This window comes from Variovorax boronicumulans (assembly GCF_030812215.1).
Lineage (GTDB): Bacteria > Pseudomonadota > Gammaproteobacteria > Burkholderiales > Burkholderiaceae_C > Variovorax > Variovorax boronicumulans_C.
Genome location: NZ_JAUSSG010000015.1, coordinates 55,806 through 110,389 on the forward strand (window position 1 = coordinate 55,806; position 54,584 = coordinate 110,389).

The window sequence follows — 54,584 nt, forward strand, 5'->3', positions numbered from 1 at the left end:
CGCGTCTTGAGGCGTCATGCGGTTTTCCTGGCGGGCTGAAGTGCTGCCTGCCAATGGTCGCCGTGCGCGAGCAAGGCATCCATGAGCCGCTGCACATGCGGGTTCGGCGGCCTGTCGGCGGCATGGAACACGTGGTACTCGAGGGGCGGATAGCCGCTCAAGGGAATGCCCACCAGCCCTTTGGGAATGCGACAACAGGCATTCACCACCGTCGCCCCGAATCCCAGTTGCGCGAAACGCAGCATCAGTTCCCAACCGTTGGCTTCGAGCGACGGCTGCCAGGGGATCGACTCGGCTTGAAGCAACCGCCCCAGCAGCTCGCGATGCGGCTTGCCGGCCGGCGGAACGATCAACTGCATGTCCTTCAGGTCCCGAAGGCGTACTGACCTGCGTGCCGCCAGGGCGTGTGTGCGCGGCACGACCAGGGCCTGGCCCACGACCGTCAGGCGCACAGCCCGCAGGTCCGTGGGCACGGCGCTGAGCGGTGCGATGCCCAGTTGCGCCTGGCCGGCCCGTACTGCCTGGATGGATTCGTCACGGTTGCGCGTGAGCAACTCCAGGTGCGGCGAAGCACCCGGCCCGGAGAACTGCGACAACGCCTTCCCCAACAGGTAGAGGTAAGCCCCTTCGCCGGCCGCGAGCGTGACAGCCGGCTTGTCGCGCCCTGTTTCCAGCCCCTTGACGAAACGGCGGTTCAGCGAGAGCAGTTCCCTCGCATGGCGCGCCACCTGCTCGCCGACGCTCGTGAGTTCGAGCGCGCTGCCGACGCGCAGGTAGAGCCTGGCGTCGAGTTGTTCGGAAAGCTTGCGCACCTTGGCATGCAGCGCCGGCTGGCTGATATGCAGCAGGCGCGCCGACTCGCTGAAGTTCAGCGTGTCGGCGAACACGGCGAACGACTGCAGCGCGTCGAGGTTGGTGCGGGGAATCTCCATCTATCCATTTTATGGATAGCAGATCCAATATCAGTAGTTCACGGTGATGGGCTTCATTTCTACGATCCGGCTGCTTCAAACACACAAGGAACAAGAAATGAAGAACACCCACACTCTTCCCAAGCTAGGCATCGATATCGGTCGCGTGCTGATCGCACCCGAAGGCGCCAATGGCGCGGATACCTCGTTCATCGGCGGCTCGATGGACGATGCGCTGAAGACGCCGCCCTACGAAGGTATGTTCGATGCCGTCGCGCCGCTGGTCGCCCGGTTCGAAGGCCGGGTCTGGCTGGTCTCGAAGTGCGGGCCGAGCGTGCAGGCCAAGAGCCGGGCGTGGTTGCGGCATCACCGCTTCTTTGAACGCACGGGCATTGCGCCCAGCAACCTGCGCTTCTGCCTCCAACGGCCTCAGAAGGCCGATCACTGCCGCGAGCTAGGCATCACGCACTTCATCGACGACCGCAGCGACGTGTTACGGCACCTCGAAGGCATCGTGCCGCACCGCTATCTGTTCGGCCCACAGGGAAAGCCGGTCACGGTCGCGGGGCTGGTGTTGCTGCCGGCGTGGAAGGATGCGGCCGCAGTCGTCGGCTAGCCGTCCAGCTCCGCATACCGCCTGAAGATCCCATCCTCGTTGAACGCGATGCGGCGCGGGCTCTGCAGGTAGTCGTGCACGCGCTGGCGGCGCTTGACGTTGGCGTGCAGCTTCTCTACGGCCGGCGTGCGGGCCAGCGCCCTCGCAGTGGCTTTCGGGAACGCATAGTGCAAGCCATCGACCAGCTGGAACAGCGAGAGATCGGCGTAGGTCAGCATGTCGCCGACCAGATGCAGATCGCCCGCGGGATTGCGCCGGAGCACCTGCTCGAGCCAGTTCAGGAACTTGGGAATGCGTTCTTCGCGGAAGGCCCGGGCACGCTGCATGGCGGCATCGCGCTGGTCTTCGTAGTACGCGCCGGTCGAGATCGGATGGTGCGTGTCGTGCGCCTCGGCCACCACGTCGGCAATGGTGAGCTGCAGTTGATGCGTCCACAGCCCGTCGGACTCGCCGACGCCCGAGAGCCCCAGGCGAGGCCCCAGGTACAACAGGATCGCGGCGGTCTGGCCCACCACGATGTCGCCGTCGACGAGGAAGGGCGGCGCAAAGGCGGCGCGGGCGTTGTTGGGATCGCCGAGCCGCGCGCCCAGTGCCGATTCGCCTCCGCCTTTGGATTCGGGCAACCGCGCCACGTCGACATAGTCGGCACCCGCCGCCTCGAGCGCGAGCCGCACGAATTCACCGCGGCCCTGGATCGTGGGCCAGTAATGGAGTTGGTAAGGCATGCGGCCATGGTGTCAGGGTCTCTACAGCCCTGCAACCGCCGCGGTCCTTCACGCGTCGCGACGCTGAAGAAGAAGGGTCACCAGAACTTCCACCATGGCCGCGGCGCGAGGCGCAGCGCCTGCGGGCGGGTGTCCAGGTCGATGTTCTGGGTGACCGTGTCGCCGGAGCGGCGGCGCATCTCGGCTTCGAGGGCATGCGCAATGCCGCGCGCCTGCTTTTCGCCGCGCAGTGCGCGCCGGCGCCATTCCGCGGCGTGTTCCGCCAGGCTGGCCTCGTCCAGATCAGTCAACTCCGTCATCGATGGAAATCTTGCATGTGCGCGGTGGCGAGGAGACGCCAGCGCGTGGTGGATGGTCGCGGGGAGAACGTCGGGGGCAAAGAAAAAAACCGGAAGCCCTTGGGAGGCTTCCGGTCTTGCATTTGGTCCCGCCGCCAGGAATCGAACCTGGATCTCAGCCTTCGGAGGGCCGAATTCTATCCGTTGAAATACAGCGAGAGGATAGGTCCGGAAAACGTCCGGAGCCCGAGATTATCGCCTATCAGGCAACCGCAGTTTCGGCTTCGTGCGCAACCACCGTGCCGATCGCCGGCCGCTCGAACCCGAGTCCCGCCAGATAGACGCGGAAGGTGCGCCGCCCGGTCGGTACGAGGTCGAAGGCGGTCGGGTCGAGCAGCCAGTTCTGGATGAGGCCGCTGATCAGCGCATGCATGCCCTGCGCCGCCACGTGGCCGGGCACCGGCAGCTTGATGTGAGCGCGGCGCGCGGCCAGACGCAGGGCTTTTTCGAAGTCGACCACGCAGGCGTTGCGCGCGTCGAGGTGGCGCTGCTGTACCGAGGCCATGTCGTGCGTGTACTCGACCTTGTGGGTGGCCACATCGAACACGCGGCGCACCTGCGGGTCGGTGGTCATGAGGGTCAGCGCGTGGGCCATGCCCTCCTCGATCTCGACCAGGGGATCGTCGCTGCCGGCGGCGGCCTCGCTCTTGGGCGCGGCCTCCAGCGGCAGGATGACGCGCTCCATCATGGCGTTGAAGAGATCGGCCTTGTCCTTGAAGTGCCAATAGATGGCGCCGCGCGTCGCGCCGGCCTGCTGCGCGATCTGCTGCAGCGAGGTCTGCGAGACGCCTTGCGCCTGAAACAGCAGCTCCGCGGCATCGAGCAACCGATTCCGCGTGGCCAATGCTTCTTCCTTCGTACGACGTGCCACCAAGTCTCCTGATTTGTAAAGGCAACGCCCCTTCTCCGCCGTGGGGCCATTGCAAGCAGTCACTATACATCCATGAATGTATGTAAACTACCGGACTTCCCCGATGGCCCGACTGTTTATGCTGTCTTCCTGTTCGCCTTGCGAACACGCCATCTCCCGTCTTCGCTTCAAAGGAATCGCATGCCTCTCCTGCATGTCTCGCGCCCATCGTCCTTTTCGCCACGTCTCGCGACCGTGGCCGCCGTCGTCCTGTTGGTCCTCGCGGGCTGCGGCAAGGGCGATGCGCCCGCCGGTCCGGGTGGCGCAGGTGGTGGCGGTGGCCACCCGCCGGCGCCCGAAGTGGGCGTGGTCGTTGCCACACCGACCGATGTCGGCCTCGTGACCGAACTGCCGGGCCGCCTGGAGGCCTCGCGCATCGCCCAGGTTCGCGCCCGCGCATCGGGCATCCTGCTCAAGCGCGAATTCCGCGAAGGCAGCGACGTGAAGGCCGGCCAGCTCCTGTTCCGCATCGACCCGGCACCGCTGGTGGCCGCTTCGCAGAACGCGCAGGCCACGCTGGCCCGCGCCGAGGCCAACGCCGTGCAGGCCAAGGCCTTGGCCGATCGCTACAAGCCGTTGGTCGAAGCCAATGCGGTCAGCAAGCAGGAATACGCGAACGCCGTCGCCTCGCAAAAGACCGCCGAAGCCGACGTGGCCGCCGGCCGCGCCGCGGTGCAGACCGCCAAGATCAACCTCGGCTATGCCGACGTGACCTCGCCCATCGCCGGCCGCATCGGCCGCGCCCTCGTGACCGAAGGTGCGCTGGTGGGCCAGGGGGACGCCACCGAGCTCGCCGTGGTGCAGCAGATCAACCCGGTGTACGTGAACTTCACGCAGTCGGCCTCCGACGTGCTGAAGCTGCGCCGCGCACTGGCCGCCGGCCAATACAAGCGCGCGGGCGGCGAGGAAGCCGCCAGCGTGAGCATCGTGCTGGAAGACGGCTCCGACTACGCCCTGCCCGGCAAGCTGCTGTTCTCCGACCTCACGGTCGACTCGACCACCGGCCAGGTCACGCTGCGCGCCGAAGTGCCCAACCCCAAGGGCGAGCTGCTGCCCGGTCTCTATGTGCGCGTGAAGCTCGAGCAGGCCCAGGCCACGAACGCCATCGCGCTGCCGCAGCAGGCCGTCACCCGCACCCAGCAGGGCGACACCGTCTCGGTGGTCGACAAGGACGGCAAGATCAGCAAGCGCACCGTGAAGATCAGCGCCGCCAAGGACAACCAGTGGGTGGTGCTCGACGGCCTGAAGGCCGGCGAACAAGTGATGGTCGACGGCTTCCAGAAGCTGCAGATGATGCCGCCCGGAACGCCCGTGAAGGCCGTGCCCTGGAAGAAGCCCGACCCGAACGCGGCCCCCGCTCCGGCAGCACCCGCGCCTGGCGCCGCCCCTGCAGCCGCACCGGCTGCAGCTGCATCGGCCGCAGCGCCTGCGGCTGCCCCCGCCGCGAACGGCCAGGCTTCCGCCCCGGCCGAGAAGAAGTAATTAGGAGCGCGCCCGCATGGCCAAATTCTTTATCGACCGCCCGATCTTCGCGTGGGTGATCGCGCTGTTCATCCTCGTGATAGGCGGCGTGTCAATCAGCCAGTTGCCGATCTCGCAGTACCCGCCGGTGGCACCGCCCGCCATCCAGATCACCGTCGCCTACCCCGGCGCCTCGGCCCAGACGCTCGAGGACAGCGTGCTGGCCATCATCGAGCGCGAAATGAACGGCTCGCCGGGCATGATCTACATGGAATCGGTGGCCCAGGCCGACGGCACCGGCACCATCACGATCAGCTTCGAGCCCGGCACCAATGAAGACCTCGCGCAGGTGGACGTCCAGAACCGGCTCTCGCGCGCCACACCCCGGCTGCCGTCCTCGGTGACGCAGCAGGGCGTGCGCGTCGACAAGTCGCGCTCCAACTTCCTGCTGTTCGCAATGCTGTCGTCGAGCAACGCCAGCACCGACACCTCGGCGCTGGGCGACTATGCCGCGCGCAACATCGTGCCGGAACTGCAACGGATCGACGGCGTGGGCCAGGTCCAGCTGTTCGGCTCCGAGAACGCGATGCGCATCTGGATCGACCCGGCCAAGCTGCAGGGCTTCAACCTGTCGCCGGCCGACGTCAACAACGCGATCCGCGCGCAGAACGCACAGGTGGCGTCAGGCACCATCGGCGACCTGCCGAACGTGCCGGGCCAGGCGATCGCGGCCACGGTAACGGTCAACGGCCAGCTCGCCAACGTCGACCAGTTCAAGGAGATCGTGCTGCGCGCCAACACCGACGGCTCGACCGTGCGGCTCAAGGACGTCGCGCGCATCGAGATCGGTGGCCAGGCCTATGCCACTTCGGCGCGCCTGAACGGCGTGCCCGCGGTCGGCATCGCCGTGCTGCCCACGCCCAGCGGCAACGCGCTGAAGTCGTCCAAGGCCGTGCGCGAGCGGCTGACCGAGCTGCAGCGCTACTTCCCCGAAGGCGTGAAATGGAGCATGCCGTACGACACGACGCCCGTGGTGCGGATCTCGATCACCGAAGTGGTCAAGACCCTGCTCGAAGCCGTGGCGCTGGTGTTCCTCGTGATGTTCCTGTTCCTGCAGAACTGGCGCTACACGATCATCCCGACCATCGTGGTGCCGATCGCGCTCCTGGGCACCTTCGCCGTGCTGTTCGCACTGGGCTTCTCAATCAACGTGCTGACGATGTTCGGCATGGTGCTGGTGATCGGCATCGTGGTGGACGATGCGATCGTGGTGGTGGAGAACGTCGAGCGCATCATGAGCGAGGAAGGGCTGCCACCGCTGGAGGCCACGCGCAAGGCGATGCAGCAGATCTCGGGCGCCATCATCGGCGTGACCGTGGTGCTGATCTCGGTGTTCGTGCCGCTGGCCTTCTTCTCGGGCTCGACCGGCAACATCTACCGCCAGTTCTCGGCGACGATGGTGACCTCGATCGCGTTCTCGGCCTTCCTGGCGCTGTCGCTCACGCCGGCGCTGTGCGCCACGCTGCTCAAGCCGGTGGAGGCAGGCCATCATCACGAGAAGTCCGGCTTCTTCGGCTGGTTCAACCGCGGTTTCACGCGCACGGCCAAGGGCTATGAAGGCATGGTCGCGCGCATCCTGCGCCGCGCTGCGCGCTACCTCGTGATCTACGCCGCAATCATCGGCGCGGTGGTGTTCGTCTACCGGCAATTGCCGACCTCCTTCCTGCCGGAGGAGGACCTGGGCTACATCATCGTGAACGTGCAGCTGCCGCCGGGTGCGACCCAGGAGCGCGCACTGGACGTGATGAAGCAGGTCGAAGGCTTCATGCTCAAGCAGCCCGAGGTCGAGAGCATGGTGAGCGTGATGGGCTTCAGCTTCTCGGGCCAGGGCCAGAACGCGGGCCTGGCGTTCGTGACGCTCAAGAGCTGGGAGGAACGCAAGGACCCGGCCCACTCGGCCAAGGCGCTCGCGGGCCGTTCCTTCGGCGCGCTCTCGGGCATCCGGGATGCCTTCATCTACCCGCTGAGCCCGCCGCCGATTCTCGAACTTGGCAATTCCAGCGGCTTCAGCTTCCGGCTGCAGGACCGCTCGGGCGCGGGCCACGACGCCCTCGTCAACGCGCGCAACCAGATCCTGGGCATGGCCTCGCAGAGCAAGATCATCACAGGGGTACGGCCCGACGGCCTGGAAGACGCGCCGCAGCTGCAGATCGACATCGACCGCGACAAGGCGAACGCGCTGGGCGTGAGCTTCGACGCGATCAACACCACCCTGTCGACGACGCTCGGTTCGAGCTACATCAACGATTTCCCGAACCGCGGCCGCTTCCAGCGTGTGGTGGTGCAGGCCGATGCGCCGGCGCGGATGCAGCCCGAGGACATGCTCAAGCTCAACGCTCCCAACGCCCAGGGTCAACCGGTGCCGTTCGCGACCTTCGCGACCACGCGGTGGGTCACCGGTGCGACGCAGACCGTGCGCTACAACGGCTATCCCGCAATGCGCATCAGCGGCGAGGCGGCGCCGGGGCAGAGTACGGGTGCCGCCATGGCCGAGATGGAAAAGCTCGCCGCGCAGCTGCCGCAAGGCTTCGGCTTCGAATGGACAGGCCAGTCGCGTGAGGAAAAGCTCGCAGGCTCGCAGGCCATCATCCTCTACGGCTTCGCGATCCTGGCGGTGTTCCTGTGCCTCGCGGCGCTGTACGAGAGCTGGTCGATTCCGCTGGCGGTGATCCTGGTGGTGCCGCTGGGCGTGCTGGGCGTGCTGCTCGCGACCATGTTCCGCGCGTATGCGAACGACGTGTACTTCCAGGTGGGGCTGATCACGATCATCGGGCTCTCGGCGAAGAACGCGATCCTGATCATCGAGTTCGCGAAGGACCTGCAGGCCCAGGGCAAGGGCGTGGTCGAAGCCGCGCTGGAAGCCGCGCACCTGCGGTTCCGGCCGATCATCATGACTTCGCTGGCCTTCGGCCTCGGCGTGGTGCCGCTGTTCATCGCCTCGGGCGCGGGTTCGGCGAGCCAGCGTGCGATCGGCACCGGCGTGCTCGGCGGCATGGTGACCGGCACGGTGCTCGCGGTGATCTTCGTGCCCGTGTTCTTCGTGGTGGTGCGCACGCTGTTCAAAGGCAGCGCCCGCCAGCAGGAAGTGAATCGCAAGCATGCGCAAGCCGCGGGCATTGCGGAGGAAAAACATGACTAAGAAACTGATTCCCACAGCCCTGGCCGCGGCAATGCTGCTGGCGGGCTGCTCGCTGATCCCGACCTACGAGCGCCCCGCCGCGCCGGTGCCGACCACCTTCCCGGGTGACCCGTCGCAACCGGCCGGCCAGGCCGCCGCCGCCCTGCCATGGCAGGACTTCTTCACCGACCCGCGCCTGGCGGGCCTGATCCAGACCGCCCTGGCGAACAACCGGGACCTGCGCGTGTCGGTGCTCAACATCGAGCAGGCGCGCGCGCAGTTCCAGATCGAGCGCTCGGCCCTCTTCCCGGCGCTCGGCCTCACGGGCAGCGGCTCGCGCTCGAGCCCGAACTCCTTGCAGGCCTTCGACAGCAGCGCCGGCAGTGTGGCCTCGCAGTACAGCGTGAACTTCGGCTTCACCGCCTGGGAGCTCGACTTCTTCGGCCGCATCCGTGCGCTGAAGGACCAGGCGCTGGCGCAGTACCTCGCCACCGAGGAAACGCGCAAGGCGGCGCAGATCAGCCTGATCGCCTCGGTCGCCACCGGCTGGATCACGCTGATGGCCGACGATGAGCTGCTCGAGATCACGCGCCAGACGATGGTCACGCGCGAGGAATCGGTGCGCCTTGCCAAGCTGCGCTTCGACAACGGCGTGTCGTCCGAGATCGACTTCCAGGCCGCGAACACGGCCGCGGAAAGCGCCCGCGCCACTTACGCGCAGCAGCAGCGCGCGCGCATGCAGGACGAGAACGCACTCGCCCTGCTGCTGGGCGCCCCGGTGCCGGCGAGTGCGCTCTCGGGCGGCACCAAGGGGCTGGACGGCATCCGGCCGATGCCCGACGTGCCCGCGGGCCTGCCCTCGGACATGCTGATCGAGCGGCCCGACATCCGCGCGGCCGAGCAGCAATTGATTGCCGCCAACGCCAACATCGGGGCGGCGCGCGCGAACTTCTTCCCGCGCGTGTCGCTCACCAGCTCGATCGGCACCGCGAGCAGCGAGTTCTCGGGCCTGTTCGACCGCGGCTCCAAGGCCTGGTCGTTCGCACCCACGGTCACGCTGCCGATCTTCGATGCGGGCCGCAACTGGGCCACGCTGCAATCGTCGAAGGCCGGGCGCGAAATCGCGGTGGCGCAGTATGAGAAGTCGATCCAGACCGCGTTCCGCGAAGTGGCGGACGCGCTGGCCGGCCGCGCCACGCTGGGCGAAGAGGTGCGTGCGCAGCGTGCGCAGGCCACTGCGGAAGCGGTGCGGTTCAAGCTCTCCGACCTGCGCTACCGCAACGGCATCGCCAGCGCGCTCGACCTGCTCGACGCGCAACGCTCGCTGTTCACGGCGCAGCAACTGGCGGTCAACGCGCGGCTCCTGCAACTGCAGAACCAGGTCACGCTGTACAAGACGCTGGGTGGCGGCTGGGCAACGCGCGACAAGGGTTGAGGCGCCTGGGCGCCCGATATCGGGAGGCCAATCGCCCGCTGGGGCGAGGGGCCTCTCTATAATCGTCGGTTGATCTAGAAAAAGCCCCCCGACGAGCCCCCGTTATTGAGGACGCCATGAGCGCAGACCCGCACTACCAGGCCACAGAAGAAGCCCATACCGGCCCCATCAAGAACCCGAAGCAACTGCTGCTCGCGGTATTTTTCTCCTTCATTGCACCGATCCTGATCATCGTGGGACTTGTCTCCTATGTGGTCTCGGGCACCAAGCCCGCCGGCACCGCGGAGGGCGACAACATGGCGCTCTACGGCGTGTCGAAGGAATCGCGCGACAAGGAAGTGGCCGAGCGCCTCAAGAAAGTCGGCGCCATCGAGATCCGCGACGCCAACCGCCCCCTCACCGCCGGCGATGCCGTGTTCAAGGCCCAATGCGTGGCCTGCCACGGCGCACCGGGCATCCCCGGCGCCCCTCACCTGAACGACGCTGCAGCCTGGGCCCCCCGCATCGGCCAAGGCTACGCAACCCTGTTGGAACATGCGCTCAAGGGCAAGGGCGCGATGCCTCCCCAGGGCGGTGGCGACTTCGAAGACCTCGAAATCGGCCGTGCGGTGGTCTACATGGCCAACGCCGGCGGCGCCAAGTTCCCTGTGCCCGAGCGGCCAGCCGCTGCGGCGCCCGCAGAAGGCGCTTCGGGTGCGGCACCTGCCGCCTCGGCACCTGCTGCCGCAGCTTCGACAGCTGCAGCCGCCGCCCCGGCCAAGTAATCCGCTCCGCCCCAAACAAAAAGCCGGCTCGATGCCGGCTTTTTTGTGGGCAATCGGCGCACTGAACTATTGTTTTGATAGCACTGCAGCGCCACCAGCATAGCGTTCCACCGGGCTCATGACGTGGCCGAAGCGCTGCGGCAGTTCGCTGGCCTGCACCGCCTCGGGCGTCCACAGCCCCTGTTCGATGGCTTCCGCCGCGATGCCCACGTCCTGCGTGTGCACCAACCCGAGCCCAATCGGCGCGACCAGATAGAGCCGCCCGGCCTCGTCGAGCAGGCAGCCTGAAACATCGACCGCCTGGCCGGTATGGGCCGTGACGGTGAACCGGCCGCCGCCCTCGTCCGCCACGCGCCAGACCAGCGGCGCAGCCTCCAACTCGACATACACGCGCTGCGGTCCGTTCTGGAAGAACCACTGCCCTTCGTCATCGTGCTCATAGTTGCGATGGATGAAGTCGATCAGTTTGTCGTGCCGCAGCATCGAGCCCTTGGCCTGCACGAACGGCCCCTCGGCCTGGGTGCGGTCGTCGCGCATATACCAGTTGCCGCGCGCATCGAGGCCCAGCCAGCCGTAGCAGTGCGGCACGTTGGGCCATTTGGCGAGCGCCTGTTTGACGATGTCGTCCATGAATTCATTCTCCTGCCGGTTGTGCGAGGGAGGCGTCAGCCAAGACGCCGCCATGCACCTGCAGCCAGTTGCCGACGCGCGCCGGCATCCCGCGCACATGCCCCGGCGGCAGGCCCAGCGGAAAGCCCACATGCCCGCCGTGCGCCGGCTGCCACAGCGTGACATGCCGCCCGACCTCGCCCGGCCCCGGCAGGCTGCGCGCCGGAATGAACGGATCGTTGAGCGCATTCACCACCAGCGTGGGCACGCGGATCTGGCCCAGGTGCGGCTTGGACGAACCCCGCGCCCAGTAGTCGTCGGCGTTGCGAAACCCGTGCAGCGGCGCGGTGAACACGTCGTCGAAGGTATAGAGGTCGCGCGCGGCCAGCAGCCGGTCGCGGTCGAAGAGGCCCGGGAACTGCGCCAGCTTGGCCATTGCCTTGGGCTTCATGGTCGCGAGAAACATGCGCGTGTAGACCAGCTTGTTGAAGCCCCGGCCGATCGCCTCGCCGCCTGCAGCCAGGTCGAGCGGCGCGCAGACCGAAGCCACGGCGCTGACCGATTCGCGCGCTGTGTCGCCCGCCTCGCAGGCCCAGCGCAGCAATGCGTTGCCGCCCAGCGAGACGCCCGCGGCGAGCACCGGCCCGCCGCCGCGAAGCCTGTGCTGCGCGTGCATGCGCTGCAGGATCCAGCCGATCTCTTCGTAGTCGCCGGAGTGGTAGGCGCGCGGCGCGAGGTTCATCTCGCCGCTGCAGCCCCGGAAGTGCGGCACGGCAAAGGCCATCCCCTGCTCGGCCGCGAAGGCTGCGAAGGCCTCCGCGTAGTGGCTGCGCGACGAGCCTTCGAGCCCGTGGAACAGCACCAGCAGCGGCCGCGGACCCGGCAGCGGCGCATCGATGAAATCGACGTCGATGAAATCCCCGTCGGGCGCATTCCACCGCTCGCGGCGGTACACCGGCGCCGTGCCGTCGAAGCGGCGCGCATAGAGCGCGGCCCAGATGGTCTGCAGGTTGCCGCCGGGCAGCCAGCGCGGCGCCACGTAGCCCATCGACGATCGAGGAGAGGAAGAAGAAGAATCGGCGAAAGACATCAATGCAGGGTCTGGGGCGGGTCGTTCGCGTCGTCCGGCTCCCGCGCGCTGCCCGGGCTCGCGTGGTGCGCCACCATGCGCCAGCCCTGCGCGGTCTTGTGATAGACGTTGGTGGCCAGCACGAAGGCATGGCGCGGACCTTCGGCGGTGAGCACCTCGATGCGCTCGAGCACGTTGTGCACCGCGCTCGCGAGCGACTCGATCTTGCGCACCCGCGCCGGCATGGCGTGGATCGCGCCGTTGCCGAACATCTGCTCGAACGCCGCGCGGATCGCGATGCTGCCCACCAGCCGCGGGCCGCCGGGGTGCACGCAGAACACCTCGTCCTCGTCGGCCCAGCAGGCCATCAGTGCGTCGATGTCGCCGCGCTGCAGCGCTTCGTAGAAAGCCGCCTCGACATCGTCGGCGGTGCCGCCGATGGCCGCGGCGGCGCGGTGTGGGGTCTTGGGCATGGCGTGATTTTGCCGTGCCGTTCGTGACGCCGACGCTGCACCGCTTTGGTCCGGCCTGCACCGCGCCGCCGCAGTTTTTCCAGTTCGCCTGCTCCGTTTTGGACCACATGGTCAAAACACGAACATAGAAAGTACATAACCCATTGATTTGAAACGATTTATCCGACTGGCACGCGCCATGCATAGGGCTCTTCAATCCCGCAACAGGAGCCTTTCATGAACGTCGGCATCTTCATTCCCATCGGCAACAACGGCTGGCTGCTTTCCGAAAACGCACCGCAGTACAAGCCCAGTTTCGCGCTCAACAAGGAGATCACGCTGAAGGCCGAGCACTACGGCGTCGACTTCGCGCTGTCGATGATCAAATTGCGCGGCTTCGGCGGCAAGACCGAGTTCTGGGACCACAACCTCGAGTCCTTCACGCTCATGGCCGGGCTCGCGGCCGTCACGACGAAGATCAAGCTCTTCGCCACCGCCGCCTCGCTGGTGATGCCGCCGGCCATCGTCGCGCGCATGGCCTCGACCATCGACTCCATCTCCGGCGGCCGCTTCGGCCTGAACCTCGTCACCGGCTGGCAGCGGCCCGAGTACTCGCAGATGGGCATGTGGCCCGGCGACCAGTTCTTCGGCACGCGCTACCAATACCTGTCCGAGTACATCCAGGTGCTGCGCGACCTCTGGGGCACCGGCAAGTCCGACTTCAAGGGCGACCACTTCCAGATGGACGACTGCCGCCTGAGCCCGCAACCGCAGGCCGACATGAAGGTGATCTGCGCCGGCCAGAGCGACGCGGGCATGGACTTCTCGGCGAAGTACGCCGACTACAACTTCTGCTTCGGCAAGGGCGTGAACACACCCAAGGCCTTTGCGCCTGCAGCTGAGAAACTCATCGAGGCCACGCGCAAGACCGGCCGCCGCGTCACCACCTACGTGCTGATGATGGTGATCGCCGACGAAACCGACGAGGCCGCGCGCGCCAAGTGGGAGCACTACAAGGCCGGCGCCGACCACGAAGCGATCGCGTGGCTGGGCCAGCAGGGCGCGGCCGACACCAAGTCGGGCGCCGACACCAACGTGCGCCAGATGGCCGACCCGACCTCGGCGGTGAACATCAACATGGGCACGCTGGTCGGCTCCTACGAAAGCGTCGCGCGCATGCTCGACGAAGTGGCCGAGGTACCCGGCACCGAAGGCGTGCTGCTGACCTTCGACGACTTCGTGCAGGGCGTCGAGGCTTTCGGCGAGCGCATCCAGCCGCTGATGAAGAGCCGCGCGCATGTGCAGAGCCCCGTAGCCTCTCAGGTCGAACCCGAGCGCCTTGCGGCCTGAAGAGGAGATGCGCATGACCACACCCGCCCCAAAGAACATCACGCTCACCTCGACCACGCCCGTCGGCGCGCCGCGCCTGCCCGGTGCGCCTGCACCGCTCGTGCTGCCCGCGCGCCCCGAGCCGCTGGCGCTGCACGCCACCGACTCCGCACTCATCGTCGTCGACATGCAGAACGCCTACGCCTCGCTCGGCGGGTATGTCGACTCGGCCGGCTTCGACATCTCCGGCGCGCAAGGCACCATCGCCAACATCGCACGCACCATCGCCGCCGCACGCGCGGCCGGCATGCTGGTCGTGTTCCTGCAGAACGGCTGGGATGCGGCGTATGTCGAGGCGGGCGGCCCCGGCTCGCCCAACTGGCACAAGTCGAACGCGCTCAAGACCATGCGCGCCAAGCCCGAGCTGCAGGGCAAGTTCCTCGCCAAGGGCGGCTGGGACTACGAACTCATCGCCGAGATGAAGCCGCAACCCGGCGACATCGTCGTGCCCAAGACGCGCTACAGCGGCTTCTTCAACAGCACGCTCGACAGCACCTTGCGCGCACGCGGCATTCGCCACCTCGTGTTCACCGGCATCGCGACCAACGTGTGCGTCGAATCGACGCTGCGCGATGCGTTCCACCTGGAGTACTTCGCGGTGATGCTGGAAGACGCCACGCACGAACTCGGCGGCGCGGCCATCCAGAAAGCCTCGGTCTACAACGTCGAGACCTTCTTCGGATGGGTCTCCACGGTGGACCAGTTCTGCAGCACCTTCGCACCGCAACGTGCCATTCAACCCACCACGGCCGAAGCGGCCATCGCCTGATTCATTCAAAGGAGTTTCCGAATGCCCAAGCAAGCCATCATCCCCCCCGGCACCGGCGTGCCCATCGCACCCTTCGTCCCCGGCACGCTCGCCGACGGCGTGCTCTACGTCTCGGGCACGCTGCCCTTCGACAAGGACAACAACGTCGTCCACGTCGGCGACGCCAGCGCGCAAGCCCGGCATGTGCTCACCACGATCCAGGGCGTGGTCGAGGCCGCGGGCGGCACCATGGACGACGTGACCTTCAACCAGATCATGCTCAAGGACTGGGCCGACTACGCGAAGATCAATGCGGTGTATGCCGAGTTCTTTCCCGGCACCAAGCCCGCGCGCTATTGCATCCAGTGCGGCCTCGTGAAGCCCGACGCGCTGGTCGAGATCGCCTCGATCGCGCACATCGGCAACAAGGCCTGAACACCATGAGCGCCGCGCCGGGCCGTCCCAAGCAAGCTCGCTCCCGCCTGGCGGGAAGGCGCGCAGCGCCAAGGGCGCACCAATGACCGCGCTGCACCATGAGGTGCACGGACCGTCCGATGCAGCGGCCACCGTGGTGCTGTCCTCGGGCCTCGGCGGCTCGGCCAACTTCTGGCGGCCGCAGCTCGGTGCATTGGTCGAGGCGGGCCACCGCGTGATCGCCTACGACCAGCGCGGCACGGGCCGCAGCCCCGGCGTGCTGCCCGCCGACTACGCCATCGCCGACATGGCGCAGGACGTCATCGAGATCCTCGATGCCACGAACACCTCGAAGTGCCATTTCGCCGGCCACGCGCTCGGCGGACTGGTCGGCTTGCAGCTCGCGCTCGATGCGCCCGATCGCGTGGCGAGCCTCGCGCTCGTCAACGCCTGGTCGAAACCGAATCCGCATTCCGCACGCTGCTTCGACGCACGCCTGGCGCTGCTCGGCGCGCTCGGTGCGCGCGCGTATGTCGAAGCGCAGCCGATCTTCCTGTACCCCGCCGCGTGGTGCGCCGAGCATGCGCAACACGTGGCCGACGAAGTCGATCACGCCTTCGCGCACTTCCCCGGCGAGGCCAACATGCGCGCGCGCATCGCCGCCCTGCGCGCCTTCGACGTCGATGCGCGCCTGGCGGAGATCGCCGCACCCACGCTGGTTGCCGCCGCGAAAGACGATGTGCTTGTTCCCTGGACCTGCTCGCAGCGCCTGGCTGACGGCCTGCACGACGTCACGCTCGACTTCATGCCGCACGGCGGCCATGCGCACAGCGTGACCGAAGCCGACGCCTTCAACCGCAGCCTGCTCGATTTTCTGACCCGGGTCCGCACACCCGCAGTTTCCGCATGACCACCACACAGACCCTCGACGACGCCGCGCTGTCGCTTCTCTTCACCAGCGCGCGCAGCCACAACGGCTGGACCGATGCACCCGTTTCCGATGCGCAGCTCCAGCAGATCTATGCCCTGGCCAGCCTCGGCCCGACCTCGGCCAACTGTTCGCCAGCGCGCTTCGTGTTCGTGCGCACGCCCGAGGGCAAGCAGCGCCTCGCGCCCGCGCTTTCGAAGGGCAATCTCGACAAGACCATGACGGCCCCCGTCACGGTCATCGCCGCGTGGGACCGCAAGTTCTACGACAAGCTGCCCACGCTGTTCCCGCATGCCGATGCGCGCAGCTGGTTCACCGGCAGCCCCGAGGCCGCGCACGAAACCGCCTTCCGCAATGCCACCCTGCAGGCCGGCTACCTGCTGCTCCCGCGCGCGCGGTGGGGCTCGATGCCGGACCGATGTCGGGCTTCGACAAGGCGAAGGTCGATGCGGCCTTCTTCGAAGGCACCGACTGGACCACCAACTTCCTCATCAATCTCGGTCACGGCGACGTGTCGAAAGTGTTCGGCCGCCTGCCGCGCCTGCCTTTCGACGAAGCCTGCACGCTGGCCTGACGCCAGCCGGAGTCCTCCATGCTCAACGCCATTGCATCCCACGTTCCGTCCACCGGTCTGCTGCCGCCGCTTCCCAAGGCCGACTACCGCAACGCGATGGCGCGCCTCGGTGCGGCGGTGAACATCATCACGACCGACGGTCCTGCAGGCCGCGCCGGCTTCACCGCCTCGGCCGTGTGCAGCGTGACCGACGAGCCGCCGATGCTGCTCGTGTGCCTGAACCGCTCGGCCTCGGTGTACCCGGCGTTCGCCGCCAACGGCGTGCTGTGCGTGAACGTGCTGGCCGCGGGCCACCAGACGCTCTCGGGCCTGTTCGGCGGCAAGACGCCGATGGATGAACGCTTCGCCGCCGGACGTTGGAGCCGCAAGGCCACCGGCTCGCCGGTGCTCGACGATGCGGCCGCGTCATTCGACTGCCGCGTGGTGAGCGCCACCAGCGCCGGTACGCACGACGTGCTGTTCTGCGAAGCGGTGGCGATCGCGATCGGCGGTGCGGCGCAGAGCCTCATCTACTTCGATCGCAAGTACCACGAGATCGCAGCGCCGCCCCACTGAGTCAGCGCACGGTGATGCCCTGCAGCACGATGCGCTGCACGTTCTCCACCGTCTGCTCGAAGAAGGCCGCATCGTCCAGCGTGTGCCCCGACAGCGCATGCACCTGCACGCCGAAATCGGCGTAGTGCTGCGTGATCGCCCACAGCGCGAAGATCAGGTGGTGCGGATCGACCGGCGCGAGCTTGCCGGCCTCCACCCAGGCGCGGATCACCTCCGACTTGCGCTCCACCAGCGTGCGCAGTTCGCGGTCGAGCTCGTCGCGCAGCAACGGCGCGCCCTGGATCATTTCGAGGCAGAACAGGCGCGATGCATCGGGCCTGTCGCGCGAGATCACGAGCTTGCGGCGGATGTAGTCGCCGATGGCTTCGCCCGGATCCTGCTCGGCGCTGAAGCCGCGCAGCGGCTCGAGCCACACCGAGAGCAGGTCGCGCAGCACGTTGACGTACAGCTCCTCCTTGTTCGCGAAGTAATAGAGCAGGTTGCTCTTGGACACATCGGCGCGTGCAGCCACCTGGTCGATCGAGGTGCCGTGCAGCCCGAAGCGCGAGAACAGGCCCAGCGCCGCACCGAGGATGGCGCTGCGCTTGTCCTCGATCTGGCGCAGGCGCCGGCTCACGGCGGAGGCGCTGCGCACCGCGGGCTTCGCAGATTTCACGGGTTTCGCGCGCTTGCGCGCCGGGCTCTTGTCGGTGCTGCTGGCCGCGGCCAGCACCTTGGTCTTGGGCATCTTCCCTCGCTCTTCGTGTACGGATTGCAGGTTCTCTGAACGGCGCACCACTGTAAGGCCGCGGTGCATCGCGTTGCGCCACGGCGGCCTTCGGGTGGCCGCAGCGCGCACCATGCTGACGCGACAAATTCGATTTGTCCATTTGGTCCAACTGGCACAGACGTTGCATGGCGAAAGGCATGCCAAGCATGAGGACCGACCCATGACCCTGCTGTCCGTACCGATCATCGATCTCGCGCCCTACTTCGCCGGCACCGCCGAGGGCAAGGCAGAGGTGGCCAGGAAAGTCGACGAGGCCTGCCGCAGCATCGGCTTCCTGGTCATCACCAACCACGGCATACCGGCCGAACTGGTGTCGCGCGTCTCGTCGCTCTCGCGCGAATTCTTCAACATGCCGCTGGCGGAAAAGCGCAAGGTCGATCGCCCCCGCGAAGACGCGGTGCGCGGCTACAGCGCCGTCGGCGAAGAGGGCCTCTCGTACAGCCTGGAAGAGGCCGCCCCCGGCGACCTGAAGGAGTCGTTCTCCATCGGCCCATCGAACGTGCCCGACGACGACTACCACCACGGCCCCGCCGCCGGCCCGCATTTCGAGCCCAACAGCTGGCCGCCCATCGCGGGCTTCCGCGATGCGTACGAAGGCTACTTCGAGGCCATGAGCGATCTCTCGCGTTCGCTGATGCGCATCTTCGCGCTCGGCCTCGAACTGCCCGAGACATTCTTCGACGACAAGATCGACAGGCACATCAGCATGTTCCGCGTGCTCAGCTATCCGCCGCAGCGCGAAGCGCCGCTGCCGGGCCAGTTGCGCGCAGGCGCGCACAGCGACTACGGCAGCCTCACGATCGTCCTGCCCGACGACAAGGGCCTGCAGGTGTTCAACAAGGCGGGCCAGTGGGTCGACGTGCCGCAGGTCGAGGGCGGCATGGTCGTCAACATCGCCGACCTCATGATGCAGTGGACCAACGACCTGTGGGTGTCCACGCTGCACCGCGTGGTGAACCCGCCCTTCGAGGTGGCGAGCACCAACCGCCGCCAGTCGCTGGTGTTCTTCCACCAGCCGAACTACGACGCGATGGTCGAGTGCCTGCCCAGTTGCCTCGCGCCGGGCGAGGCGCCGAAGTACGCGCCCATTTCGTCGGGCGACCACCTCACCTCGAAGTTCGTGAAGCAGACGACCTTCGGCGGCACCAAGGCGACGGCCTGAGCCGAGACCCGACATGGCCCACCTTTCCTACGTCAACGTCTTCGCAAAGGACGTGGTCGCGCTCAGCGGCTTCTACCAGCGCGTGTTCGGCTTCCCCGAGATCGAGGCGATCCGCTCGCCGATCTTCCGGGGCCTGGACACCGGCAAGTCGAGCCTGGGCTTCAACGCGCTCGACGCCTACGAGCTGCTGCACCTGGCCGAGTTCTCCGACACGCGCGGCGTGAAGTTCCTGCTGAACATCGACGTGGACAGCCAGGCCGACGTCGACCGCATGGTGCCCGTGGCGCTCGAGGCCGGCGCCACGCTCGTCAAGCCGCCCTACGTCACCTACTACAACTGGTACCAGTCCGTGCTGCTCGACCCCGAGGGCAACGTGTTCCGCATCAACTTCATGATGTGACGCGCGCGGCATCTCTCGCTTTTCTTCCGTCCCACTTCCTGCTTCCCACGAAAGGTCGCTCCATGCTGCGCACATCCACCACTGGCTTTCTCGGCCTTGCACTGACACTCGCGGCCGGCGGCGCGTTGTTCACGCTGCCCGCCCTGGCGGCCGACGGCTTCACGCTCAAGGACAAGCCGAAGATTGCGATGCTGTACTTCGGCCCGAAGAACGACGGCGGCTGGACGCAGGCCTTCGACGAAGCCCGCGTCAAGATCGAGAAGGAGATCGGCCAGAAGATCCAGTTCGTGGAGAACGTGCCCGAGGACGCCTCGGCCATCAAGCCGGCGGCCGAGAAGTTCATCCAGCGCGGCGCCAACATCGTGATCGGTACCGCCTTCGGCTATTCCGACAGCTTCAAGGACCTGGCCGCCAAGTACCCCGATGTGGCCTTCCTCAACGGCTCGGGCACCACCAACGGCACCAACCTCGAATCGTTCTACGGGCGCACCTACGAGAGCCAGTACCTCTGCGGCATGGCCGCGGGCGCGGCCTCCAAGACCGGCAAGCTCGGCTTCGTCGCGGCCAACCCCTTCGGCGTGGTGAACTGGACCATCAACGCCTTCGCGCTCGGTGCGCAGAAGATGAACCCCAACGCCACGGTCAACGTGATCTACACCGGCGCATGGAACGACCCCATCAAGGAACGCGCCGCCGCCGCCGCGCTCATCGACCAGGGCGCCGACGTCATCGGCCAGCACGTGGACAGCCCCACGCCGCAGATCGTGGCGCAGGAGCGCGGCGTGTACGCCACCGGCCACCACCGGGACCTTCGCCAGTTCGCGCCCAAGGCGACGCTGTGCTCGTCGGTGTGGGTGTGGGACCGCTTCCTCGTGCCCGAACTCAAGAAGGTGATGGCCGGCGGCTGGAAGCCCGCGCCCTACGGCGCCTTCATCGCCATGAAGGACGGCGGCACCGACATCGCAGGCTTCGGCCCCGCGGTGCCCAAGGACAAGGCGGCGGCGATCACGGCGGAACGCGAAGCCATCCTGAAGGGCAAGCAGATCTACGCGGGCCCGCTCGCCGATCGCGACGGCAAGGAGCGCGTGGCCAAGGGCGCGGTGCTGTCCGATGCCGACCTCTGGAAGATGGACTGGTTCGTCAAGGGCGTGGTCACGCAGAAGTAGACCCGCAGAAGCAAGCAGGTAAGCCCATGCCCAACAACGCGCTCGAACTCACCGGCATCCGCAAGACCTTCGACGGCTTTGCGGCGCTGACCGACGCCCACTTTGCCGCGCGCTGGGGCGAGGTGCATGCGCTGCTCGGCGAGAACGGCGCGGGCAAGTCTTCGCTGATGAACATCGCCGCCGGGCTCTATGCGCCCGAGGCCGGCCAACTGCTGGTGGACGACAACGAGGTGCGCTTTGCCGGCCCGCGCGATGCCGCCCGGCACCGCATCGGCATGGTCCACCAGCATTTCAAGCTGGTGCGGCCGTTCACGGTGGCAGAGAACATCCTGCTCACCGCACCGCCGCCGGCCGGGTTTCAGAGCCACGGCGAGCGGCTGCGCGAGATTTCGCGTGACATCCGCAACAAGGCCTCGCAGCTGGGCTTCGACATCGATCCTTCGAAGCGCATCGACGCGCTCTCGATTGCGGAGCAGCAGCGCGTGGAGATCCTCAAGGTGCTGCTCGCGGGCGCGCGCATCCTGATCCTGGACGAGCCGACCGCGGTGCTGACCGACCAGGAAGCCGCACGCCTTTTGCAGATGGTGCAGGGGCTTGCACGCAGCGGTTCGGCCGTGGTGCTGGTCACGCACAAGATGGCCGACGTGAAGACCTATGCCGACCGCGTGACGGTGATGCGCGGCGGCCGCACGGTGGCCACCCTGTCGCCGGGTGCCACGACCGTGGACGAACTGGTGAAGCTGACCGTGGGTGAATCCGTCGCCGCACCTTCGTCGCAAGCGGCAAGGGCGCCGCGCGGACCGGTGCGGTTGTCGGTGCGTGGGCTGCGTTCGGCGGCTTCGCCGCAGGGCCGCCGCGTGCTCGACGGCGTCGATCTCCAATTGCATGCCGGCGAGATCTACGGCCTGGCCGGTGTCGGCGGCAACGGCCAGAGCGAGCTGGCCGGCGCCATCATGGGCCTGCCCGACGTCAGCGGCAGCCTCGAAGGCGAGATGCAGCTCGACGGCCATGGCGATCTGAAGACCATGTCCGCACCGGCACGCCGCAACGTCGGCATCGCCGCGATTCCGGCCGACCGCTACGGGCTCGCGCTCGCGGGCGGCCTGTCGGTGGCCGAGAACTACGCCATCGGCCGCGTGCACAGCGGGCGCTACGGCCCCGTCTGGCATCTGCGCCGCAACCGCATCCAGAGCGACACGCAGGAGGCCGTGCGCGCCTTCGACGTGCAAGGCGTGCGCTCGGTGGCACAGAAGGCGGCGCTGCTCTCCGGCGGCAACGCGCAGAAGCTCGTGCTCGCACGCGAGTTCGGCAAGTCGCCCACGCTGGTGCTCGCGCACAGCCCGAGCCGTGGGCTCGACGTGCGTGCCAGCGCCGAGGTGCATGCGCGCCTGCGCGCCGCGCGCGACGATGGGGCCGCGGTGCTCCTCATCAGCGAAGACCTCGACGAGGTGCTTCAACTGGCAGACCGCGTGGGCGTGATGACGCGCGGGCGCATCGCCGGCGAGTTCGCGCAGCCGGCCAACCGGCAGGCCATCGGGCAGGCGATGGTGGACCATGGCTGACGCATCGCTCGCGGCCATCGCGCATCCCGCTCGAACCGACATGAAGACACCCGAGCCCGTGCGCACGCGCCAGCCCCTCGCCAGCCGCCGCTATGCGCTGGAGATCCGCCAGCACATGGCCTGGCGCTGGCAGGCGCTGGTCCTGGCGATCGCGCTGCTGGTGGGCCTTGCGATCTCGGCCGCCATCCTCGTGGCCGCGGGTGTGCCCGCCGACGAGCTCGCCAACGAGTTCGTGATGCAGACCTTCTTGGACGGCCAGAACTTTCGCGCCGTGCTGTTCCAGGCCGCGCCGATGATCCTGGTGGGGCTGGCGGGCGCCATCGCGTTCCGTGCGCGCTTCTGGAACCTGGGCCTGGAAGGCCAGATGGTCTGGGGCGCCATCGGCGCGACCGCCGTCTCGATGTGGCAGATCGGCCCCGAGAACCTGCGCCTGCCGCTGATGTTCGTCGCGGCCATCGGCTGCGGGCTGCTGTGGGTGCTCGGCCCTGCATGGCTGAAGCTCAAGCTCGGCGTGAACGAGATCATCTCGACGCTGATGCTCAACTACATGGCGGCCAACTTCCTGCTGCATCTGGTGTACGGCAGCTGGAAGGACCCGAAGGACAACTTCCCCTACTCGCCGCAGTTCCGCGCCTTCGAGCGGCTGCCCGAGCTGGGCGCGGGCGTGGGCAGCGCGATCCTGCTGGCGGGCATCGTCGCGCTGCTGGCGTGGTGGCTGGTGGGCGTGAGCCGCGTGGGGCTGTACCTGCGCTTCGTCGATGCCAACCCGCGCGTGGCGCATGCCAACGGGGTGCCGGTGCGCCGCACCATCTATGGCGCGGTGCTGCTGTCGGGCGCGATGGCGGGGCTGGCGGGCTTTGCGGTGGCGGCGGGCCAGGAGGGGCGGCTCACGCAGGCCTTCTACCAGGGCTACGGCTTCTCGGGCATCCTCATCGCCTTCCTGGCACGCAACAACCCGCTGGCGGCCACCGTGGTGGCGCTGCTGGTGGCGGCGCTGTTCGTCACCGGCCGCAGCCTGCAGGTGTTCTACCAGGTGCCGTTCTCGATGGTGCAGCTGATCCAGGCGGTGATCGTGGTGTGCGTGGCATCGAGCGACTTCTTCATTCGCCACCGGATTCGCCGGCTGGGCGCCGACAGCGCGGAGGCGGCGTGATGGACGCGGGCGTCCTTCTCAACTGGCTCGCGAACACGCCGGACTTCGCGGTGCCCTATGCGCTGGCGGCGCTGGGCCTCATCATCTGCGAGCGCGCGGGCGTGCTCTCGCTCGGCGCCGAGGGGTTGATGCTGGTGGGGGCGCTGGTGGGCATCGGCGCGCAGATCACGCTGGGCCAGCCCGCCGTGTCGCTCGTGCTCGCGATGCTCGCGGCCAGCCTCGTGTCGATGCTGTTCGCGGTGATGGTGATCTGGCTGCGCGTGAACCAGGTGATCGCGGGCCTGGCGCTGGTGTTCTTCTGCCAGGGCCTCACGGCGCTGGTCGGCTCGCTGGCCGAATGGACCAACCACGCAACCGGGGGCATCGGCACGCTGGCGCTGTGGCCGCTGTCGTCGCTCCCCGGCGTGGGCCGGCTCTTCGAGCAGAACGCGATGGTCTGGCTCACGCTGCCGATCTTCGGGGCGGTGGCCTGGTTCTTCGCGCGCACCGCCACGGGCCTGCGCCTTCGTGCAGTGGGCGAGAACCCGCAGGCAGCCGATGCGGCGGGCATCCGCGTGGCGGCATGGCGCTTCGTCGCGGTGCTCGCGGGCTCCGCGCTGGTCGGGCTGGCGGGCGCCTACATCTCGGTGGTCAGCACCAAGCTGTGGATCGCGGGCATGACCGGCGGGCGCGGCTGGATCGCGGTGGGCCTGGTGATCTTTGCGCGCTGGTCGCCGTGGAAGGCGCTCATCGGCGCGCTGCTGTTCGGCTGCATCGAGGCATTGATTCCGCAACTGGCCGCTGCCGGCGTCCAGCTGCCGCAGTACTTCGTGATGATGACGCCGTACGCGGTCACGCTCGGCGTGATGGTCTGGGTCGCGCTCGGAAAAAAGCGCAGCGGCGACGACGAGCCCGGTGCGCTGGGGCAGCCCTATGTGCGGGAGGAGCGGCGATGAAGGCCTGGGTCTACGACAAGGAGCGCGAGCTCGACGCGGCGCAGTTCGCCGACTACCTGAACCCCGCCACCACCGCGGTCGTCTCCATCGACATGCACCGCGGGCACCTGGACGACAGTCCCGACTGCCCCTGCCCCGCGCCGCGTGCGCGCGACGTGGTGGCGCCGATCGACAGCTTTCATGACGAGGTGCGTGCGCTCGGCGTGCGCATCGTGCACATCAAGTCGGTGCTGCGGCCGGGCGGCGAAGACGACATCCACGGCATTCCCGCCGCGTGGCGGCGCACCTTTCCGCTGCATGTCGGTGCGATCCCGAATGCCGACGCGCACGCCATCGAAGGCTCGCGCTGGACCGAATGGGTCACGCGCGTCGAACCCGGCGACATGCGCGTGGACACCAAGCGCCGGCTCTCGGCCTTCTATCCGACCGACCTGGACTTTCTCCTGCGCAACCAGCGCATCGAGACCGTCGTGCTCAACGGCGGCTTTACCGACTGCTGCGTGCTCAACACCGCCTTCGACGCCAACAACCGCAACTACCGCGTGATCGTGCTGCGCGACCTGGTGCGCGGCACCGATGTGCATCTGGAGGGCGCCGCGCTCGCCATGGTGTCGCTGCACCTGGGGCTGGTGGTCGATTCGGGGGAACTGCTGCGCCAGTGGCGCGGCTCGCGCGGCTGAGGCGTCAGCCCAACCAGCGCTGCGCCACGGCCTGCATCTGCTGGCCCTGCGAGGCCTCCCAGACTATGTCCGGCGCGGCCACGTGCACGCCCGGCGGCGCGATGCGCAGCGCCACGTCGACCAGCTCGGCCACCTTGGACGCGCGCACCGGCTGCTCGCTGCTGGGCACCATGAAGCGCACGATCGACAGCATCCAGGCGGCGAGCCTTTCGGCGGGGTTGGCGAACTTCGCATTCAACGGCTTGCGCGCCGAACGCACGAGGATCACCCGGTCGAAGCCGTTGGAGACCACCGCCTGCTCGTCCAGGCTCGCGAGCCCGCGCTTGAGCGCCTCGGGCAGCTTGCCTTGGTCGTGCGGCTGCACGATGGCCAGCGTCCGCACGCCGCAGGCGCGCAGCCAGCGCGAAAGCTCTGGCAGGTCGGCGGGCTGCGGCACCCACAGCGCGCGCTCGCGGTCGTGGTACAGCCGCGGCGGATCGAAGGCGATGACCGCGGTGTCGGCCGACGTCAGCGGCCATTGCGCGATCGGCAGGTCCGGGCTCAGGTACGTCTCGACGCCGCGCAGCCCGTCGCGGATCGGCTCGCGCGCCAGCACGCGCGCATGGGCATACCGGTGGCTGCCCGCGAGCCGCCGCAGCAACTCCTGTCCCAGCGCGCCGGTTGCGCCGGCAATCAGCAGCGTGCCAGCGTTGGCCGCGGTGGCGGGCGGTACGCCGCGGTTCGCCGCCTGGAGTGCCTGGAGGGGATCGAGGGACATAGAGCCACCTATGCTACCTTCCGGCTCTTCTCGCGGAGGTAATGCAAATGATGATGAAGCGCTGGTTCCTGATCCTTGCGGCGGTCGTGTCCCTGAGCGGATGCGGCTACAACGATTTCCAGTCCCTCGACGAGGCCAGCAAATCGGCCTGGAGCGAGGTGCTCAACCAGTACCAGCGGCGCGCCGACCTCGTGCCCAACATCGTGGCCACCGTCAAGGGCGAGGCCAGCTTCGAGCAGGACACGCTCACCAAGGTCATCGAGGCCCGCGCCAAGGCCACCTCGATCCAGGTGACGCCCGAGACGCTCAACAACCCCGAGGCCTTCAACAAGTTCCAGCAGGCGCAGGGCGAGCTCTCTTCGGCGCTCTCGCGGCTGATGGTGGTGTCGGAGCGCTATCCCGAGCTCAAGGCCAACCAGGCCTTCCGCGACCTGCGCGTGACGCTCGAAGGCACCGAGAACCGCATCACCGTGGCGCGCAACCGCTACATCGAGAGCGTGCAGGAGTACAACGTGCTCGCGCGCAGCTTCCCCACCAACATCACGGCCAAGATCTTCAGCTACGCGCCGAAGCCCAACTTCTCGGTGCAGAACGAAGCGCAGATCTCGACACCGCCCACGGTCGATTTCAGCGCACCGAAGAAGTAAGCCGCGCCGATGGTTGCAGCCCTGCTCCGCCGCGCGCTGGCTGCAGTCTTCGTCGCAGCGCTCGCATGGATCGCCTTGCCAGCGCTGGCGCAAGGCCTGCTGCCGGTGCCCGCGCTCACCGCGCGCGTCATCGACCAGACCGGCACGCTCGACGCCGCGCAGCGCTCGGGCCTGGAGACCAAGCTCGCCGCCTTCGAGCAGCGCAAGGGCTCGCAGATCGTGGTGCTGATGGTGCCGACCACCCAGCCCGAGGACATTGCCAGCTACGCGCAACGCGTCGGCGACGCCTGGAAGATCGGCCGCAAGGACGTGGGCGACGGCCTCCTCGTGATCGTCGCCAAGGACGATCGCAAGATGCGCATCGCCACGGCCAAGGCGCTCGAAGGCGCCGTTCCCGACCTCGCGGCCGTGCGCATCATCGACGAGGAGATGAAGCCGCGCTTTCGCAACAACGACTTCGCGGGCGGACTCAATGCGGCGGTGGACCGGCTCATCGGCCTGGTCGACGGCGAGCCGTTGCCCGAGCCTTCGCGCAGCAGTGGCGGCAGCAGTTCGGGCGGCGGCGATTTCGACTGGGAGAACCTCGCGATCTTCCTGTTCGTCGGCGTCTTCGTCGGCGCGCCGATCGTGCGCGCCATCCTGGGCAAGACGCTGGGCTCGGTCGTCATGGGCGGCGGCATCGGCCTGGTGGCGTTCTTTCTCACGACCAGCATGGTCATCGCGGTGATCGCCGGGCTGATCGCGCTCATGGTCTCTCTGTTCTCGGGCCTTGCGGGGTTCGGCGGCGGTCGCGGGGGCGGTGGTGGTTGGAGCAGCGGCGGTGGCGGCGGATGGGGTGGGGGCGGCGGCGGCGGAGGCGGGGGCTTCAGCTCCGGCGGTGGTGGCAATTTCGGCGGCGGCGGCGCCTCGGGAGACTGGTGAACATGGCAGCAACTGCAGAACCGACGCTCTTCTCGAAGCTGGGCCGTATCTGGCGCCATCGATGGACCGACGAAGCCGCGGTGCGCCGCGTGCTGCCGGCCGACGCAATGCAGCGCCTCGCCGCCCGCGTGGCCGCGAGCGAGCGGCGCCACAGCGGCGAGGTCCGCATCTGCGTCGAAGCCGGCCTGCCGATGTCGTACCTCTGGCGCCATGCGCCGCCCAGGGAGCGCGCCGTCACGCTGTTCGGCAAGCTGCGCGTGTGGGACACCGAGCACAACAACGGCGTGCTGATCTACCTGCTGCTGGCCGAGCACGCGATCGAGATCGTGGCCGACCGCGGCATCGACTCGCGCGTGGACGATGCCGAATGGGCTGCGATGGCGCAGCGCATGGGCGCGGCGTTTCGCGACGGCCGCTTCGAGGACGGGCTCACGCAGGCGCTCGAGGAAATGTCGGCCCTGCTGGTCGCGCACTTTCCACTGGCCGAGGACGAGGCCGATACCAACGAGTTGCCCGACGAGCCCGTGGTGCTCTGAGCACCACCCCGCTCAGTCAGTCAGCCGGCGGCAACGCCCACACGGTCTCGCCGCCCACCGCATAGAAACGCCGCTCCGGCGCCGTCTCCATCAGCCATCCGCCCGTGAACTCGCCGAAGGCCGGCAGCACGGCCTGCCGCGCATCGCTCACGAAACAGGGCAGCCGCACGCTGTCGCGCCCCGGTCCGTAGAGCCTGCACGCCGGATGCAGGTGTCCCGCGAGCACGAAATGCGTGGCGTGCGATTGCGGATGGTGGCAGCAGGCGAACGGGCCGAGCAGGAAGGGCTCGTCGACCACCTCGATGCCCAGCGCCGCAGGCGGATCGCCTGCGCGGCTGTCGTGGTTGCCGCGCACCAGCGTCATGGCAATACCGGCGTGCGTGGCGCGCCAGGCTTCGAGCGCGGCCAGCACCTGCGGCGTGCGGGCCTGGGCCGCATGCAGAAAATCGCCAAGGAAGACGATGCGCCCGGGCACCTGGGCGGCGATCAGGTCATCGAGCCGCGCCAGGTTCTCCTGCGTGGTGCCGCCCGGCACCGGCTGCCCCAGCGCGCGATAGGTTGCGGCCTTGCCGATGTGCAGGTCGGCGATGAACAGCACGCGCCCGCCGGGCCACCAGAGCGCGCGCCCGGGCAGCAGGTGCAGAAGCTCGCCGGCCCATTGGACAGCGAGCGTGGAGGCGGTAAGGTGCGAGGAGGTCACGGCCAACCAGTTTCGCAAAAGACGCGCGAACCGGCCGCCATCTTGCAATTCAACCGGACGAGCCCCAGTTTTTCCTTATGACCGAATCGCCCCCGAAGCTCATCGTCTGCCCCCACTGCCACACCACCAACCGCGTGCGTGCGGAGCAGCTGGGCAGCGCGCCCGATTGCGGCAGCTGCCACAAGGCGCTGTTCGCCGGCCACTCGACCGCACTGCCCGACGAAAAGACCTTCGACCGCCACATCTCGCGCAACGAGATCCCGGTGCTGGTCGACTTCTGGGCCCCGTGGTGCGGCCCCTGCCGCCAGATGGCACCGGGCTACGAACAGGCCGCGGCGCAGCTCGAACCGCACGTGCGCCTGGCCAAGGTCGACACCGAGGCCGTGCCCGCACTCGGTGCACGCTTCAACATTCGCAGCATCCCGACGCTGGCCCTCTTCCGCGGCGGCCGCGAAGTGGCACGGCAGGCCGGCGCGATGGGCGCGGCGGACATCGTGCGGTGGGTCAAGGCGCACGGCGGCTGACCGGCTCACAGCGGGGGTAGCGGCCGCGAAGGCCGCCTGCGCTCGCGCCGTGGCCTGGGCGGCGACTTGCCCGGCCCTTCCTGCCCGAACGCCAGCGTGCTCTTCACGCGTTCCACGCCACCGGCCGTGACCACGCCACCCGCGGCCTTCTCCAACTGTTCGACCATCCGCGCAATGCGGTCGGCCACGTTCTCGTTCGACAGCTTCTCGCGGAACAGCTCGACCATCAGCGGAAACGAAAACGGCGTCGGCCGCTCGAGCGGCTTGAGCACGAGCTCCTGCGTGGCCATGCGCTCCAGGCTCGCCCGAAGGCGGCCGATCTCCAGCTCCTGCGACAGCAGTTCCTTCTCGGCCTGCAGCAGCAGCTTGTTCGACGGGTCGTACTTGCGGAACACTTCCCAGAACAACGAAGACGACGCCTGCAGCTGCCGGCTGCTGCGCTTCTCGCCCGGATAGCCCTGGAAGATCAGCCCCGAGACCCGCGCGATCTCGCGAAAACGCCGCTGCGCGAGCTCGCCCGCATTGAGCGATGCCAGCACCTCGTGCAGCAGCGCCGTGTGCGCATCGGTGTCGCCTTCGCCTTCCGGCAGGCGCAGCACCTGCGGCAGCAGCGCGGGCCAGTCGACCTCGGTCGCACTCAGCAGCTCGAAGCCGTAGTCGTTGACCGCAATGGAGAAGGTGCGCGCCTCGTGCTGCGCGACGCGCCAGGCCAGCAGGCTCGCAAGGCCCAGGTGCACATGCCGCCCTGCGAACGGATAGAGGAAGAGGTGCGAGCCTTCGCGCGTGATCAGCGTTTCGGCCAGCAGCGTCTGCGGTGTCGGCAGCGCGGACCACTGCTGCTGGATTTCGAGCAACGGCCTCACGCACTGCAGCTCGGGCGATTTGTAGTGCCCCTCTCCCGCCAGAGCGAGCTGCTGCACCACCGCATCGGCCAGCGTGTTCGACAGCGGCATGCGCCCGCCGTTCCAGCGGGGCACCGCGGCGCGCTTGCCGGTGGCGCGCCGCACCCAGGCCGTCATGTCGTGGATGCGCACGAGTTCGAGCAAGCGGCCGCCGAACAGGAAGCAGTCGCCCGGCTTCATGCGTGCGACGAACCCTTCTTCGACGTTGCCGATCTTCGCGCCGCCCAGGTACTGCACCGCCATGCTCGCATCGCTCACGATGGTGCCGATGTTCATGCGGTGGCGCCGCGCGAGCCGCGCGTCGGGCACGCGCCATACGCCTTGCGCATCGGGCACGGCGCGCTTGTAGTCCGGGTACGCGGCGAGCGACGGGCCACCCTGCGAGACGAAGTCGAGGCACCACTGCCAGCTCTCGCGCGAAAGCGTTTCATACGCCGCGGTGCCGCGCACCTCGTCATAGAGATCGTCGGGCACGAAGCCGCCGCCAAGCGCCACCGTCACCAGGTGCTGCACCAGCACGTCGAGCGGCTGGTCGGGCGAATGCCGCGCCTCGATGTGGCCTTCTGCAATCGCCGTGCGCGCCGCCGCACCCTCCACCATCTCGATGCTGTGCGTCGGCACGAGCGTGATGCGCGACGGCCGTCCCGGTGCATGGCCCGAGCGGCCTGCTCGTTGGAGCAGCCGCGCCACGCCCTTGGGCGAGCCGATCTGCAGCACGCGTTCCACGGGCAGGAAATCGACACCCAAATCCAGGCTCGACGTGCAGACCACCGCCTTGAGCTCGCCGCTCTTCAAGCCCAGCTCGACCCATTCGCGCACCGCGCGATCGAGCGAGCCGTGGTGCAGCGCGATGGTGCCGGCCCACTCGGGCTTCGCCTCGAGCATCGCCTGGTACCAGATCTCGGCTTGCGAGCGCGTGTTGGTGAAGACCAGCGTGGTGCTGCTCGCGGCGATCTCCTCGATCACCTGCGGCAGCATCGTGAGGCCCAGGTGCCCGCCCCATGGAAAGCGTTCGGCGCGGCCCGGCAGCAGCGAATCGATGACGAGCTTCTTCGGCACCTGGCCCTGCACGAGCACGCCGTCCTGGTGGCCCAGCAGCGAATGCATCGCTTCCTGCAGGTTGCCGAGCGTGGCCGACATGCCCCAGATCGCAAGACCCGGGTTCCATCGCCTGAGCCGCGCAAGCGCAAGCTGCACCTGCACGCCGCGCTTGTTGCCGAGCAGCTCATGCCACTCGTCGACGACGACCATCTTCACGCGGCCCAGCACGTCGCGCGCGTCGGCGCGTGCGAGCAGCAGCGACAGGCTCTCGGGCGTGGTGACGAGCACCGTCGGCAGGCGCTCGTTCTGCGCGCTGCGCTCGGCCGACGAGGTGTCGCCGCTGCGTGCGCCGGCGCTCCACGGATGCACTTCGGCACCGAGGGCTTCGAGCGGCTGCTTGAGCGCGCGCAGCGTGTCGGCTGCGAGCGCGCGCATGGGCGTGAGCCACAGCACGGTGAGCGGCGGGGCCGAAGGGCGAGCGGTTTCCTTGCGCGCCTGCGAGAAGACCTGCAGCGCCCCTAGCCAAACCGCGTAGGTCTTGCCCGCACCGGTGGTCGCATGCAGCATGCCCGACTTGCCTTGCGCAATCGCCTTCCACACCTCGCGCTGGAACTTGAAGGGCTTCCATCCCCGCGCGGCGAACCACGCATCGAGCGCCGCCTTGACTGCCTTGTTCATGACGGCAGCAGCGCGGCCAGCGTCTGCAGGGTGTCGGCCTCGGCCACCGGCTTGTCTTCCCGCCAGCGCAGCATCCGCGGAAAGCGCACCGCGATGCCGCTCTTGTGCCGCGTGCTGCGTGCGATGCCCTCGAAGCCCAGCTCGAACACCAGCGTCGGCTTGACGCTCTTCACCGGCCCGAAGCTTTCGATGGTGGTCTTGCGGATGATCGCGTCCACGCGCGCCATCTCCGCGTCGGTGAGTCCCGAGTAGGCCTTGGCGAACGGCACGAGCTTGCGGTCAACTTGCTCGGGCGGTCCGTCCCACACCGCGAAGGTGTAGTCGCTGAAAAGGCTTGCGCGGCGCCCGTGCCCGCGCTGCGCGTAGATGAGCACGGCGTCGATGCTGAGCGGCTCGATCTTCCACTTCCACCACACGCCCACGTCCTTCGTGCGGCCCACGCCGTACTGCGCGTCGCGGCGCTTGAGCATCATTCCTTCGACGCCCATGGCGCGCGCCGCTTCGCGCTGGCGCGCGAGATCGCGCCAGTCGAGGCCGGTGAGCATCGGGCTCGGCAGCAGCGAGGGATGCTGCATGCGCGCGACGAGGTCGTCGAGCAGCACGCGGCGCGCCGACAGCGGCTCTGCGCGCAGATCACGCCCTTCCCATTCGAGGAGGTCGTAGGCCAGCAGCACCACGGGGATATCTCGCAACAGCTTGGCACCCAGCGTCTTGCGGCCGATGCGCTTCTGCAGTTCGGCAAAGGGCTGCACCTTGCCTTCACCCTCGGGTGAGTTTTCTGCCTTGCGCCACACGGCGATCTCGCCGTCCAGCACCGTTCCATCCGGCAGCGCTTCGCCGAGCACCGCGAGTTCGGGAAAGCGATCGGTCACCAGCTCTTCGCCGCGCGACCACAGCCACGCCACGCCCGCGCGCTTGATGAGCTGCGCGCGGATGCCGTCCCACTTCCACTCGACGATCCAGTCGGCCGGCGGGCCCAACACGGCATCGAACTGTTCGAGCGGAATGTTGAACGGATGCGCAAGGAAGAAGGGATACGGCTGCCCGCTGGTCTTCTGCACCTGCTCGGCATCGGACTCCGGCGCGATCAGCGTCGCGTAGTCGCCTGCCTTCGGCCGCGCACCGATGTGCGTGTAGCCCATCAGCCGCTGCGCGACGCGCTTGGCATCGATGCCGCCCACCGCCGCGAGCGCCTGCGTGACCTGCAGCTTCGACACGCCGACGCGGAACGCGCCCGTGATGAGCTTGAAGTAGACCAGCCGCTCCTCGGCCGCGAGCTGCCGCCACTGGGCGCGCAGCCGGTCCGCCAGCTCTTCGGGCGCGGTCTTCGCGGCCTCGCGCAGGGGCAGCAGGTGCTGCTCGACCCAGGCCGCGAGCCCGAGGTCGTGCACTTCGCTCGGCGGCGGCAGCAACAACGCGATGGTCTCCGCGAGATCGCCCACCGCGTCGTAGCTCTCATCGAACAGCCACTCGGGCAGGCCTGCGGCTTCCTGCGCGAGCAGGCGCAGCAGCTTGGTGGGCACGAGCTGGCGCGGCTTGCCACCGGCCAGGAAGTAGACGGCCCATGCGGCATCGGCCGCGTCGGCGTCGCGCAGGTAGCGCTGCAAGGCCGCCTGCTTGGCAAGGCTCGACGTGCTGGCGTCGAGTTCGCGGTAGAGCGCTGCGAAGTCCTTCACTTCGCTTCCTCCTCCTTGGCGGCGGGCGCTGCGGCCGGGGCCTCCTGATCGTCTTCATCGCCGTACTCGGTCTTGAAGCCTTGCGCATCGAGCCCGTTTTCCGTCAGCCACCGCACCATCACCTGCACGCTGCCATGCGTCACGAACACGCGCTCGGCGCCGGTGCCCGCAATGGCCTGCTGCAGGCCGGGCCAGTCGGCATGGTCGGACATGACGAAGCCGCGGTCCACGCCGCGCCGGCGGCGCGTGCCGCGCAACTGCATCCAGCCGCTCGCGAAGGCATCGGCGTAATTGGCGAAGCGCTTCATCCATGGCGTGCCCTGCGCGGACGGTGGCGCGAGCACCAGCGCGCGTTTCAGCAGCGCCGCATCGACGCCGGGATCGGTGGCGCGCACCGTCTCCGGCAGCGCCACGCCCGCAGCGCGGTACACCGCATTGAGCGGCTCGACCGCGCCGTGAACGACGATGGGCCCGATCGACGCATCGACCCCATGCAGGATGCGCTGCGCCTTGCCGAAGGCGTAGCAGAACAGCACCGACGCGCGGCCGGCTTCCGCATTGGCGCGCCACCAGGCATCGATCTCCGCGAACAGCACGGCCTGCGTGGGCCAGCGGTAGATCGGCAGGCCGAAGGTCGACTCGGTGATGAAGGTGTCGCATGGCACGGGCTCGAAGGGCGTGCAGGTGCCGTCGGGCTCGGTCTTGTAGTCGCCCGAGGCGACCCACACGCGTCCGCCGTGTTCGAGCCGCACCTGCGCCGAGCCCAGCACATGGCCGGCCGGGTGCAGGGAGAGGCGCACGCCGTGGTGCTCGATGGCTTCGCCGTAAGGCAGTGTCTGCAGGTTGATGTCCGCCCCGAGCCGGGTACGCAGCGTGCCGGCACTGTCGGTGTGCGCGAGGTAATGCGCGTGCCCGACGCGGGCGTGGTCCGAATGCGCATGCGTGATGACCGCGCGCGCCACCGGCCGCCACGGGTCGATGTAGAAATCGCCGGGCGGGCAATACAGGCCCTCGGGCCGGGCGACGACGAGATCCAGCTTGTCGGGCATGGCCGCCATCGTAGGCCCGGCCGGGCGGCCGCGCCGCCGAATGGCGACCGCGAAGCGATGTGGGCCGGCGCCTACTTGCCTGCTGCTGCCTGCTACTTCTTGCCGCGCCCGCCCATCATGTCGTGCACATTCATCTTCATGCCGTTCATCACCACGTCGCCCGGCTTCTGGTCGGGCTTGCAGGGGCCGACCCAGCGGGCCTCCACGATGGTGGTGGCCCCGGCGCGGCCCATGAGCGGCGGGCTGTAGGTCGACTTGCTCTCCACGCGGTAGCCGGTGCTGAAGTCGCCGGTCATCACGGCCTGCGAGGTGGCGGTGGTCTGGCCGATCTTGCAGACCGAGTCGATCACCATCTTGCCGCCTTCCATGCGCATGTCCTGCTTGGCGCACATGTCCTTGCCCATGCCCTGGCCCATGTCGCGCAGCATCTTGTCGGTGGTGGCGTCGATGCATTGCTGGATGGCCTGGGGGCTCGCCTTGCTGCCGGGGCCGTCGCTGGTCTGCATTTCCCAGAGGCCCGGTTTGCGCGCGGGGTAGTCGAGGGCGAAAGCCGAGCCGGCGCAAAGGCAGGCGGCTGCCATGCAGGCGGTGGCAACGGACGAACGGATCTTCATGAGGGCTCCTGCATCGGATGAAAGACGATGACAGTTTGTACCGCAGGCGGCACGCCCGACAAATACAACGGCCGGCCTACACCGCGCGCATGCCCACGGGCTGCGCGGCCGTGCCGCGCTCGCGCGATACGAAGCCGAGCACGAGGCCCAGCACCAGCCCGCCGAGCACGTCGATCAGCACATGCTGGCGCACCGCCATCGTCGAATACACGATGGCCACGGCCCATGCCACGTTGAAGAGGCGCAGCCATGCGGGCGCGCCGGCGTCGCGCAGTTGGCGGCCGAGCACGATGCAGCTGAACACCGAGAACGACACGTGCAGCGACGGAAAGGCATTGCCGGCCGAGTCGACCGTCTTCAGGAAATGCAGCGACGTGCCCGGCGTCGCGTCGATGGTGAAGTTCGGAATCGCCGTGGGCATGAACCAGAAGACGACCAGTGCAAGGGCCGTCATCGCCGCGCAGCCGATGGAGAAGCTCCAGAGCTCGCGCTTGTCCTTGGCCAGCAGCACCGGCAGCGCGATGTAGCCCCAGAGCGAAAGATAGACGGGGAGAACGGCCGGCCAGAACGCGATCAGCCGGTCGAAGGCGGTGAGCGGCAGCACCCAGGCCTGGCCCGCGTTCTTCATGATCCAGAAGTACAGCGGAAAGAAGCCGATGGTGGCGACGGTGTTGCCCACCACCTTGAGCGGCCACAGCGTCCTGCAGCGCAGCCACAGGGCGCGCAGCCATCGCGTTGAAATGGACGAAGAATCGTCGGAAGAGAAATGCGTCATGGATGCCGATGGCCATGCGGCATGGCCTCGCGGGTGCGAGGCCGGCGCATCACCAGGGCGTCCACTTTAATTGGCTTTGGCTCGACGCCACCGTGCGCTCGATGAAGCGCACGCCGCGCGCGCCGTCTTCCACGCGCGGATAGTCCGCCGCGAGCGGATCGGCGGCCTGTCCCGCGAGCCGCGCACGGATGTCCGCCGCCACGCCCGCATAGATGTTCGCGAAAGCCTCGATGAAGCCTTCGGGGTGCCCCGTCGGCAGCCGGCTCGCGCGCCGCGCCGCTTCGCACAGCCACGGCCCGCCGCGCGTGAAGATGCGCTTGGGCCCGTCGTGCGGCAGATGCACCAGCTGGCTCGGCTGCTCCTGGTGCCATTCGAGCGTGCCGAGCGCGCCCGAGATACGCAGGCGCAGGTCGTTCTCCAGGCCCGTGCTGATCTGCGAGGCGATCAGCACGCCCCGCGCACCGCCCTTGAAGCGCAGCAGCAGGCTGCCGTCGTCGTCCAGCATGCGGCCCGGCACATGCGCGGTGAGGTCGGCGCAGAGGCTCTCGATCTCCAGGCCCGTGATGCTCGCGACGAGGTTCTCGGCATGCGAACCGATGTCGCCGATGGCGCCGGCCGCGCCGCTGCGCGCGGGGTCGGTGCGCCAGTCGGCTTGCTTGTTGCTGCCGCTGCCCTCGACGTGGCTCGCGAGCCAGCCCTGGTTGTATTCGACGACGATCTTGCGGATGGCGCCCAGCTGGCCAGAGCGCACCATCTCGCGCGCCTGCCGCACCATCGGATAGCCGGTGTAGTTGTAGGTCACGCCGAACACCGTGCCCCGATTGGCGACGGTGGCGACCAATGCATCGGCTTGATCGCGCGTGTGTACCAACGGCTTGTCGCACACGACGTGAAAACCCGCATCGGCAAAGGCCTGCGCGACCGGAAAGTGCACATGGTTGGGCGTGACGATCGAGACGAAGTCGATGCGCTCGTTCGCGGGGCGTTTCAGTTCGTCGGCCAGCAGCGTCTGCCAGTCGCCGTGGTTGCGGTCGTCGGCCAGGCCCAGGTCGCGGCCCGAGGCACGCGCCTTGTCGGGGCTGGACGAGAGTGCACCCGCGACGAATTCGATCTGGCCGTCCAGCGCCATGGCCTTGCGGTGCACGGCGCCGATGAAGGCGTCGCGGCCGCCACCGACCATGGCGTAGCGGAGCTTGCGAAGAGGTGTATCGGTCATATCGTGCTTTTTCGAGGGACACCGCGGAACCGGCTTTGCCGGGCCGCAGGTGTTGCCCCCGGTAGGGGGTTGGCGAAGCGACACGAAGTGCGCGAAGCCTGGGGGCGAACTTAGAAAGGCGAGTTCGGGTGGTAGAAGTCCTTGGCGTTTTCCTTGGTGATCAGCACCGAAGGAATGATCGTCGTCGCCGGCAGCTTCTCGCCCTTCAGGCGCGCTTCGGCCGTGAGCTTGATCGCGTCGTAGATGAACTTGGGCGAGTAGCTCACGTCGGCGCCGATGCGCTTGTCCTTGCCGTCCATGATGGTCTTGACCATGTCCTTGGCGCCCGCGCCGCCGAACACGATCTTGATGTCGTCGCGCTTGGCTTGCGAGATGGCCTTGAGCACGCCCACGGCCATGTCGTCGTCGGCCGCCCAGATGGCATCGATCTGCTTGAAGCGCGTGAGGTAGTCCTGCGTGACCTTGAAGGCGTCGTCGCGGTTCCAGTTGGCGTACTTGGCATCGAGCAGCTTGATGTCGGGGCTGCCCTTCAACACCGCGTTGAAGGCGTCCATGCGCTCGTTGTCCAGCGTGGTGGCAATGCCGCGCAGCGCGACCACGTTGCCCTTGCCGCCGAGTTGCTTGACGATGTATTCGGCCGGGATCTTGCCAAAGGCGGTGTTGTCGCCGGCCACGTACGCATCCTGCGCGCTGGTGTCGGTGAGGCCGCGGTCGACCACGGTGACATACGCGCCCTTGGCCTTGACCTGCGCGACCGGCTTGGTGAGCGCGGCCGATTCGAACGGGAACACGACCAGCGCGTTGATCTTGGTGACCGTCGACAGGTCCTGCAGCTGGTTGGCCTGCTCGGGCGCGTTGGCTGCGGTCTTGATCGTGATCTTCAGGTCCTTGTGTTCCTTCTCCAGGTCTTTCTTCGCCTGGTTGGCCCAGTAGTTGATGCCGCCCATGAAGCTGTGCGTGGCCGCGGGAATCGAAACGCCGAGGTTGACCTTTTCCGCGGCGAGCGCGGGCAGGCTGGCAAACGCTGCGGCGGCGACGGCCGTGAGTGCGATGCGACGGGTGAAAGTTGTCATGCGGGATGTCTCCTCTTGGTGGGTGGAATGAAACGAGAAAGAACTAGCGTCGGCCGCGCTGCAGGAACGCGACGATGATGATCACGAAGCCCTGCACCGCAGCGTTCAGGTACACGCTGATGATGCTGGTGAGGTTCAGGATGTTGCTGATGACCGAGAGCAGGATCGCGCCCACCACCGTGCCGGTGATGCTGCCCGCGCCGCCCTTCAACGCCGTGCCGCCGACGATCACCGCGGCGATCGCCTCGAGCTCCCACAGGAGGCCGGTGGTCGGCGAGGCCGAGCCCAGGCGCGGCACGTACAGCAGCGTCGCGATGCCCACGCACACGCCCAGCAGCACGTAGGTCATGATCTTCACGCGGTCCACATCGACCGCCGCATAGCGCGCCACCTGCTCGTTGGAGCCGATGGCCTGCACGTAGCGACCGTAGGCCGTGCGGTTCAGGATGACGCCGCCGATGATCGCGACGATCACGAACACCCACACCGGCACCGGGATGCCCGCAAGGCTCGCGTAGTACACGGGCGCGTAGAGGTCCGACAGTTCGTTGTCGAGCGTGAGTGCACCGCCATCGGCAAAGTACGTGAGGTACGCGCGAAAGATGCCCAGCGTGCCCAGCGTCACGATGAAGGGCTCGATGCGCCCCTTGGTGATCAGGAGGCCGTGTGCGAGGCCGAACACCGCGCCCAGCACGATGGCCAGCACCGCACCCATCACCACCGCCAGCATCGGCGAGCCCGAGGCCGGGCCGGCCCAGTTGATGAACATGATCACGCTGCCCGCGATGAGCGCGGCCATCGAACCCACCGACAGGTCGATGCCGCCCGAGATGATCACGAAGCACATGCCCACCGCGATGATGCCGATGAAGGCGGTGCGCGTGAGCACGTTCATCGCGTTGTCGACGGTGGCGAAGTCGCCGTTGAGCAGCGTGCCTGCGATGCACAGCAGCACGAGGCCGATGACCGGGCCGAGGCCGTGCAGGCGCTCGGTCCAGCGCGGCTTGGCTTCGCTGCGGTGCGCTGCGGCGGCCGCTTCAGGCTGCTGCGACGGGGGAGTTTGCGGTTCCGGTGGCATGAGCGATGAGCTCCTCTTCAGTCAAATGGTCCGCATCGAGCGTGGCAACCAGCTTGCCCGCGCGCATCACCGCGACGCGGTGGCACAGGCCGATCAGTTCCATCAGCTCCGACGAGACGACGATCACCGCGAGCCCTTCGCGGGCGAGTCGCTGGATCAGGAAATAGATGTCGCGCTTGGCGCCCACGTCCACGCCGCGCGTGGGCTCGTCGAGCACCACCACCTTCGGCTGCGGCTGCAGCACCTTGGCGAGCGCGAGCTTCTGCTGGTTGCCGCCCGAGAGCGACGACGCCTTGACGTCGAGCGAGCCGGTGCGGATGCCGTAGTCCTTCACCGCCTCGGCCAGCGCGCCGCGCTCGCCCTCGGGCTGCAGCCATGGCTTGGCATAGCGCTCGAGCGCCATCAGCGTGAGGTTCTGGCGCAGGCCGAAATTGACATGCAGGCCCTTGCCCTTGCGGTCTTCGCTCAGGTACGTGAGGCCGTGCTTGGCGGCATCGCGCGGATTGCGCCAGCCTTTCTCGTGCGGCACGGGCTTGCCAAGCATCTCGACGCTGCCGCTCGCGGGGCGCAGGCCGAGGAGGCCTTCGAAGAGTTCGGTGCGGCCAGCGCCGACCAGGCCCGCGAAGCCGAGGATCTCGCCGGGGCGCACCTCGAAGCTCGCGTCCTGCGCCCAGCCGGGCACGGTGAAGTTGCGCACGCGCATCGCAGGCGCGTCGGCGGCCACGACGAGGTCGCGCGGCGGATAAAGGTCGGCGAGTTCGCGGCCCACCATCAGGTTGGCCATCTGGTGGCGCGTGACATCGGACGTGAGCGCGCGGGCGACGAAGCGGCCGTCGCGCATCACGATCACCTCGTCGGTCACCTGCTCCACCTCGTCGAGCTTGTGCGAGATGTAGACGATGGTCACGCCATCGGCGCGCAGTTGTGCGATGAGCTTGAACAGCCGCTCGGTCTCGCCGGGCGTGAGCGTGGCGGTGGGCTCGTCCATGATGAGCAGGCGCGCGCGGCGGGCGATGGCTTTCGCGATCTCGACCAGCTGCTTCTCGGCGACGATGAGCTTGCGCACCTTGGTGCGCGGATCGACCTGCAGGCCGACTGCGGCGAGCGCGGCTGCAGCATCGCGCTCCATCGTCGCATCGTCGAGCAGCCAGCCCTTCTTTTTTTCATGCCCGAGGAAAATGTTCTGCGCGACGCTCAGGTCTTCGGCGAGGTTGAACTCCTGGTGGATCAGCACGATGCCCAGCGCTTCCGCATCGCGCGAGCTCGAGAACTGCTGCGGCTGGCCGTTGATGCGCAGCGTGCCTTCGGTGAGCTGTTCGTAGCCCGCGAGGATCTTCATCAGCGTGGACTTGCCCGCGCCGTTCTCGCCGAGAAGGCCGTACACGCGGCCCGGTGCGAGCGCGAAGCTCACGCCGTGCAGCACCTGCACGGGGCCGAAGGCCTTCACCACGCCGTCGAACTCGACGGCGACGCTGCCTTTGGTTTCGCTGTTCATGGCGCCACTCCGCGAACTTTCAGGGTCTCGTGCATCGCGAGCACGCCGGCACCGATCAAGCCGCCCTGCGTGCCGAGCGGCGTGTACTGGATCTCGAGATGCCGCGTGGAAAGCGCCAGCGAGCGCTGGTACACGCTCTGCCGCACGGCCGCGAGGAACAGCGGCCCGATGCGCGTGATGCCGCCGCCGATGAACACGTGCGACGGATTGAAGAAATTGACCACCGACGCGAGCATCTGCCCGATCAGGCTGCCCGCACGCTGGATGATGCCGTTGGCCGCGGTGTCGCCGCCGCGGCTGGCCTGGCCCACGTCGATCGCGTCGATGCGGCCGTGCACGCGCAGGCATTCGGCCAGCACCTCGCTCTCGCCCGCCTCGGCCGCCTGCATCGCCATGCGCGTGATCGCAGGGCCGGCCGCCATTGCCTCGACACAGCCGAGGTTGCCGCAATGGCAGCGCGGGCCTTCCTGGTCGACGCAGATGTGGCCCACGTCGCCAGCCGAGCCCGCGGCGCCCCGGTACACCTCGCCGTGGCAGACGATGCCGCAACCGATGCCGGTGCCGATCTTGATGACGAGGAAGTTGCTGAGCGAGCGCCGGAGGCGCCAGAGCTCGCCGAGCGCCATGAGGTTCACATCGTTGTCGACGAAGACGGGCGCGGCGTAGTCCTCGCGCAGGTAGTCGCGGATCGAGAAGCTGTCCCATGCCGGCATGAGCGGCGGGTTCACCAACTGGCCGATCTCGAAGTTGACGGGGCCGGGCACGCCGATGCCGATGCCCAGCACGCTCTTCGCGCTGTGGCCGCAACGGGCGAGCAGTTCGCGCATCAGGGTGCGCACGCGGGCCAGGACTACGGCGGGGCCGTCGCGCACGTCGGCAGGTTCGTCGTGCTGGGCCAGCACGGTGAGGTCGGGGCGCAGCACCGCGACGTCGAGGCTGGTGGCGCCGATGTCGATGCCGATAAGCACGCCGAGGCCGGCATGGAGTTGGAGGTTTTCGGCGCGGCGCCCGCCCGAGGAGCGCTGCAGGCCGGCTTCGGCCAGCAGGCCCTGGTCGACGAGCCCGGCGATCAGCGCGTTGGCCTTGCTCTTGGAGAAGCCCAGCTGTTCGGCCATGGCATGGCGCGAGCCGCCGGCCGACCAGAAGGTCGTTTCCAGCAACCGCATTTCATGAGCAGTGATGCCACTCCAGGGTGCCACGCGCTTGTCTCCGTGTTCTTTTGCTCTGCCGTCCCGGGAAGCCTTGGGCAGCCGGGCGAACGCGAATACTAGGGGTGGAGCTTCAGCCGGACAAGGTCGAACTTCGACCAAGTTCAGTTCGAAGATGGCTTGCTGCACGTGTTCAGACGCAAAAAAGCCGCCCGAAGGCGGCTTTTCGTTGGAAGAAGCGCGGTGCGGCGCTTACTTCTTCTGGCGGTACTTGCGCAGCGCAGCGATCTGCGCAGCCATCACGGCCAGTTCGGATTGCGCCATCGCGATGTCGATGTCGCTCTTCGCGTTCTTCAGCGCTTCCTCGGCCGCAGCCTTGGCCACGTTCGCCTTCTCGTCGTCGAGGTCCTTGCCGCGGATCGCGGTGTCGGACAGCACGGTGACGGCGTTCGGCTGCACTTCGAGAATGCCGCCGGCCACGAAGACAAACTCTTCGCCGCCATCGGCCGTCTCGATGCGCACGGCACCGGGGCGGATGCGCGTGATCAGCGGGGTGTGGCGCGGGAAGATGCCGAGCTCACCGGCTTCACCGGGCAGCGCGACGAATTTGGCTTCGCCCGAGAAGATCGACTCTTCCGCGCTGACCACGTCGACGTGAATGGTGTTTGCCATCTGAGTTCCTATCTATGCCGCCTCAAGCGACCTTCTTGGCTTTTTCGAACGCTTCGTCGATGGTGCCCACCATGTAGAACGCTTGTTCCGGCAGATGGTCGGCTTCGCCGTTCACGATCATCTTGAAACCACGGATGGTTTCGGCCAGCGGCACGTACTTGCCAGGCGAGCCCGTGAACACTTCGGCCACGTGGAACGGCTGCGACAGGAAACGCTGGATCTTGCGGGCGCGGGCCACGGCGAGCTTGTCGTCGGGAGCCAGTTCGTCCATGCCCAGAATCGCGATGATGTCGCGCAGTTCCTTGTAGCGCTGCAGCGTGCCTTGCACGGCGCGAGCCACGTTGTAGTGCTCTTCGCCGACCACGTTCGGGTCGAGCTGGCGCGAGGTCGAGTCCAGCGGGTCCACGGCGGGGTAGATACCGAGCGAAGCGATGTCACGCGACAGCACCACGGTCGAGTCCAAGTGAGCGAAGGTGGTAGCGGGCGACGGGTCGGTCAAGTCGTCGGCAGGGACGTACACGGCCTGGATCGAGGTGATCGAGCCGACCTTGGTCGAGGTGATCCGCTCTTGCAGGCGGCCCATTTCCTCGGCCAGCGTCGGCTGGTAGCCCACGGCGGAAGGCATGCGGCCCAGCAGTGCCGACACTTCGGTACCGGCCAGCGTGTAGCGATAGATGTTGTCCACGAAGAACAGCACGTCGCGGCCTTCGTCGCGGAACGACTCGGCGATGGTCAGGCCGGTCAGCGCCACGCGCAGACGGTTGCCCGGGGGTTCGTTCATCTGGCCGTAGACCATGGCCACCTTCGACTCGGGGAGGTTGTCCAGGTTCACCACGCCGGAGTCGGCCATCTCGTGATAGAAGTCGTTGCCTTCGCGGGTACGTTCACCCACGCCGGCGAACACCGACAGACCCGAGTGAGCCTTGGCGATGTTGTTGATGAGTTCCATCATGTTCACGGTCTTGCCCACGCCGGCGCCGCCGAACAGGCCCACCTTGCCGCCCTTGGCGAACGGGCACACCAGGTCGATCACCTTGATGCCGGTTTCCAGCAGGTCTTGCGAAGGCGACAGTTCGTCGTACGCGGGGGCCTTGCGGTGGATGGAAGCGGTGAGGTCCTGGCTCACGTCGCCGCGCTCGTCGATCGGACGGCCGAGCACGTCCATGATGCGGCCGAGCGTGGCCTTGCCGACGGGCACGGTGATGGGTGCACCGGTGTTGGTGACGATCAGGCCGCGGCGCAGGCCGTCGGACGAACCCAGCGCGATGGTACGCACCACGCCGTCGCCCAGCTGCTGCTGAACTTCGAGGGTCAGCCCGCCGCCTTCGAATTTCAAGGCGTCGTACACCTTGGGCATCTGGTCACGCGGGAACTCCACGTCGACCACGGCGCCGATACATTGGACAATTTTTCCTTCAGCCATGGCGTTTCCTTCTGGATGGATCTCAATAAATTTGCGACAGGTTCTTGCAGAAGCGTCCTGGTGCCAAAACGGGCCGCTTTTGCAAGAATGCCGGACGGGCCGGCACCCTTGAAAACTACTTCTTCTTCAGATCAGCACTTCATGGCCGTCGCTTGAGCAGCGAAAGCGTCCGAAGCGGCCTTGCAAGCCTGGCCCAGGGCAGCCTTGTCGGCACCCATCGAAGCCCAGGTGGCCTTGGTCTGGTCGAGGCTGGCCTTCATCGCATCGGCGGCAGCGCCGCTTTGTGCGCCCACGCAGGTCTGAACCTTCGTCAGGTAGTCGTTGCACTCTTGCGGCAGGTCCGCGGCCGATGCCGTCGGGGCTGCAGCAGCAGGTGCTGCGGCGGCCGGTGCCGATGCCGGAGCGGCAGGAGCGGGCGCAGCAGGTGCAGCGGCGGGAGCCGGAGCAGCAGCGGGCGCTTCTTCCTTCTTGGAGCAAGCAGTCAGAGCGGCAGCAACAGCCACCAGAGCGAGAAGTTTCTTCATGTGCGCAAAGTCCCCTAAAAAGTAGGCCTGTGTTATCGGACGCGCAGAGCGCGCCCGTTCGGCAATGTGGCCCGGTGCATTGCCTCGATCAAACGCCGGCGGCAGCCGCCGCACCCGACACGATTTCCGACAGCTCTTTCGTGATGCCGGCCTGGCGGGTCTTGTTGTAGACCAGCTTCAGCTCACTGATCACGTTGCCCGCGTTGTCGGTGGCAGCCTTCATGGCCACCATCCGCGCCGAATGCTCGGACGCCATGTTCTCTGCCACGGCCTGGTAGACCAGCGACTCCACATAGCGAACCAGCAGCTCGTCGATCACGCTTTGCGCATCGGGCTCGTAGATGTAGTCCCACGAGTGCTGGCCTTCCTCGACCTTCAGCGAGTCGGCGGCCAGCGGCAGCAACTGCTCGACGAGCGGCTCCTGCTTGATCGTGTTGATGAACTTCGTGTAGCACAGGTACACGGCCGAGAGCTTGCCTTCCGCGTAAGCGTCCAGCAGCGTCTTGACCGGGCCGATGAGCTTGTCCAGGTGGGGCGTGTCACCCAGGTGGGTGACGTGCGCAACCACGCGGGCACCGATGCGGTTCAGGAAGCCGAGGCCCTTGCTGCCGATGGCGACCGACTCGATGGCAACGCCAGCGGTCTGCGCTTCGCGCAGCTTGGTCGTCACGGCGCGCAGCAGGTTGGTGTTCAAGCCACCGCACAGGCCCTTGTCGCTCGTCACGATGATGAAGCCGATCGCCTTGGCGTCGTTCTTCTTCATGAAAGCGTGCGTGTACTCGGGGTTCGCCTTGCCGAGATTGGCCGCAATGTTGCGGATCTTCTCGCTGTAGGGGCGGGCGGCACGCATGCGCTCTTGCGCCTTGCGCATCTTGGAAACCGAGACCATTTCCATGGCCTTGGTGATCTTCTTGGTGTTTTCCACCGATTTGATCTTGCCGCGGATTTCCTTACCAGCTGCCATATGAACTCCTTCTTGCGTCGGTCAAGGGGTCGATCAGGCGAACGACTTCTTGAACGAGGTGGCAGCTGCCAGCAGTTCGGCTTCGGCGTCCTGGCAAACCTTCTTGAAGGCTTGCTTCTCGGCGCTGTCGTCCGGCTTGGCGGGCTTCACGTCCCACTTGGCGCCATTCTTTTCCATGGTCTCGAGCAGAGCCGCGTGGCTCGTCTTGAGCAGCTGGTGGAAGCCGTGTTCGAACGAGAGCACCTTCTTGACGTCGATGTCGTCCATGAAGCCCTTGTTCACTGCGAACAGCGTGGCATTCATCAGCGAGATCGGCAGCGGGCTGTACTGGGTCTGCTTGAGCAGTTCCGTCACGCGCGCACCGCGGTCGAGCTGCTTGCGGGTCGCTTCGTCCAGGTCGGAAGCGAACTGCGCGAACGCGGCCAGTTCACGGTACTGGGCCAGGTCGGTGCGGATACCGCCCGACTGGTTCTTGATCAGGTTGGTCTGCGCCGACGAACCCACGCGCGACACCGAGATACCGGCGTTGATGGCGGGGCGGATGCCGGCGTTGAACAGGCTGGTTTCCAGGAAGATCTGGCCGTCGGTGATCGAGATCACGTTGGTCGGAACGAAGGCGGACACGTCGCCAGCTTGCGTTTCGATGATCGGGAGGGCCGTCAGCGAACCGGTCTTGCCCTTGACTTCACCCTTGGTGAAGGCTTCGACGTAGTCGGCGTTCACGCGGGCTGCGCGCTCGAGCAGGCGGCTGTGGAGATAGAACACGTCGCCGGGGTAGGCTTCGCGACCTGGCGGGCGGCGCAGCAGCAGCGACACCTGGCGATAGGCCACGGCTTGCTTGGACAGGTCGTCATAGACGATCAGTGCGTCCTGGCCGCGGTCGCGGAAGTATTCGCCCATCGTGCAGCCCGAGTAGGCCGACACGTACTGCATGGCGGCCGATTCGGAGGCCGATGCGGCCACCACGATGGTGTAGTCCATCGCACCGGCTTGTTCCAGCGAGCGCACCACGTTCTTGATCGACGAAGCCTTCTGGCCGATCGCAACGTAGACGCAGGTCATGTTCTGACCCTTCTGGTTGATGATCGCGTCGATCGCCACGGCCGTCTTGCCGGTCTGGCGGTCGCCGATGATCAGCTCGCGCTGACCACGGCCGACGGGCACCATCGAGTCGATGGACTTCAGGCCGGTCTGCATCGGCTGGTCGACGGACTTCCGTGCGATCACGCCCGGAGCGACCTTCTCGATCACGTCGGTCATCTTGGCGTTGATCGGGCCCTTGCCGTCGATCGGCTGGCCCAGGGCATTCACCACGCGGCCGATGAGTTCGGGGCCGACCGGCACTTCCAGAATGCGGCCCGTGCACTTGACGGTGTCGCCTTCGGAGATGTGCTCGTATTCGCCCAGAATCACGGCGCCGACCGAGTCACGCTCCAGGTTCAGCGCGAGGCCGAACGAGGGGGTGCCGTCCGCCGTGGGCGGGAACTCGAGCATTTCGCCCTGCATCGCGTCGGACAGGCCGTGCACGCGCACGATGCCGTCGGTCACCGAAACCACGGTGCCCTCGTTACGGATGTTGGCGCTGACCCCAAGGCCCTCGATGCGGCTCTTGATCAGTTCGGAAATTTCTGCGGGATTGAGTTGCATGACTCTTTCCTTCTTTCTTTGAGGCTACAAGTAGAGGGCTGAAGACCGTCAGGCCGCCAGCGCAACTTTCATTTGTTCAAGGCGCGCTTTGACGGAGGTGTCGAGCACCTCGTCGCCGACCACCACACGAATGCCGCCGATCAGTTCCGTATCCTGCTGGACCGTGACCTGCAGCTTGCGGCCGAAACGCTTTTCGAGCGCAGCCGACACGTTGGCCAGGGCCGCGGCATCGATCGGGAAGGCGCTGTAGACCACGGCGTCGGACGAACCGCTCTTCACGTTGGCCAGTGCCCGGAACTGCTTCGCAATTTCCGGCAGCACCGAAAAACGCCCGTTCTCCAGGAGCGCACCCAGGAAGTTCTGGGCGTGGGCGGCCAACGGCGCACCGAAGGCGCCGGCGACCACACCGAGAACCTGCTCGGCCGTGGCCTTGGGGTTGTCGGCGAATTGCTGGAGCTCGGGGTTGGCCGCGATGGCGGCAACCTTTTCGAGCCAGGCGCTGGTTGCGGCAACGTCGGACGACGAGGCCTTGAAAAGCGCCTCCGCGTAGGGACGTGCAATGGTGGCGAGTTCTGCCATGGCTTCTATCAGAGTTCGGTCTGCAGACGGGCGAGCAAATCGGCGTGAACGCCCGCATTCACTTCCTTGCGCAGAATCTGCTCTGCGCCCTTGACGGCCAGTGCGGCAACCTGCTCACGCAGGGCTTCACGGGCCTTCAGTGCCTGCTGGTCGGCTTCGACACGCGCAGCCGCAACGATCTTGTTGCCTTCTTCGGTCGCGCGGGCCTTGGCCTCTTCAACGATGGCCTGGGCGCGACGTTCGGCGTCGGCAAGACGTTGCGCGGACTCGTTGCGTGCCTGACCCAGTTCGGCTTCCACGCGCTTGTTGGCGGCAGACAGCTCGGACTTGGCCTTGTCGGCGGCAGCGAGGCCTTCGGCGATCTTCGCAGCGCGGTCGTCCAGCGCCTTCGCGATCGGCGGCCACACGAACTTCATCGTGAACCCGACCAGGATCAGGAACACGATCATCTGAACGATCAGGGTACCGGTAATGCTCACTTTTCACCCTCTCTTTGGGATTGAATGCGAAGCCATTCCACAGAGGGGAACGACGACACGGGTCCGACGAGAAAGACTTACTTCGGCAGGTTGGCGATTTGAGCCAGGAACGGGTTGGCCGTTGCGAACCACAGGGCGATACCGGTGCCGATAATGAAAGCAGCGTCGATCAGACCGGCCAGCAGGAACATCTTGGTCTGGAGTTCGCCCATGAGTTCGGGCTGGCGCGCAGCCGACTCGAGGTACTTGCTGCCCATGATGCCGATGCCGATACATGCGCCCACAGCGCCCAGACCGATGATCAGGCCGGCGGCCAGTGCAACAAAGCTAATAACTTCCATGATGACTCCTAGAGGACTTTGGTTGAAGAGAAAACGAAAAACAGAAAACGAAACGGGATGATCAGTGCGATCAGTGGTGATCGTGGGCCTGGCCGATGTAGACCAGCGTCAGCATCATGAACACGAAGGCTTGCAGCGTGATGATCAGGATGTGGAAGATGGCCCAGGCCGTGCCCGCGATGATGTGGCCGATGGCCAGGCCGATGCCGGTGGCCGACAGCGACCAGGCACCGCCCATCAGGGCGATCAGCAGGAAGATCAGCTCGCCAGCGTACATGTTGCCGAACAACCGCATGCCGTGCGAGACGGTCTTTGCGATGAATTCGATCATCTGCATGGCGAAGTTGAAGGGGTACAGCGCCCAGTGGTTGCCGAAGGGTGCGGTGAACAACTCGTGGATCCAGCCGCCAGCGCCCTTGATCTTGATGTTGTAGTAGATGCAGATCAGCAGCACCGCCACCGACATGCCCATCGTCACCGAGAGGTCGGCCGTGGGCACGACGCGAAGGTAGGCGTGGTGCGGGTCGGCGCCAGCGATGCCGAAGATCTTGGCCCAGATCGCCGGGAACAAATCGACCGGGAACAGATCCATTGCGTTCAGCAGGAAGATCCAGACGAAGATGGTCAGTGCCAGCGGAGCGACGAACTTGCGGCTCGTGGCGTTGTGCACGATGCCCTTGGCTTGCTGGTCAACCATTTCAACCAGCAGCTCGACGGCAGCCTGGAAGCGGCCCGGAACGCCCGACGTGGCCTTGCGTGCAGCCAGCCAGAGCAACCAGCAACCCAGGATGCCCAGGGAGATGGAGAAAAACAGCGAATCGAAGTTGAAGACCGAAAGATCGGCCACACCTGCAGGCTTGGAGCTTTGCAGATGCGTCAAGTGGTGAACGATGTATTCACCAGCGGTCTGACCATGTTCCGCAGCGTTTTCAGCAGCCATTCCGTTACTCGTCTCGTTGTTGCCGGCGCCGGGGCGAGAACATCACCGCCAACCAGGCCGCCTTCATTGTCACCACCAAGCCGACCAGCATTGCAGGCCAGCTCAGCGCCGTTATCAGCCTTGGCGCGGCGATCAGCATCGCCACAGACAAGGCCATCTTGACCATTTCCCAGAGGAAGAACCCGAACACCGCAGTGCCCGGATTCAGGGAAGAGAACCTGCCGGTCAGCCCACGAGCGAACACCGCCGATGGAATGACCACTGCGATCGCGCCGTAAGCGGCGGACCAACCCAGATTTTGCCTCCCCGTCAGTCCCCAGATGGCCAAAGCCACCACCAGACCGACAACCAACTGACCCGCGACCACCCGCCAGGGGGAGATCGAAGGGTTCTTCGCTCGCAGTTCACGCGCCTCATCGGCGGTCAACGGCTTGAATTCTGCGTCGAGGTCTTCAGCGACCTCCGAGTCCTGTCGGGCGATTGTTTTCATTTCGAATGAAGCCCGGATGACGACCCAGAATTTCTACAAAGCCATTGATTATAAGTAAAAACCCAGCCACTCCCGCCACATCCGCGTCACGATTGCGAATCGAAGACCACAAGACCTGACGCGAACCCGACTCGGCGCACACAACCATAATTCCTTCATGCACCCTATCACCGACGCCCTGCCCGCCACGCTCTGCTACCTCGATGGCGAGTACACCGCCCTTCGCGACGCGAAGATCAGCGTCCTGGATCGCGGCTTCATTTTCGGCGACGGCATCTACGAGGTCGTTCCCGTCTACGGCGGCCAGCCCTTTTGCTTCGAAGAGCACATGGCGCGTCTGGATCGATCGCTGACCGAACTGCAGATCGCCAACCCGCTCTCCCTCGTACAGTGGCGCGAGATTGTGATGCGCTTGATTGCACCAGGCGGCAACGCACCGCAAGCCGTCTACTTCCAGGTCACCCGCGGCGTCGCACCGCGCGACCACGCAATGGTCAAGGGCCTCACGCCCACCGTCTTCGTGATGGTGAACCCGCTGCCGCCCGTGTCCGACGCGGTGCGCGCCAAGGGCGTGACCTGCGTGACCGCGGACGACTTCCGTTGGCAGAAGGCCCACATCAAGAGCACCAGCCTCCTGGGCGCCGTGCTCTCCCGGCAGATCAGCGTCGAAGCCGGCGCGGCGGAGACCGTCATGTTCCGCGGCGACTGGCTCAGCGAGGCGTCGTCCAGCAACGTGTGGATCGTGAAGGACGGCGTGCTCATCGGCCCGCCCAAGGACAACCTCGTGCTGACCGGCATTCGCTACGGCCTGCTGGAGCGCCTGTGCCAGGAAGGCGGCATTCCGTTCGCGCTGCGCCGCGTGTCGCGCGACGAAGTGTTCGGTGCCGACGAGCTCATCCTTTCCTCGGCCAGCAAGGAAGTGCTGCCCGTCGTCACCCTCGACGGCAAGACCATTGGCAATGGCCATCCCGGCCCCATCTACAAGAGCTTGTATGCCGCCTACCAACAGGCCAAGCAACGCAACGCTGAAAAGCAAGGAGCCACTGCATGACCGAGAACACCACCGACGACGCAGTCACCACACCCATTCCCGATCCGCGCAAGGAATCGCTGATCGAGTACCCCTCGCAGTTCCCGATCAAGGTCATGGGCGCCAAGACCGACGGGCTCGTGCACGCGATCACGCAGATCGCCGAACAGTTCGACCCGACCTTCGACGCCACCACCGTCGAGTTGCGCGACAGCAAGGCGGGCAACTACCTCGGCGTGACGATCACCGTCACTGCCACCAGCCGCGAACAACTCGACGATCTTTACCGGGCGCTCTCGGGACACCCGGCGGTCAAGGTCGTTCTTTGAACTGAGCCCCACTGGATGATGACGACGGTCGCAGACCTCCCGGCGAACACCGCCATCGCCCCGCAATGGCTGGGCCGCGTCGACTACGCCGGCACCTTCGCGGCGATGAAGCAGTTCACGCTGGAGCGCTCGACCGAAACGCCCGATGCGCTGTGGGTCTGCGAGCACGCCCCCGTGTTCACGCAGGGCATTGCCGGCAAGCAGGACCACATCCTGAATCCCGGCGACATCCCCGTGGTGCAGACCGACCGCGGCGGCCAGGTCACCTTCCATGGCCCGGGCCAGGTGGTGGCCTATCCGCTGATCGACCTGCGCCGCGCCGGCTACTTCGTCAAGGAATACGTCTACCGCATCGAGGAATCGGTGCTGCGCGCGCTCGCGCATTTCGGCGTGACCGGCCACCGCGTGCCGGGCGCGCCGGGCATCTATGTGCGGCTGGACGACCCTTTCTCGCATGCGGCGCTGACCGGCCCGCTGCCCGCGGGCGACCCGTTCCGCGGCCTCGGCAAGATCGCCGCGCTGGGCATCAAGGTGAGCCGCCACGCCACATATCACGGCGTCGCGCTCAATGTCGACATGGACCTCGAACCCTTCTCGCGCATCAACCCTTGCGGCTATGCAGGGCTGCAAACGGTCGACCTTTCTACAATCGGCATCCAAACCACCTGGGAAGAAGCCGCCACAGTGCTGAGCCAGAAGCTCCGCACTTTCCTGGCGCCTTGACATACCAATGAGCACCACCGAAGTCGTCCGCGACGCGCAAAGCGCCGAAACCTACAACCCCCTGGCCAAGCAGAAGGCCGCGGCCAAGCTTTCGCGCATCCCCGTCAAGGTGGTGCAGACCGGCGAAGTGCTCAAGAAGCCCGAATGGATCCGCGTGAAGGCCGGCAGCCCCACCACGCGCTTCTACGAGATCAAGCAGATCCTGCGCGAGAGCAACCTGCACACCGTCTGCGAAGAAGCCTCGTGCCCGAACATCGGCGAATGCTTCGGCAACGGCACGGCCACTTTCATGATCATGGGCGACAAGTGCACCCGCCGCTGCCCGTTCTGCGACGTGGGCCACGGCCGCCCTGACCCGCTGGACAAGGACGAGCCGCTCAACCTCGCCAAGACCATCGCCAAGCTGCGCCTGAAGTACGTGGTGATCACCAGCGTGGACCGCGACGACCTGCGCGACGGCGGCAGCCAGCATTTCGTCGATTGCATCCAGAACATCCGCGAGCTCTCGCCGACGACGCAGATCGAGATACTCGTGCCCGACTTCCGCGGCCGCGACGACCGCGCCCTGGAAATCCTGAAGGCCGCGCCGCCGGACGTGATGAACCACAACCTGGAGACCGCGCCCCGCCTTTATAAAGAAGCGCGCCCCGGCAGCGACTACCAGTTCAGCCTGAACCTCTTGAAGAAGTTCAAGGCGCTGCACCCGGACGTGCCGACCAAGAGCGGCATCATGGTCGGCCTAGGCGAAACCGACGAAGAGATCCTGCAAGTGATGCGCGACATGCGCGCCCACGACATCGACATGCTGACCATCGGCCAGTACCTGTCGCCGTCGGGTTCGCATCTGCCGGTGCGCCGCTATGTGCATCCGGATACTTTCAAGATGTTCGAGGAAGAGGCCTACAAGATGGGCTTCAGCCACGCGGCTGTGGGGGCGATGGTGCGGTCGAGTTACCACGCGGATCAGCAGGCGCACGCGGCTGGCGTTTAACTGAATACGTCGGGCTGAGGCGGGAATTACGCGCCAGTCAGCATTCAGGCTGATCACGCCGCCCCGCCCGACCGGAGTTCGGCATCTCAGGCCATCGGCATCTACCGCCGGCATTCGCCTCGATGCCCCGCACCTCTTGTGCATCGAGGCTTTTTCAGTCCGGTCGCAGCCTCGACATATCTCGCCTCTGATCAGGCACCCAAATCTTTCCGACGGCCGCGCAGCTATCGGGCAACAGGCTTGACGCTGCGGACCAGTTCTCCCTGAATCCATTTGGCGATGGCAAGGGATGACGCCGAGGTTTTGAAAACCGACACCTCGGCCAAGACATTTCGGAATTTCCAGTACACCAGCCCGGGCGGGGTTCCTGGCGACATCAAGGATACCGAGCCCAGATCCGCCGGGCCCGGCACGTCGTTGATTTCCGCCGTGCTCACCGCATCCGCTTTGAGCAAGAAATAATCCCCCGAGAAGTTATTCTTCGGGTCGTATATCTTCAAAGTTATTCGAACCTGCTCCTCGTTTTTCAGGAATTCCATGCGGACAACGCGCACATCCTCCGCATTCATGGAGTCTCTGATCTTTTGGGTCCATCCCTGCAATTGAGGCGGAGAGTCAATTGACGCCAAATCGAGAACCACCTGCTCGGAAGCACTCTCGCGAGCCACCTTCTCGTCGTAATTTATCTTTTTCTTCAAGGAAATTACTCTCGGATGGTTCAGCGATCGCGCCATTTCATCGGTGGCATGAGAAGAAAGAGGGGACATCATCACTCCAAGTACAAATAATGATTTGTAAAAAGGCCGCGAGATTCGACCCGGGACATCGCGTTGCAACTGATTTACCGACACGCTGCAAAAAGCTTTAAAAAGCCTTTTATTCATAATACATGACACCAGTCAGGCCGCCGCTCGGATTAGGCTGTGCCTCACACTCGCCCCGGTAAATTGACACCGTCTTTTCAGGAAAAAGTTTATGGACCGTGAATTCTGCATCTATCGCCGACTTTATGTATTCCCTCAATGATTCCGTTGCCAGATGAGGGCCCGCACATGCATCTAGGATTTTTCCATTAATCCCAGGAAATGCATGGCGTCCAAAGTAGGTTCGCGAGCGCGAATTACGATCGACCAAAGGGCCTGTCTTTGCGTATTTATAAAATGGACTATTGCAGATTCCGACCCCCACCAAATTGGCGGAATTGATATATCCATATGGATCCATGAAATACCAACCCAGCTTTATTCCCAGCGACCCCGCCAAAGACTGTACCGCGGCCGCCTGATCATAGCAATTTACAATATTCCCATTGGTTCCTTTTTTCTTCATGTAGTTATTCAATTCAAAGTCCGACCCTCCAAAAGAGAGCGCACCAAAGTGAGAAGCTCCTGCTTCTGTGTCATACACAACCCCATGCTTGCCATGACAGTACGCCGTTATTTTTCTGGCAGTTTCAGTTTTCTTGGCCGCCTCGATTTTTTTGGCTTCTTCGGCTTTCTTGATCGCCTCTGCTTTTTTGGCTGCTTCGCTTTTGTTGATTGCTTCAGATTTCCTGGCTGCTTCGGGCGCTTTTTTTACCCCGGCAATTCCTACGACACCTGCATTTCGGCATACAAAGCGCAATGCCTCCACCCATACTCCACTTGTATAGAACGGTGCCGGTGTATCGAGTATTACAAATAACTCCAACCGTGTCTTTTGGCCCAGGTTGTAGAGCAT

58 protein-coding genes, 1 tRNA gene and 1 pseudogene (2 of these 60 cut by a window edge) are annotated in these 54,584 nt (G+C 66.5%); 26 read left to right on the forward strand and 34 right to left on the reverse strand.

Annotated elements, in window-relative coordinates; genetic code table 11:
• On the reverse strand, window positions 1-18 hold the 5' end (the start) of the coding sequence (locus J2W23_RS29625) for an RNA 2'-phosphotransferase (protein WP_307651286.1). The gene continues 552 nt to the left of window position 1, outside the view; 18 of the gene's 570 nt are visible here — the first part of the coding sequence; the start codon lies at window positions 16-18; its stop codon lies beyond the left edge, outside the window.
• Window positions 15-932 carry a LysR family transcriptional regulator gene (locus tag J2W23_RS29630; RefSeq protein ID WP_307651287.1) on the reverse strand — a complete coding sequence of 306 codons (918 nt, stop codon included), beginning with the start codon at window positions 930-932 and terminating at the stop codon, window positions 15-17. The genes J2W23_RS29625 and J2W23_RS29630 overlap by 4 nt, the downstream gene beginning before the upstream one ends.
• 46 nt (window positions 933-978) lie before the next feature.
• On the opposite strand from J2W23_RS29630, the gene J2W23_RS29635 reads away from it, so the two are divergent.
• A complete protein-coding gene (locus tag J2W23_RS29635; RefSeq protein WP_307651322.1) occupies window positions 979-1,527 on the forward strand; it encodes a hypothetical protein in 549 nt (182 codons plus the stop codon).
• Here the strand turns inward: J2W23_RS29635 and J2W23_RS29640 are convergent.
• The 4 genes from J2W23_RS29640 to J2W23_RS29655 all read right to left on the reverse strand — a co-directional run bounded on the left by J2W23_RS29640 (window position 1,524) and on the right by J2W23_RS29655 (window position 3,461).
• On the reverse strand, window positions 1,524-2,252 hold the full coding sequence (locus tag J2W23_RS29640; protein ID WP_307651288.1) for a glutathione S-transferase: 729 nt from the start codon (window positions 2,250-2,252) through the stop codon (window positions 1,524-1,526). The genes J2W23_RS29635 and J2W23_RS29640 overlap by 4 nt on opposite strands.
• Window positions 2,253-2,329: 77 nt before the next feature.
• On the reverse strand, window positions 2,330-2,551 hold the full coding sequence (locus tag J2W23_RS29645) for a hypothetical protein (RefSeq protein WP_176661881.1): 222 nt from the start codon (window positions 2,549-2,551) through the stop codon (window positions 2,330-2,332).
• Window positions 2,552-2,674: 123 nt separating this feature from the next.
• A tRNA-Arg gene (locus tag J2W23_RS29650) sits at window positions 2,675-2,749 on the reverse strand.
• A 43-nt stretch (window positions 2,750-2,792) separates the two neighbouring features.
• The gene (locus tag J2W23_RS29655; protein ID WP_373424004.1) at window positions 2,793-3,461 is read right to left on the reverse strand and encodes a TetR family transcriptional regulator; all 669 of its coding nucleotides are present in this window, start codon (window positions 3,459-3,461) and stop codon (window positions 2,793-2,795) included.
• Window positions 3,462-3,641: 180 nt separating this feature from the next.
• Between J2W23_RS29655 and J2W23_RS29660 the strand changes: the two genes are divergently transcribed.
• From J2W23_RS29660 to J2W23_RS29675, 4 genes are all read left to right on the forward strand, one after another.
• A complete protein-coding gene (locus J2W23_RS29660) occupies window positions 3,642-4,982 on the forward strand; it encodes an efflux RND transporter periplasmic adaptor subunit (protein ID WP_307651289.1) in 1,341 nt (446 codons plus the stop codon).
• A 16-nt stretch (window positions 4,983-4,998) separates the two neighbouring features.
• A complete protein-coding gene (locus tag J2W23_RS29665; RefSeq protein WP_176661894.1) occupies window positions 4,999-8,160 on the forward strand; it encodes an efflux RND transporter permease subunit in 3,162 nt (1,053 codons plus the stop codon).
• Window positions 8,153-9,574, forward strand: a complete 1,422-nt coding sequence (locus tag J2W23_RS29670; RefSeq protein WP_307651290.1) for an efflux transporter outer membrane subunit — start codon at window positions 8,153-8,155, stop codon at window positions 9,572-9,574. Before J2W23_RS29665 ends, J2W23_RS29670 begins: the two co-directional genes overlap by 8 nt.
• Before the next feature lie 116 nt (window positions 9,575-9,690).
• On the forward strand, window positions 9,691-10,338 hold the full coding sequence (locus J2W23_RS29675; protein WP_176661892.1) for a c-type cytochrome: 648 nt from the start codon (window positions 9,691-9,693) through the stop codon (window positions 10,336-10,338).
• A gap of 66 nt (window positions 10,339-10,404) precedes the next feature.
• Here J2W23_RS29675 and J2W23_RS29680 read toward each other — a convergent pair whose 3' ends face one another.
• The 3 genes from J2W23_RS29680 to J2W23_RS29690 are packed head-to-tail and all read right to left on the reverse strand — an operon-like array spanning window position 10,405 to window position 12,489.
• A complete protein-coding gene (locus J2W23_RS29680) occupies window positions 10,405-10,968 on the reverse strand; it encodes a DUF2946 family protein (RefSeq protein ID WP_307651291.1) in 564 nt (187 codons plus the stop codon).
• A 4-nt stretch (window positions 10,969-10,972) separates the two neighbouring features.
• Entirely contained in the window at window positions 10,973-11,995 is a 1,023-nt protein-coding gene (locus J2W23_RS29685) for a YheT family hydrolase (protein ID WP_307651323.1), read from the reverse strand.
• A 41-nt stretch (window positions 11,996-12,036) separates the two neighbouring features.
• A complete protein-coding gene (locus J2W23_RS29690) occupies window positions 12,037-12,489 on the reverse strand; it encodes a YybH family protein (protein WP_176661890.1) in 453 nt (150 codons plus the stop codon).
• A gap of 216 nt (window positions 12,490-12,705) precedes the next feature.
• Between J2W23_RS29690 and rutA the strand changes: the two genes are divergently transcribed.
• From rutA to rutF, 6 genes and pseudogenes are all read left to right on the forward strand, one after another.
• Window positions 12,706-13,818, forward strand: a complete 1,113-nt coding sequence (gene rutA, locus J2W23_RS29695) for a pyrimidine utilization protein A (RefSeq protein WP_307651292.1) — start codon at window positions 12,706-12,708, stop codon at window positions 13,816-13,818.
• A 13-nt stretch (window positions 13,819-13,831) separates the two neighbouring features.
• Window positions 13,832-14,626 (forward strand): pyrimidine utilization protein B, encoded by a 795-nt coding sequence (gene rutB / locus J2W23_RS29700; protein ID WP_307651293.1) that lies wholly within the window; start codon window positions 13,832-13,834, stop codon window positions 14,624-14,626.
• A 21-nt stretch (window positions 14,627-14,647) separates the two neighbouring features.
• Complete coding sequence (gene rutC / locus J2W23_RS29705; protein ID WP_307651294.1) at window positions 14,648-15,040, forward strand: pyrimidine utilization protein C; 393 nt, start codon at window positions 14,648-14,650, stop codon at window positions 15,038-15,040.
• 82 nt (window positions 15,041-15,122) lie between these two features.
• A complete protein-coding gene (gene rutD / locus J2W23_RS29710; protein WP_307651295.1) occupies window positions 15,123-15,929 on the forward strand; it encodes a pyrimidine utilization protein D in 807 nt (268 codons plus the stop codon).
• Window positions 15,926-16,521: pseudogene (locus tag J2W23_RS29715) on the forward strand (malonic semialdehyde reductase). Before rutD ends, J2W23_RS29715 begins: the two are co-directional and overlap by 4 nt.
• Before the next feature lie 18 nt (window positions 16,522-16,539).
• Window positions 16,540-17,076 carry an NADH-dependent FMN reductase RutF gene (gene rutF / locus J2W23_RS29720; protein ID WP_307651296.1) on the forward strand — a complete coding sequence of 179 codons (537 nt, stop codon included), beginning with the start codon at window positions 16,540-16,542 and terminating at the stop codon, window positions 17,074-17,076.
• Between the two features lies 1 nt (window position 17,077).
• Here rutF and rutR read toward each other — a convergent pair whose 3' ends face one another.
• Entirely contained in the window at window positions 17,078-17,803 is a 726-nt protein-coding gene (gene rutR / locus J2W23_RS29725) for an HTH-type transcriptional regulator RutR (RefSeq protein ID WP_176661884.1), read from the reverse strand.
• A 202-nt stretch (window positions 17,804-18,005) separates the two neighbouring features.
• Here rutR and J2W23_RS29730 point away from each other — a divergent pair, with 202 nt between their 5' ends.
• The 7 genes from J2W23_RS29730 to J2W23_RS29760 all read left to right on the forward strand — a co-directional run bounded on the left by J2W23_RS29730 (window position 18,006) and on the right by J2W23_RS29760 (window position 24,903).
• Window positions 18,006-19,007, forward strand: coding sequence for an isopenicillin N synthase family dioxygenase (locus J2W23_RS29730; RefSeq protein WP_176661883.1), 1,002 nt, complete (start codon window positions 18,006-18,008; stop codon window positions 19,005-19,007).
• A 13-nt stretch (window positions 19,008-19,020) separates the two neighbouring features.
• On the forward strand, window positions 19,021-19,407 hold the full coding sequence (locus J2W23_RS29735; RefSeq protein WP_176661882.1) for a VOC family protein: 387 nt from the start codon (window positions 19,021-19,023) through the stop codon (window positions 19,405-19,407).
• Between the two features lie 62 nt (window positions 19,408-19,469).
• Window positions 19,470-20,573 (forward strand): BMP family ABC transporter substrate-binding protein, encoded by a 1,104-nt coding sequence (locus J2W23_RS29740; RefSeq protein ID WP_307651297.1) that lies wholly within the window; start codon window positions 19,470-19,472, stop codon window positions 20,571-20,573.
• Between the two features lie 26 nt (window positions 20,574-20,599).
• The gene (locus J2W23_RS29745) at window positions 20,600-22,135 is read left to right on the forward strand and encodes an ABC transporter ATP-binding protein (RefSeq protein WP_307651298.1); all 1,536 of its coding nucleotides are present in this window, start codon (window positions 20,600-20,602) and stop codon (window positions 22,133-22,135) included.
• Window positions 22,128-23,288, forward strand: a complete 1,161-nt coding sequence (locus tag J2W23_RS29750; protein ID WP_307651299.1) for an ABC transporter permease — start codon at window positions 22,128-22,130, stop codon at window positions 23,286-23,288. The genes J2W23_RS29745 and J2W23_RS29750 overlap by 8 nt, the downstream gene beginning before the upstream one ends.
• Window positions 23,288-24,223: an ABC transporter permease gene (locus J2W23_RS29755; protein ID WP_307651300.1), complete on the forward strand. Its 936-nt coding sequence runs from the start codon at window positions 23,288-23,290 to the stop codon at window positions 24,221-24,223. The genes J2W23_RS29750 and J2W23_RS29755 overlap by 1 nt, the downstream gene beginning before the upstream one ends.
• Window positions 24,220-24,903: a cysteine hydrolase family protein gene (locus J2W23_RS29760; RefSeq protein ID WP_307651301.1), complete on the forward strand. Its 684-nt coding sequence runs from the start codon at window positions 24,220-24,222 to the stop codon at window positions 24,901-24,903. Before J2W23_RS29755 ends, J2W23_RS29760 begins: the two co-directional genes overlap by 4 nt.
• Window positions 24,904-24,907: 4 nt before the next feature.
• Here J2W23_RS29760 and J2W23_RS29765 read toward each other — a convergent pair whose 3' ends face one another.
• Window positions 24,908-25,660 carry a hypothetical protein gene (locus J2W23_RS29765; protein WP_176662046.1) on the reverse strand — a complete coding sequence of 251 codons (753 nt, stop codon included), beginning with the start codon at window positions 25,658-25,660 and terminating at the stop codon, window positions 24,908-24,910.
• Between the two features lie 47 nt (window positions 25,661-25,707).
• Between J2W23_RS29765 and J2W23_RS29770 the strand changes: the two genes are divergently transcribed.
• The 3 genes from J2W23_RS29770 to J2W23_RS29780 are packed head-to-tail and all read left to right on the forward strand — an operon-like array spanning window position 25,708 to window position 27,764.
• Complete coding sequence (locus J2W23_RS29770) at window positions 25,708-26,307, forward strand: LemA family protein (protein WP_176662047.1); 600 nt, start codon at window positions 25,708-25,710, stop codon at window positions 26,305-26,307.
• Window positions 26,308-26,316: 9 nt separating this feature from the next.
• On the forward strand, window positions 26,317-27,228 hold the full coding sequence (locus tag J2W23_RS29775; RefSeq protein ID WP_307651302.1) for a TPM domain-containing protein: 912 nt from the start codon (window positions 26,317-26,319) through the stop codon (window positions 27,226-27,228).
• A gap of 2 nt (window positions 27,229-27,230) precedes the next feature.
• Window positions 27,231-27,764, forward strand: a complete 534-nt coding sequence (locus tag J2W23_RS29780) for a TPM domain-containing protein (RefSeq protein WP_307651303.1) — start codon at window positions 27,231-27,233, stop codon at window positions 27,762-27,764.
• Between the two features lie 16 nt (window positions 27,765-27,780).
• On the opposite strand, the gene pdeM is transcribed toward J2W23_RS29780, so the two are convergent.
• Entirely contained in the window at window positions 27,781-28,464 is a 684-nt protein-coding gene (pdeM, locus tag J2W23_RS29785) for a ligase-associated DNA damage response endonuclease PdeM (protein ID WP_176662050.1), read from the reverse strand.
• 77 nt (window positions 28,465-28,541) lie between these two features.
• Between pdeM and trxC the strand changes: the two genes are divergently transcribed.
• Window positions 28,542-28,988: a thioredoxin TrxC gene (gene trxC / locus J2W23_RS29790; protein ID WP_176662051.1), complete on the forward strand. Its 447-nt coding sequence runs from the start codon at window positions 28,542-28,544 to the stop codon at window positions 28,986-28,988.
• A 5-nt stretch (window positions 28,989-28,993) separates the two neighbouring features.
• Here trxC and J2W23_RS29795 read toward each other — a convergent pair whose 3' ends face one another.
• The 20 genes from J2W23_RS29795 to J2W23_RS29890 form a co-directional block, all read right to left on the reverse strand.
• Window positions 28,994-31,609: a ligase-associated DNA damage response DEXH box helicase gene (locus J2W23_RS29795; protein WP_307651304.1), complete on the reverse strand. Its 2,616-nt coding sequence runs from the start codon at window positions 31,607-31,609 to the stop codon at window positions 28,994-28,996.
• Window positions 31,606-33,285 carry an ATP-dependent DNA ligase gene (locus tag J2W23_RS29800; protein ID WP_307651305.1) on the reverse strand — a complete coding sequence of 560 codons (1,680 nt, stop codon included), beginning with the start codon at window positions 33,283-33,285 and terminating at the stop codon, window positions 31,606-31,608. The genes J2W23_RS29795 and J2W23_RS29800 overlap by 4 nt, the downstream gene beginning before the upstream one ends.
• Window positions 33,282-34,343, reverse strand: a complete 1,062-nt coding sequence (locus J2W23_RS29805) for a ligase-associated DNA damage response exonuclease (RefSeq protein WP_373424005.1) — start codon at window positions 34,341-34,343, stop codon at window positions 33,282-33,284. The genes J2W23_RS29800 and J2W23_RS29805 overlap by 4 nt, the downstream gene beginning before the upstream one ends.
• Before the next feature lie 83 nt (window positions 34,344-34,426).
• Window positions 34,427-34,948, reverse strand: a complete 522-nt coding sequence (locus tag J2W23_RS29810; protein WP_307651307.1) for a DUF3617 domain-containing protein — start codon at window positions 34,946-34,948, stop codon at window positions 34,427-34,429.
• Window positions 34,949-35,024: 76 nt separating this feature from the next.
• Window positions 35,025-35,723 (reverse strand): phosphatase PAP2 family protein, encoded by a 699-nt coding sequence (locus J2W23_RS29815; RefSeq protein WP_307651308.1) that lies wholly within the window; start codon window positions 35,721-35,723, stop codon window positions 35,025-35,027.
• 49 nt (window positions 35,724-35,772) lie between these two features.
• Window positions 35,773-36,939 carry a Gfo/Idh/MocA family protein gene (locus J2W23_RS29820; protein ID WP_307651309.1) on the reverse strand — a complete coding sequence of 389 codons (1,167 nt, stop codon included), beginning with the start codon at window positions 36,937-36,939 and terminating at the stop codon, window positions 35,773-35,775.
• 110 nt (window positions 36,940-37,049) lie between these two features.
• The gene (locus J2W23_RS29825; protein ID WP_176662058.1) at window positions 37,050-38,012 is read right to left on the reverse strand and encodes a substrate-binding domain-containing protein; all 963 of its coding nucleotides are present in this window, start codon (window positions 38,010-38,012) and stop codon (window positions 37,050-37,052) included.
• Window positions 38,013-38,055: 43 nt separating this feature from the next.
• Complete coding sequence (locus tag J2W23_RS29830; RefSeq protein WP_176662059.1) at window positions 38,056-39,090, reverse strand: ABC transporter permease; 1,035 nt, start codon at window positions 39,088-39,090, stop codon at window positions 38,056-38,058.
• Entirely contained in the window at window positions 39,050-40,585 is a 1,536-nt protein-coding gene (locus tag J2W23_RS29835; RefSeq protein WP_307651310.1) for a sugar ABC transporter ATP-binding protein, read from the reverse strand. The genes J2W23_RS29830 and J2W23_RS29835 overlap by 41 nt, the downstream gene beginning before the upstream one ends.
• The gene (locus J2W23_RS29840; RefSeq protein ID WP_176662079.1) at window positions 40,582-41,751 is read right to left on the reverse strand and encodes an ROK family protein; all 1,170 of its coding nucleotides are present in this window, start codon (window positions 41,749-41,751) and stop codon (window positions 40,582-40,584) included. The genes J2W23_RS29835 and J2W23_RS29840 overlap by 4 nt, the downstream gene beginning before the upstream one ends.
• 234 nt (window positions 41,752-41,985) lie before the next feature.
• The gene (locus J2W23_RS29845; RefSeq protein ID WP_176662061.1) at window positions 41,986-42,405 is read right to left on the reverse strand and encodes a F0F1 ATP synthase subunit epsilon; all 420 of its coding nucleotides are present in this window, start codon (window positions 42,403-42,405) and stop codon (window positions 41,986-41,988) included.
• A gap of 22 nt (window positions 42,406-42,427) precedes the next feature.
• Entirely contained in the window at window positions 42,428-43,828 is a 1,401-nt protein-coding gene (atpD, locus tag J2W23_RS29850) for a F0F1 ATP synthase subunit beta (protein WP_176662062.1), read from the reverse strand.
• A 131-nt stretch (window positions 43,829-43,959) separates the two neighbouring features.
• Complete coding sequence (locus J2W23_RS29855) at window positions 43,960-44,352, reverse strand: hypothetical protein (protein ID WP_307651311.1); 393 nt, start codon at window positions 44,350-44,352, stop codon at window positions 43,960-43,962.
• 88 nt (window positions 44,353-44,440) lie between these two features.
• Window positions 44,441-45,316, reverse strand: coding sequence for a F0F1 ATP synthase subunit gamma (gene atpG / locus J2W23_RS29860; protein WP_176662064.1), 876 nt, complete (start codon window positions 45,314-45,316; stop codon window positions 44,441-44,443).
• A 33-nt stretch (window positions 45,317-45,349) separates the two neighbouring features.
• Entirely contained in the window at window positions 45,350-46,963 is a 1,614-nt protein-coding gene (gene atpA, locus J2W23_RS29865) for a F0F1 ATP synthase subunit alpha (RefSeq protein WP_042577547.1), read from the reverse strand.
• Window positions 46,964-47,011: 48 nt separating this feature from the next.
• Complete coding sequence (locus J2W23_RS29870; protein ID WP_307651312.1) at window positions 47,012-47,542, reverse strand: F0F1 ATP synthase subunit delta; 531 nt, start codon at window positions 47,540-47,542, stop codon at window positions 47,012-47,014.
• 8 nt (window positions 47,543-47,550) lie between these two features.
• Window positions 47,551-48,021, reverse strand: coding sequence for a F0F1 ATP synthase subunit B (locus tag J2W23_RS29875; protein WP_007830193.1), 471 nt, complete (start codon window positions 48,019-48,021; stop codon window positions 47,551-47,553).
• Between the two features lie 77 nt (window positions 48,022-48,098).
• On the reverse strand, window positions 48,099-48,362 hold the full coding sequence (gene atpE, locus J2W23_RS29880; RefSeq protein WP_007830191.1) for a F0F1 ATP synthase subunit C: 264 nt from the start codon (window positions 48,360-48,362) through the stop codon (window positions 48,099-48,101).
• A gap of 70 nt (window positions 48,363-48,432) precedes the next feature.
• On the reverse strand, window positions 48,433-49,302 hold the full coding sequence (gene atpB, locus J2W23_RS29885) for a F0F1 ATP synthase subunit A (protein WP_176662066.1): 870 nt from the start codon (window positions 49,300-49,302) through the stop codon (window positions 48,433-48,435).
• A gap of 4 nt (window positions 49,303-49,306) precedes the next feature.
• Window positions 49,307-49,792: an ATP synthase subunit I gene (locus J2W23_RS29890; protein WP_176662067.1), complete on the reverse strand. Its 486-nt coding sequence runs from the start codon at window positions 49,790-49,792 to the stop codon at window positions 49,307-49,309.
• A 157-nt stretch (window positions 49,793-49,949) separates the two neighbouring features.
• On the opposite strand from J2W23_RS29890, the gene J2W23_RS29895 reads away from it, so the two are divergent.
• From J2W23_RS29895 to lipA, 4 genes are read left to right on the forward strand one after another with little or no spacing between them, the layout of a single operon-like run.
• Window positions 49,950-50,843 (forward strand): D-amino acid aminotransferase, encoded by an 894-nt coding sequence (locus J2W23_RS29895; RefSeq protein ID WP_307651313.1) that lies wholly within the window; start codon window positions 49,950-49,952, stop codon window positions 50,841-50,843.
• On the forward strand, window positions 50,840-51,151 hold the full coding sequence (locus tag J2W23_RS29900; RefSeq protein WP_176662069.1) for a YbeD family protein: 312 nt from the start codon (window positions 50,840-50,842) through the stop codon (window positions 51,149-51,151). The genes J2W23_RS29895 and J2W23_RS29900 overlap by 4 nt, the downstream gene beginning before the upstream one ends.
• A gap of 18 nt (window positions 51,152-51,169) precedes the next feature.
• Entirely contained in the window at window positions 51,170-51,874 is a 705-nt protein-coding gene (lipB, locus tag J2W23_RS29905) for a lipoyl(octanoyl) transferase LipB (RefSeq protein ID WP_307651314.1), read from the forward strand.
• A gap of 7 nt (window positions 51,875-51,881) precedes the next feature.
• Window positions 51,882-52,865, forward strand: coding sequence for a lipoyl synthase (gene lipA, locus J2W23_RS29910; protein ID WP_307651315.1), 984 nt, complete (start codon window positions 51,882-51,884; stop codon window positions 52,863-52,865).
• 224 nt (window positions 52,866-53,089) lie between these two features.
• Here the strand turns inward: lipA and J2W23_RS29915 are convergent, their stop codons facing one another.
• The gene (locus J2W23_RS29915; protein WP_307651316.1) at window positions 53,090-53,632 is read right to left on the reverse strand and encodes a hypothetical protein; all 543 of its coding nucleotides are present in this window, start codon (window positions 53,630-53,632) and stop codon (window positions 53,090-53,092) included.
• Window positions 53,633-53,741: 109 nt separating this feature from the next.
• Window positions 53,742-54,584, reverse strand: partial view of a hypothetical protein gene (locus J2W23_RS29920; protein ID WP_307651317.1) — the 3' portion only. The gene runs 492 nt beyond the window's last position; the window shows 843 of its 1,335 coding nt (coding positions 493-1,335); the start codon falls outside the window, past its right edge; the stop codon is at window positions 53,742-53,744.

Excerpts from the sequence above, each read along its gene's own strand:
- J2W23_RS29770 (WP_176662047.1), top strand. The coding sequence starts at position 25,708 with ATGATGATGAAGCGCTGGTTCCTGATCCTTGCGGCGGTCGTGTCCCTG.
- rutD (WP_307651295.1), top strand. The coding sequence starts at position 15,123 with ATGACCGCGCTGCACCATGAGGTGCACGGACCGTCCGATGCAGCGGCC.
- J2W23_RS29730 (WP_176661883.1), top strand. The coding sequence starts at position 18,006 with ATGACCCTGCTGTCCGTACCGATCATCGATCTCGCGCCCTACTTCGCC.
- rutC (WP_307651294.1), top strand. The coding sequence starts at position 14,648 with ATGCCCAAGCAAGCCATCATCCCCCCCGGCACCGGCGTGCCCATCGCA.
- J2W23_RS29855 (WP_307651311.1), bottom strand. The coding sequence starts at position 44,352 with ATGAAGAAACTTCTCGCTCTGGTGGCTGTTGCTGCCGCTCTGACTGCT.
- J2W23_RS29690 (WP_176661890.1), bottom strand. The coding sequence starts at position 12,489 with ATGCCCAAGACCCCACACCGCGCCGCCGCGGCCATCGGCGGCACCGCC.
- J2W23_RS29915 (WP_307651316.1), bottom strand. The coding sequence starts at position 53,632 with ATGTCCCCTCTTTCTTCTCATGCCACCGATGAAATGGCGCGATCGCTG.
- J2W23_RS29810 (WP_307651307.1), bottom strand. The coding sequence starts at position 34,948 with ATGAAGATCCGTTCGTCCGTTGCCACCGCCTGCATGGCAGCCGCCTGC.
- J2W23_RS29640 (WP_307651288.1), bottom strand. The coding sequence starts at position 2,252 with ATGCCTTACCAACTCCATTACTGGCCCACGATCCAGGGCCGCGGTGAA.
- J2W23_RS29890 (WP_176662067.1), bottom strand. The coding sequence starts at position 49,792 with ATGAAAACAATCGCCCGACAGGACTCGGAGGTCGCTGAAGACCTCGAC.
- J2W23_RS29745 (WP_307651298.1), top strand. The coding sequence starts at position 20,600 with ATGCCCAACAACGCGCTCGAACTCACCGGCATCCGCAAGACCTTCGAC.
- J2W23_RS29760 (WP_307651301.1), top strand. The coding sequence starts at position 24,220 with ATGAAGGCCTGGGTCTACGACAAGGAGCGCGAGCTCGACGCGGCGCAG.
- J2W23_RS29895 (WP_307651313.1), top strand. The coding sequence starts at position 49,950 with ATGCACCCTATCACCGACGCCCTGCCCGCCACGCTCTGCTACCTCGAT.
- J2W23_RS29825 (WP_176662058.1), bottom strand. The coding sequence starts at position 38,012 with ATGACAACTTTCACCCGTCGCATCGCACTCACGGCCGTCGCCGCCGCA.
- J2W23_RS29635 (WP_307651322.1), top strand. The coding sequence starts at position 979 with ATGGGCTTCATTTCTACGATCCGGCTGCTTCAAACACACAAGGAACAA.
- J2W23_RS29815 (WP_307651308.1), bottom strand. The coding sequence starts at position 35,723 with ATGACGCATTTCTCTTCCGACGATTCTTCGTCCATTTCAACGCGATGG.
- rutR (WP_176661884.1), bottom strand. The coding sequence starts at position 17,803 with ATGCCCAAGACCAAGGTGCTGGCCGCGGCCAGCAGCACCGACAAGAGC.
- J2W23_RS29735 (WP_176661882.1), top strand. The coding sequence starts at position 19,021 with ATGGCCCACCTTTCCTACGTCAACGTCTTCGCAAAGGACGTGGTCGCG.
- J2W23_RS29685 (WP_307651323.1), bottom strand. The coding sequence starts at position 11,995 with ATGGGCTACGTGGCGCCGCGCTGGCTGCCCGGCGGCAACCTGCAGACC.
- trxC (WP_176662051.1), top strand. The coding sequence starts at position 28,542 with ATGACCGAATCGCCCCCGAAGCTCATCGTCTGCCCCCACTGCCACACC.
- J2W23_RS29755 (WP_307651300.1), top strand. The coding sequence starts at position 23,288 with ATGGACGCGGGCGTCCTTCTCAACTGGCTCGCGAACACGCCGGACTTC.
- J2W23_RS29665 (WP_176661894.1), top strand. The coding sequence starts at position 4,999 with ATGGCCAAATTCTTTATCGACCGCCCGATCTTCGCGTGGGTGATCGCG.
- J2W23_RS29900 (WP_176662069.1), top strand. The coding sequence starts at position 50,840 with ATGACCGAGAACACCACCGACGACGCAGTCACCACACCCATTCCCGAT.
- J2W23_RS29830 (WP_176662059.1), bottom strand. The coding sequence starts at position 39,090 with ATGCCACCGGAACCGCAAACTCCCCCGTCGCAGCAGCCTGAAGCGGCC.
- J2W23_RS29820 (WP_307651309.1), bottom strand. The coding sequence starts at position 36,939 with ATGACCGATACACCTCTTCGCAAGCTCCGCTACGCCATGGTCGGTGGC.
- atpB (WP_176662066.1), bottom strand. The coding sequence starts at position 49,302 with ATGGCTGCTGAAAACGCTGCGGAACATGGTCAGACCGCTGGTGAATAC.
- J2W23_RS29845 (WP_176662061.1), bottom strand. The coding sequence starts at position 42,405 with ATGGCAAACACCATTCACGTCGACGTGGTCAGCGCGGAAGAGTCGATC.
- J2W23_RS29805 (WP_373424005.1), bottom strand. The coding sequence starts at position 34,343 with ATGGCGGCCATGCCCGACAAGCTGGATCTCGTCGTCGCCCGGCCCGAG.
- J2W23_RS29660 (WP_307651289.1), top strand. The coding sequence starts at position 3,642 with ATGCCTCTCCTGCATGTCTCGCGCCCATCGTCCTTTTCGCCACGTCTC.
- J2W23_RS29670 (WP_307651290.1), top strand. The coding sequence starts at position 8,153 with ATGACTAAGAAACTGATTCCCACAGCCCTGGCCGCGGCAATGCTGCTG.
- J2W23_RS29630 (WP_307651287.1), bottom strand. The coding sequence starts at position 932 with ATGGAGATTCCCCGCACCAACCTCGACGCGCTGCAGTCGTTCGCCGTG.
- J2W23_RS29765 (WP_176662046.1), bottom strand. The coding sequence starts at position 25,660 with ATGTCCCTCGATCCCCTCCAGGCACTCCAGGCGGCGAACCGCGGCGTA.
- rutF (WP_307651296.1), top strand. The coding sequence starts at position 16,540 with ATGCTCAACGCCATTGCATCCCACGTTCCGTCCACCGGTCTGCTGCCG.
- rutA (WP_307651292.1), top strand. The coding sequence starts at position 12,706 with ATGAACGTCGGCATCTTCATTCCCATCGGCAACAACGGCTGGCTGCTT.
- atpE (WP_007830191.1), bottom strand. The coding sequence starts at position 48,362 with ATGGAAGTTATTAGCTTTGTTGCACTGGCCGCCGGCCTGATCATCGGT.
- J2W23_RS29870 (WP_307651312.1), bottom strand. The coding sequence starts at position 47,542 with ATGGCAGAACTCGCCACCATTGCACGTCCCTACGCGGAGGCGCTTTTC.
- atpD (WP_176662062.1), bottom strand. The coding sequence starts at position 43,828 with ATGGCTGAAGGAAAAATTGTCCAATGTATCGGCGCCGTGGTCGACGTG.
- rutB (WP_307651293.1), top strand. The coding sequence starts at position 13,832 with ATGACCACACCCGCCCCAAAGAACATCACGCTCACCTCGACCACGCCC.
- J2W23_RS29795 (WP_307651304.1), bottom strand. The coding sequence starts at position 31,609 with ATGAACAAGGCAGTCAAGGCGGCGCTCGATGCGTGGTTCGCCGCGCGG.
- J2W23_RS29740 (WP_307651297.1), top strand. The coding sequence starts at position 19,470 with ATGCTGCGCACATCCACCACTGGCTTTCTCGGCCTTGCACTGACACTC.
- atpA (WP_042577547.1), bottom strand. The coding sequence starts at position 46,963 with ATGCAACTCAATCCCGCAGAAATTTCCGAACTGATCAAGAGCCGCATC.
- J2W23_RS29780 (WP_307651303.1), top strand. The coding sequence starts at position 27,231 with ATGGCAGCAACTGCAGAACCGACGCTCTTCTCGAAGCTGGGCCGTATC.
- lipA (WP_307651315.1), top strand. The coding sequence starts at position 51,882 with ATGAGCACCACCGAAGTCGTCCGCGACGCGCAAAGCGCCGAAACCTAC.
- atpG (WP_176662064.1), bottom strand. The coding sequence starts at position 45,316 with ATGGCAGCTGGTAAGGAAATCCGCGGCAAGATCAAATCGGTGGAAAAC.
- J2W23_RS29675 (WP_176661892.1), top strand. The coding sequence starts at position 9,691 with ATGAGCGCAGACCCGCACTACCAGGCCACAGAAGAAGCCCATACCGGC.
- lipB (WP_307651314.1), top strand. The coding sequence starts at position 51,170 with ATGACGACGGTCGCAGACCTCCCGGCGAACACCGCCATCGCCCCGCAA.
- J2W23_RS29680 (WP_307651291.1), bottom strand. The coding sequence starts at position 10,968 with ATGGACGACATCGTCAAACAGGCGCTCGCCAAATGGCCCAACGTGCCG.
- J2W23_RS29750 (WP_307651299.1), top strand. The coding sequence starts at position 22,128 with ATGGCTGACGCATCGCTCGCGGCCATCGCGCATCCCGCTCGAACCGAC.
- J2W23_RS29775 (WP_307651302.1), top strand. The coding sequence starts at position 26,317 with ATGGTTGCAGCCCTGCTCCGCCGCGCGCTGGCTGCAGTCTTCGTCGCA.
- J2W23_RS29645 (WP_176661881.1), bottom strand. The coding sequence starts at position 2,551 with ATGACGGAGTTGACTGATCTGGACGAGGCCAGCCTGGCGGAACACGCC.
- J2W23_RS29840 (WP_176662079.1), bottom strand. The coding sequence starts at position 41,751 with ATGCGGTTGCTGGAAACGACCTTCTGGTCGGCCGGCGGCTCGCGCCAT.
- J2W23_RS29835 (WP_307651310.1), bottom strand. The coding sequence starts at position 40,585 with ATGAACAGCGAAACCAAAGGCAGCGTCGCCGTCGAGTTCGACGGCGTG.